We start from the raw sequence: 55,911 nt of genomic DNA, 5'->3' as shown, positions 1-55,911 counted from the left end.
AAAAAATTAACAACCTATATCGCACTGAGGTAGGAAGCCACCGAGGGCGTCCGGTTGGAAACCTTGACGCTACGCTCAATGGGATTTGGTGGATATTGTGCACGGGCTCGATTTGGAATCAGTTGCCTGAACGTTATGGAAAATGGAACAGTGTTTGGCGGTGTTTTCGCCGCTGGTGTGGTTCAGGCATGTGGGGATGGATTCTGCAGAATCTTACGGAACAGCACTCTGACTACGAAATCGCCTTGATGCTGGACGGCTCCCATATCAAGGCTCATCAGGACGCTTCCCGGAGTCCCTTAGATTCTGAACAACAAAAACTTGGAAAAACCAAAGGTGGCAGAAATACAAAACTCTCTGCTGTGGTAAATCTTGCCGGAAGAGCCGTTTCCCTTGTCTTGGTTCCCGGCAATGAACACGACAGTGTCAGTGCCATCGAAACCCTTCCCAAGAACTTGAAAGCCAAGTTCGTTCTCGCCGACAAGGCCTATGATGCCAACCGCATCAGAAGTCATATTGAATCGGCGGGAGGGTTCTGCGTCATCCCTCCTAAAGCGAATCGAAAAGAGACGATCTCTTACGACAAGGAAATCGGTAGGCTTCGAAGAATCGTCGAAAACTTCTTCTGCAGAATAAAATCATACAGAAGAGTCGCTACACGATACGAGCAACTCCCCCAAACCTTCCTCGGATTCGTAACTCTCTCTGCAATAGTAGATTGGATTAAATTTGAATTTGTCCACGCGGCCTAGAGAAACGATTTCCGCCCATCCAAGAAGACGATTTGAGTTCTTCTTCCTTTGGATTATAATTTCTTATTTAGTACTTTCCCATTGGGGCGGATAATTCAAAAGCGCTTAAATATCCTCGGATGGAGATTTATTAATTTTGAGGCAGAACAATGACTAGCGAGATTCGATTCGACGAAGATCCTCAGAGCGGATGGCGCATTGCTCTCATATGCGCTGGAGAGGGGGCTTGGATGTGGGACTTCGAAAAAGACGAATTTCTCATTTGTGAGACCGGTAAGAAATTACTGGGCTTAGACGGGGAGAAAAAAACTTTCTCTCTCGATTATCTTTCGAGCTACATTCACCCCGACGATGTTGAAACGGTCCTCCGATCTGCAGAAGGATTGCGATCGGAAACAATAGAAGAGTATTACACTGAGTGCCGATTTCGCCAACCAGACGGCTCCTATATCTGGATCCTCACCAAAGGAAAAATCTACTCCCGACATTCCTCGGGGAGTCCCATATGTGCCGTGGGAACGCACACAGATGTTTCAAAACGGAAGGAACTGGAATTCAACAAAACCCAGGCTCAAGACTACATCCGCAGCGCCTTCGAAAATGCTGCGATTGGCATGGCTCTGGTTTCTCCGCAAGGAAAGTTTATCCAAACCAATTCGGCATTGTGCAAGATTCTTGGATACCCCGAGGAACAGCTTTTGGCCGAAACCTTTCAAAATATCACCGTTCCCGACGATCTCGATGCCGACATCAGACTCCTGAATGAGCTAGTCGCGGGGAAAAGATCTTCCTATCAATTGGAAAAAAGATACGTCCACAAAGAAGGGCACGTCGTCTGGGCTCTCCTTTCCGTTTCCCTCGTTCGCCATGGAGATGGAACCCCGGACCACTTCATTGCCCAGATCCAAGACATCAGCGAACAAAAACGATATGAGCGCCAGCTCAAGGAAGCACGCCGGGAGGCGGAGGCCTCGGACCGGGCAAAGTCCAGCTTTCTCGCGACAATGAGCCATGAGATCCGCACACCGATGAATGCGGTCATTGGGTATTCCGAGCTCCTCGACAGCACCGAGCTCGACGAGGAACAACGTCTCTTCCTCAGACACATTTCAACCAGTGGAGACCTCTTACTCCACCTAATCGACGATATTCTCGATTTCTCGAAAATCGAAGTTGGCGAAATTGACCTGGAATTTCTCGACTTTGAAATTCGTAGCCACTTCAACCAATCATTTGACCTGCTCAGGCCCAAAGCCGAAGAGAAAGGGCTCTCACTACGTTCCTACTACGATAATTCCGTACCGAAGCAAATCATCGGCGACCCGCACCGGATCAGTCAAATTCTCATCAACCTCATCGGCAACGCCATTAAGTTCACTCCGGAGGGAGAAGTCTTTGTTTCCGTAAAAACGTCACAGGATCCATCCTTGGCTCCGAACCTCGTCGTCTCAGTCCACGATACCGGTATTGGCATCTCCGAGGAGCAGCAGGGTCTCCTCTTTAAGCCGTTCCACCAAGCCGATTCTTCGATGACCCGCAAGTATGGTGGGACCGGACTCGGGCTCGCGATTTCCAATCACCTGGTCCAAGCGATGGGAGGCACTATGAGTCTCCGGAGTGAGCTGGGAAAAGGATCGACCTTCACCTTCAGCATTCCTCTACACACCCCTTCAAGCAAAGGCACCCCTCTGCCAGAATCCTCGACCGGATCGATCCGGGGGAAATTGGTCCTGCTCTGCGACCTCAATCCGATCGATCGTCAGCAGACGGCCATCACGCTGAGAAATATCGGTCTCCTCGTCTATGAAGCCCGCAGTTTCGGAAGGGCGAAGAAGGAGCTTTCGAGGAGCAGGTATGATCTCCTCATCCTCGACTCGGACCTGATTCGTCCATCAGCTCTTAAATCTGAAATTCCAAATCACCCACCCACCCTCTTCATTGCCCTGGCGGAAGATGTTTTGGGAAAACTGCCGGCCGATTGTCAGCGAATCGACCGTCCATTTACGAGGTCTCAGATTAAAGATGCCATTATGGAGTTGGCGCCCTCTCCGGCCGAACCAGAAGCAACAGAAAAAGAGTCGGTGCCCCATGATGAGAAGCCAAAGAATACTCTCGTCGTAGAGGACAACCCGGCAAACCGACGACTCATGCAGGCCTTTCTAAACCGTTTGGATCTTAAGACCGAAATGGTTGAGAACGGAGATGAAGCCATTTCCATCCTCCAAAAGAAACGATTCGATCTCGTCTTTCTCGATCTGCAAATCCCTGGCCCCTCCGGGATCGAATTGGCCCAAAAAATACGGGAACTGGAAGCCGAAGGAGCGCATCCGCTAACCCAAGCCAAACCCGTACGAATTTACGCCATTACGACAAATGCAGTTCAAGGAACCCGGGAACGATGCATTGAGGCTGGTATGGATGGATTCTTTCTTAAGCCCATTCGAACCCAAGAAATCCGGAAAGTACTCGGCCTCTAGAAGGAAGACTTGGAATCCGGTTGATTCGCTCCGAGTCAAAAGCCATCCTTTTCCACTTCATGAAGCAAAATCCCTCCCCCCGTTTCGCAAAAAGCCTCTTTTGTTCAATCGCCTTTGGTCTCCTCTCCATCGTGACCGGTGCCCAAGGCGCTGAAGCCGATTATCCGCTAGTCGATGCGGTTGAATTTACCCCGCGCGACGGGCTTCCTAATTTCTTCCAGAAGTTGGAAGACGGTGAACCTGTCACCATCGCCTATTTGGGAGGGAGCATCACCGCTCAGAGCGGCTGGCGGGTTCAGAGCCTCGAATGGTTTCGCGAACAATTTCCCAAGTCAAAGGTCGACCAAATTCACGCCGCGATTGGGGGGACCGGATCCACCCTCGGAGTTTTCCGTCTCGAGAACGACGCCCTGAATCAAAAACCCGACCTTCTCTTCGTAGAGTTTGCCGTGAACGATGCCGGAACACCTCCGGATCGCATCGTGAAGGCGATGGAAGGCATCGTCCGCAAGACCTGGAAAGCCTCCCCCGAAACCGACATCTGTTTTGTCTACACGATGACGTTCCGCGATTCCAAGCAACTCGCAAACGGGAAGATGAAACGCTCGGCCAGCGTCATGGAAAGCGTTGCCGATTACTACGGAATCCCCTCGGTACACATGGGACTTGAGGCGGCCAAGCTCGAAAAGGATGGCAAACTCGTCATGAAGACCACTGCACCCATGACCCAGGTCTCTGGCGATGAGCTCAACGAGTCTGCCGAACTCGCCACCGATGACGAAGGCCGGATCATCTTTTCCAAGGACGGCGTCCACCCCTATCCCGAAACGGGCCATGTTCTCTACACCCAAGCCCTCATCCGGGCGATGGAAGAGCTACGCGAAAACACCGAAGTCAGTCCCCATGAGATTGGCACTCCTATCCGCGAGGACAACTTCGAGGATGCCCAGCAAATCACGATCACCGAAGAGATGCTCGACGGTCCCTACGAAAATTTGAGCGAAATGGGAGATCCTCTCGCCAAACGGTTTGGATCACGCCTGAACCCTCTCTACCGCCTCAACCCCGGTGCAACCTTGTCGTTCCGCTTCAAAGGCTCCAAAGCCATGGTCTATGACCTTCTTGGCCCCGATGCAGCCGTGCTCGAGATCACGATTGACGGACAATCCAAGGAAAAGACCCGGATGGACGGATACTGCACCTACTCCCGACTCTCTACTCTCGGCATTGCCGATGGAATCGACGACTCCGAGCATGAGTTCACCATTCGCGTACTCGACGAAGAATTCGACAAAAGCCAAGTCCTCTTCGAACGAAATCGCGACGACATCGAAAAGTCCCCCGAAAAATACGAGCCCAACCGCTGGCACACGGGTTCCATCTTCATCGTCGGGGAAATGGTTGAAGACCCTCAATAGGGTTTGTGACCTCCCGGAAGTCGCCCGCCGACCTACCGGGACCTCATTTCTCGATCAGGACGGGTCGACCCCGAGCAAGATTTCACCCGGTTTGATCGGTTGACCCGGCTGTTTGAGGATAGACTGCACGGTTCCGGCATTGGGGCTGGTGACTGTGATCTCCATCTTCATGGATTCGACAATTAAGACCGCTTGTCCTTCTTCGACCGAGTCTCCTTCCTCGACCAGAATCTGATAGAGGCTCCCTGCAACCGGGCTCTCCACCGCTTCCACCCCCTCGGGAAGTTCGGTATCAACTTCGTCGGAATCAACGACTTCCTGCTGAGCCGACTTTTGGTCCGCCTCATTCCACCGCGAGCGCTCTTCATTAAATGCAGTCTGCTGCTTTTCCTTAAACTCGGCGATACTGTCCGCCTCGCGCTCGAGCATGGCTTCGTGCTCGGCCAGCGAGAAGGAGCTTTCTTCAATACGAATTGGATATCGTCCGTTCGGAAAATCTTCACGGATCTCCAAGAGCTCTTCCGCCGATACGGGATAAAAACGAATCTGGTCAAAGAACCGAAGGAGCCATCGCGTGTCGTCGTGGAATGACTCCGACGAACCGTAGCGATTCCACATCTGAAGCGTCCTTCCCACAAACTGGTATCCACCCGGTCCCTCCATCCCATAGACACAGAGATAAGTTCCGCCGATCCCAACCGCGTTCTCCGGCGTCCAGGTGCGGGCAGGGTTGTATTTGGTGGTTACCAGACGCTGTCGCGGATCCAACGGTGTTGCCACCGGAGCTCCGAGGTAAACATCACCGAGACCGAGAACTACATAGCTCGCCTCAAAAACGATCTTCTTCACGTCTTCAATCGAATCGAGCCCGTTCATGCGGCGGATGAACTCCAGATTCGAGGGGCACCAAGGAGCATCGTCTCGAACCGAGGTAATGTAGCGGTCTATCGCTTTCTGGGTTGCCGGGTCATCCCAGGACAAAGGTAGATGAACGATCCGCGAGGGCACGGTCTGATCCTCCAATGGACCCAAGCCTTCCTTCTTATTCCTCACCCATTCCAGAACTGCAGCCCGGCTCACCTTCCGATTGTCAAAATGCACCTGCAGAGAGCGTATTCCCGGGGTCAGGTCGATAATTCCCTCGAAGAGATCCTCCTTCAAGGCCTCGTAAAAGACGTGCACGGCAAACCGAAGCCGAAGGTTCAGAACCGGCGGACCAAACTCGATCAAGACGTTATCATCTCCAGACTGGCGAACCACCCAGCGGTCATCCCCTTCCCCCATGTCGACAAGGATCGCTTCATCGCCGACTGGAACATGAATCTCCGGAACGACGTCTGGACCATTGAGGTCCTGAAGCAGAGTTTCTGACGCCTCCAACATCCGGGTTGCCTCTTCTTGGGTGACGCACTCGAAACGAATTGTGTCGCCTGGCTTCAGTTGACCGATCTTCCACAACTCCGCCGCGGCAATCGTCACCGGACAAACAAAGCCCCCCAGACTCGGCCCGTCCGGACCGAGAATCACCGGCATATCGCCCGTAAAGTCCACAGCCCCGACCGCGTAAGCGTTGTCGTGAATATTGGAAGGGTGAAGCCCCGCCTCGCCTCCATCGGTGCGGGCCCATTGGGGCTTCGGACCGATGAGCCGAACTCCGGTGCGGGCGGAGTTGAAGTGCACCTCCCAATCCGTGTTCAAAAAGGTATCAATATCCTCCGGAGTGAAATAGTCCGGAGCACCGTGCGGGCCGTATAAGACCTTGATCGACCAATGGTTCGACCACTGCGGACGCAATGCTTCCGGCAGCTCTTCGGAAACGGCCAACCCGGATGGACCATTAAAATGAAGAACATCGCCAGTCTGTAGAGCCCGCCCCCCGTGTCCGCCAAACTGACCGAGGGTAAAAGTGGATTTGCTTCCCAGATATTCGGCGACATCGAATCCCCCGGCGATGCAGAGATAAGCCCGCATCCCGACATCACTCACCTGCCCCACATCGAGCACCGAACCCGCCTCGATCACAACCGGCCCCCAGAAGTCTATTGGATCACCATCAACGGTGGCGTCCGTCGTCGCTCCGGTAAGAACGATCGTCGTGCTCGAGTGAAAATGAAGCTTGGGTCCTTGAACCGTGATTTCCAGGCCCGCAGCATCCGCATCGTTTCCAAGGAGGCGATTCCCCAAACGGAACGATCGGGAATCCATCGGTCCGGACGGTGGGACTCCAACATCCCAGTAGCCAAGGCGTCCCGGAAAGTCCTGCACGGTCGTTTGGGTGCCGGGTTTTAAAACGTCAATCATCCGCGGCTCATAAGCGAAAGAGGCCAACGATTGGGTCGTCATCTCATTCTCCGCCAACAAGGAGCTTCCGGCCAAGGCGATCAAATACTCCCGATTCGTCTCAATGCCGTAGAGTTCCGTATCCCGCAGCGCTTTCTCTAAAGCCTGAAGGGCCTCCTCGCGGGATTCTTCATGAACGATGATCTTCGCCAGCAAGGGATCGTAATAAGGACTCACCTCCGCTCCGGACGCGATCCAATGATCGCATCGAACGCCTTCCGGAAATTGAACATGATTGAGCAGGCCGCTCGAGGGACGAAAATCCTGCAGGGGATTTTCTGCGTAAATGCGAGCTTCGATGCTGTGCCCTCCCGGTCGGTTATCCGGAAGTGCGAGCGAAGAAAGCTCATCCGCCGCCAAGGCGATCATCCACTCGACCAAATCGACGCCCTGAACCTGTTCCGTAACTCCGTGCTCAACCTGGAGGCGTGTATTCACCTCGAGGAAGTAGAAGCCCTGGGCCCCAACATCATAGATAAACTCGACGGTCCCGGCAGACCGATACTTTACAGATTCGGCCAGTTTCACAGCCGACGACTGCAATCCCTCCAAGACCTCTTCCGGCACTCCAGAGGCCGGAGTCTCCTCAATGACTTTCTGATTCCGGCGTTGAGCGGAACAATCCCGGACACCGAGCGATACGGCCCCACCCTTTCCATCCCCGAAGATCTGAACCTCCAAGTGGCGCGCTCGCTCGATATACTTTTCGAGAAAAACACCCCCTTCGCCGAAATTGGACTGCCCCAATCGTTTGACCCGCTCAAACGCTTCGGCAAGGTCTTCAGCGCTGCGGCAGATCTGCATTCCGATCCCTCCTCCGCCTGCCGTGCTCTTGAGCATGATCGGATAGCCAATCTTCTCCGACTCCGCCTGCGCCTCAGCGAGGCTGGTCAACAGATCGGTCCCCGGCACCAAAGGCACTCCCGAATCCACCGCCAGATCACGGGCCGTGTGCTTCAGCCCAAAATTGCGCAGATGCTCGGGCCTGGGTCCGACAAAGGCGATCCCCGCCGCTTCCAAAGCCTCGGCGAAGGTAGCGGATTCGCTCAAGAGACCATAGCCCGGATGAACCGCTTCGGCCCCAGTGTCGACACAGGCTTGCACAATCGCCGCCTGATTCAGATAGCTTTCCGAAACCGGCGCCGGCCCTACCCGCACGGATTCATCCGCCATAGAGACATGGGGAGCATTCCGGTCTGCGTCGGAATAGACCGCTACGGTCTGAACTCCAAGCTTCTGGGCAGTGCGAATGATGCGAACGGCGATCTCGCCGCGATTGGCTATCAGTATCTTTTTAAACATGGGGGGAAGTCGAGAGTCTCTCGCTTTCGTCTAGAAATCCGGATGCGATCAGTCCCAGATGAGAACCTGAACGGGTGTCGGATTGTAGGCGTTACACGGATTGTTCAATTGAGGACAGTTGGAGATCAAGGCGATCACCGGGCAACTCGCCACCATCTCAACATACCGGCCAGGAGCCGAGATCCCGTCAGCGAAGTCGAGCTCTCCTTCAGGAGTCACCGGAACGTTCATGAAGAAGTTGATGTTACAAGTCACATCGCGCTTATCCATGTGATGGCACCAGCTCTGTACGCCCCGGAGAAAACTGTCACGGCAAGCATGCATATGCTCCTTGTCGTGGGCATAGCGCATGGTGTTGCTCTCGCGGGAGCAGGCGCCACCGAGAGTGTCGTGACGCCCGCAGGTATCCGCGACAATCTTCAATAGCTCAGTCCCCCGCGTGGACATCAACCGCGTTCCCGTCGTCAGGTAGAGCGCCCCTTGCGCCGCGATCGTATCCGAAGCACTGTAGCGATCATCCGGATCCTCAGCGTTGTAGAAGAGCGTGTCCGCCGCCTGGTTTCCCTTGAGGTCCAGGATGCGAAAGGTCTGCCCTTTTTCGATACGCCGCATCCAGTGATCTCCGGCCCGGATGGTATGTTCGTAAACCGCGTTCTCTGGCAGTAGTTGGCTTTCAGTCAAATTACTCATCATCTAGAAGCGTAGAAGGTTATAGTCTTCGGTGTTCTGGAATGCCCGTTCATTTTCCGGACGCACCAGTCGACTCGGGTCGTAACTCGTAACCGGATCGGCTTCAAAGACCTCCAATTTGACCGGTTTCGGCTCATAACGGGGATTCGGATCGAGAGGATGCTGGCAGGTGTTGAGGACCACGAGCGAGTCGAGCTCGAAGCGAATCGTTACCGAGGATCCCGCAGTCGAATGACCGGGAACGTAGGAAAGCTTCCCCTCCTCGTCCGGGGCAATCTTGCTGAACCAGTTGATGTTCGGGACTAAATCCCGCTCACCGAGCCCCCATTTTCCGAGCTCGATAAGAAACAACTCCCGACCCGCACGATACCAATCGTTGTGCGCTTCCTGGTAGTCTTTCTTACCATACTTCTCCTCGACGAGGGAGGGAAGAGAGGTGCCGCAAACCGTGTCGTGCCAGCCCGGACCGTCTTCGACAATCGAGGCAAGGATTCGCCCCATGTCCGAGTGCAGGCAATATGGCTCCCGGAGATAGAAAATCTTCTGCCCCTTGAGAGTGTCCGGCATGTTGTAACGCTCCGTTTTTTCCAGCGCATTGTAGAGAAGCATACCGACGTTCGCCCCTCCCTCGAGGTCAGTCATCCGGAGGCATTTCCCCCGGCCAATGACTTTCGACCACATTTGTCCACCGCCCAGTTCCCGACTGAACAGGTTCTTCTTTGATTGGCTCATATCTTCTTTTGGTTGAATCAATTCTTCGCGTGCAGCTGCGGGATGACAGCGGAGTGGATATTCAGGGTTCCACTCCGCACCCCTTTACAGCTGATGAGTTCGTTCGCTATCTGTCGCAGCTTGCTGGCCGGTCCCTGAACCAGGATCACTTCCAACGTTTGCTGGCTTTCGAGGAGAATATGGAGCGAGCTGATGACTTCCGCGATATTCTCGTATTCGATCTCCGCCAAGCGCTTCTTCAGATTATTGCGCCCGTGCTCGTAAACAATATTGATCGTCCCGGTCGTCACCTCGTTGCCCAAGTCCTCGGCATGCTCCGCCACTTGCTGGTGGATCATGGTCGAGATCGCTTGGGATCGGCTCTCAAAGCCTCTCCTTTCGATCATTTCATCCAATTGCCGCACAAGGCTGCGAGGCATGGAGAGGCTGATTCTTTCGATGGGCTCACTCATACGCTTCATAAACTAAGCGTAGCAATTCTCAGGACAATATTATTTTTTAAACAATTAGTAATACCGACAGGCCAAAACTAAAACTTTTGCACGTATTCCTCGATCTCCCAGGCGCTAACCCGCTGGTGATACTGGATCCACTCCTCGCTCTTGTAAGAGACGAATTCATTACGCAGCTCTTCGCCAAGGGTTTCGGTGACGAATGGATCCGCAGCAAAGGCTTCAACCGCTTCGTGAAGAGTCCGTGGAAGTTCCTGAATGCCGCGCTCTGCCAAACCGGCTTGATCGAGCTCGTAGAGATTCACTTCCTGAGGATTGCCCGGATCGAGATCTTCGGCGATTCCTTCAAGGCCTGCAGCCAACACCAGCGTCGCCGCAAGATAAGGGTTGCAGGAGGAATCGGCATTGCGCGACTCGACACGTCCCCCGCCCATCGGAATCCGGACCGAGTTTGTGCGATTGTTGCGTCCGTAAGAGTTGAAAACCGGTGCCCACGAGTAGTAAGCCATCAATCCGCGACGCACCAGACGTTTGTAGCTGTTCACGGTCGGCGCAAAAGCGGCGCATAGGGCTGGTCCATGGCGAAGGATCCCGGCGACAAATTGGTATCCGAGTTTGCTCAGGCCCAGTCCCCGCGGGTCGTTCGGATCTTCAAAGAGATTTCCTCCGGTCTCGAGGTCATAGAGCGACATGTTAAAGTGGGCACCACTTCCCGTCTTATTCGCAAACGGCTTCGGCATGAAGGTGGCGACAAGGCCCTCTTCTTCCGCATATTGCTTGGCCATCATCCGCAAGAAGATCAAGCGGTCACACATCGTCAGAGCGTCGCAATGCTTGAAATCGAACTCGAACTGCGAGTTGGCATCCTCATGGTCGAGCGAGTAGAGCTCCCAGCCCAACGCATCGATGGTCGTCGACATTTTGTCGATCCACTCGAAACGGGTCATCAAGCAGCGCACGTCGTAGCAACTCTTCACGAGTTTGTCCTCGGCATCCGGCACCTCGATCGAGCCATCCTCATTCTTGCGGATGACAAAGATTTCCGGCTCCACCCCGAGGTTCATCCCGAAGCCCATGTCATTCGCCTTTTTCAGGACTTTTTGCAGCGCCACACGAGAATTCACCTCGTAAGGCTCTCCCTTAAACCCATTGTCGGCGGGCATCCAAGCCACTTCAGGCTGCCAGGGCAGTTGAATGATGTGGCCGAGGTCCGGAATCGAGCAGATCTCGTCGTCGTTCGGACTCTGGCCCAGACCATCGAGAGCGTAGCCCGTGTAGAGTTCCGAACCCTTGGCAAAGTGCTTAAAATGGGACAGAGGAACGAATTTCCCCTTAGGAACCCCGTGGATGTCCACGTATGCACCTACGGTGTATTTTACCCCGGCGGCTTCCAGCTCCTTATGGATTTTATCGATTTCCTCGTCCGAGGGAAGGCTGCCGAAGGCATCCCCGCGAGCACGGGAATACGGCAGAGCTTTGTATTCAGATAGACTCATAATATTGGTATTTTTCAGTAGTTATTGAAAGGATACGTCCAAAGGAGAACGCTCCGAAATTCCTCGGCAAATCTGCTCACTCAGGTCTTCGACCATTTGTTCGAACAAGCTCGCCCCCATCTCGCTGGAAGCTGCGGAGGGCTTCCCGGTCACTCCATTCTTACTGGTCCGGTTAACTGGGTGAGCGAAGACGCAATTCTCCGTTCGGTCCGGATCATCCGAATCCTTCAGAAGGTCTTCCCGGACCAGATCCGGGAAAAGATGCATCATCAATGATGTCTCGGCAGCGTTCGCGTGCCAGTCTTTCGCATCGACATCGAATGCATCCTGAACTCGTGGACTCAGAGTTCCGGTTGTGAAAATAGCGATTTTAAAGTCCTCGCACTCCGCGCGGAGAATCTCGAGTGCGCAGCGAAGCGGGGAACGGTTCCCCACGTGTCCGTTCACGATGAATAAACGAGTGAATCCGGATTGAAAAAGCCAGCGGCCCAGATCCACGATCACTTCAATCAGCGTTTGGGGACGGAGAGCCAGCGTTCCCGGCCAGCGGTGAGAGTGCCCCAAAGAGCACCCGTAAGGAATCGTCGGGAGACAGGGAACGCCAGTGGCCTCCGCGGCACCACGGGCCAACCGCTCGGCCAGCGCACTATCCATCCCCACTCCGAGATGGGGTCCGTGCTGCTCGGTCGCACCGATCGGCAGAATCACCCCAGTCTGCCCTTCATTGAGCAATTCCTCAATCTCCGGCCAAGTGAGTTGGCTCCAATCGGTCTGTGCATTCCTGTTCGTCATTACTCGACCTCGTCCTCCGCTCCGACCATCCGCACAACAGGCAGTTCTTTCTCTTCCTGAGCGCCCTTCGGATGAATCAACTCCTCCAAACGCTTGCGGGTCGCCAGAAACTCGGGCGAAATAAATTGCTCGGGCGTGCGCGGACGCGGCACTGGCACTTCGATGACTTCATTCACTTCCCCTGGATTTGCCTTGAGAACGAGAATACGGTCCGAGAGATAAATGGCTTCGTCCAGATCGTGAGTGACGAACATGATGGTCACATCGACGTTTTTCCAGATCTGCAGGAGGTAAGCCTGCATCTGGGACCGGGTCTGCGCATCGAGAGCCCCGAAAGGTTCGTCCATGAAAAGGATTCTCGGATTGTTCGCCAAAGCCCGGGCAATCGCCACCCGCTGCTTCATCCCCCCGGAGAGCTGGCTGGGATAGGAATCCTCAAACCCGCTCAGTCCGACAATGTTGATCCAGGACCGTGCCTCCGACTCCACGGCCGAACCCGATTTCCCCGACAGCTCAAGCCCGAACATCACGTTCTTCTTCACCGTCAACCAAGGGAAAAGCGTATAGCCCTGAAATACCATTCCCCGATCACTTCCCGGTCCCGTCACTGGCTTCCCTTCGAGTAGGGCCTCTCCACCAGTGGGAAAATCGAGCCCGGCAAGCATCCGGATGAGAGTCGATTTCCCACACCCCGAGGGGCCGATCACCGAAACGAATTCGCGATGATAGATACTGAAGTCGATCCCCTTCAAAGCGGTCGTGGTCCCCTTGGAGGTCTGAAACGTCTTGGACAATCCCTTGATCTCCATCTTCACCGGACGGGAGTACATTTTCCGGAAACGTTCGGCTACCTTTGGACTCTGTTCGCGGTAGCTCGGTAATTTAAACTCTTCTGACATAAGCGTTTTCGGTTGAGTGAGTTAGCGGCGTGAGGCCAGTGGTTTGCTCTCCGCCGGAGTCGGTTCATAGCAGTCGCGATCAATCAACCAGAGAAATCCACGGAAGATCCACATCGGCTTCTTCCCAGAATGCTCAGGGTCCCAGGAGAAAATGATCGGTCGGATGCTCGCGAGGATTTGGTCGGTGATGTAGCCGGTGAGTCCGATGACGATAATTGTTGGATAAACGCTGTCGAAGTTCCGGAATCGACCCTGCGTTTCAATAAATTCGGTCAGACCGGACTTGGTTCCGATAAGCTCGGCAATCACGAGCCACGTCCAGGCCCATCCCAAAAGGATTCTCAGGTCATTGTAGAGCTTGGGAAGAATCCCCGGAATGATCACCCTCAGCATGAGCTGACGACTCTTAGCGCCCAGGGTTTGGGCCGCCTCGAGGAGAGAACGATCCAGCGTCCGGGTGGTATTCGAGATCACGAGGACCATCTGAAAAAAGGTCCCCAGAAAAACGAGGCCAATCTTCGGTGCATCGTAAACCGAGAGGATCGCCACCAGCACCGTTCCAAAGGCTGGCGCCGGCATGTAGCGGAAAAAGTCAGTGAACGGCTCTACCAGTTTGGCAAAGAAGTCGTAGGTGCCGCTCAGGACGCCCAGAGGGATTCCGATCAAACAGGAGAGGAAAAATCCTCCAAAAACAATTTTCAATGAGTGCACATAGCGGTCCGGCATCCCCGGTTTCGAAGGGTCCCGCTCGCGGGTCCAGTCATACCAACCCGTTTCTATTACCTCGTGCGGAGGCGGCACATAGACCGGATTGGAGGGTTTTCCTTGAGGAACCAGACTCAATAGTGCCTCGGAAGGGATCTCCTTCGACTCATAGGTATCGCTAATTCCACTGAGAATGTCCCAATTTTCCTGAACGATCTGCTTGTTTTCTTCGGAAAGAGGAACCTTCGAAGGAACCTTTTCCCCACGGGCGATCTCGCCCCAAAGTTGATAAATGGCGGCATCGTCAGTGGCTTGATCGCGGTCGAGCCAGCCTTCGGCGACTCCCACAGGTGCCAAGTGACGCAATACCTTTTTATTCGTGCGCCGAGAAGTCTCGATCGGAGTTCCGGCTTCACGCGCCTCGACGATTCCTTGGTTCTGAACCCGGACCGCTTCGGCAAAATCTTCAAAAGCGAAATCGTTCTCGCTTTCCTTATGGCGGGGAAGACGATCCCCGGCCGAGTAAACCGTGGTGACGTCGCTCCGATCGGCGGAAATCGTGACCACCATATCGGGATGCCAGATAAACGGCACGTAACTCACCACACACCATACCAAAACCGGCAGGAGGAAGGAGCAAAGGGTCAGGATCGTTTGCCGCTGTGGAGACAGCGACTTGCGGATCGCAAACCATGGCTTTTCTTTCGACATAATTTTATCGAGGACCGGTTATTCAATTTTAGCTGGAGAGGGTTGGGAGGATCGGACTCCCCTCCCCCAACAGAACTCAAGTGATTATGACGCTCGAAGACGTCCCAATTAGTTTTCGACCGACTCTGCGTATTCCTCGGTCAAGGAAGGATCGAGATACTGAGTGGTGTTCAGAGGATTGTCGTAGACTTCGAACTTCACGTTAAAGTCATCCACGAATTCGGTGGAACCGTAGACACTGTCCAAGCCTTCTGCTTCCTCCCAGCGCTCCTTCGCTTCGTCGAGAGATAGGATGTAGGTACCGGCAAAGAGAGGCTCATACTCGGCAGGAGACAGGTTCACGCGAGCCGAGAGAATTTCCAAGGCTTCGTCAATGTTGTCTTCATCCTTCAAGTAGTCGACAATCCGATACCAGACCTTGACCACCTTCGCCCAGTCGTCACGACGGGTCTCGAGAGATTCCGGCGAGACAAAGAGCAAATCATAGATGATGCCGGGGCTGTCTGCCGAAGAATAGACGCGAGTCGAACCTGGAGTCTGCTTCAGAGCTTCACCAGAATTGGGCTGCCAGGCACCGATTGCGGAAACCGCTCCCGAAGCCAATACCTGCGGAGTCTCGTTCGTAGGAGTGTTCACGATGGTGACGTCGTCTGCGGTCATCCCGTTGTCCGAAAGCCCTTTCAGGAGCAAGAGGTGACAAACAAAACCTTCTTCGACTCCGACTTTCTTCCCTTTCAGATCGGTGATCGAAGAGATTCCCGGACCTCCGACGATCATGTCATTCCCGTTGGAAAAGTCGTTGATGATAATGCCGACCGAAGGTTTACCAGTCGCTCCCGTCACGAGTGCGTCCCCATTGGTCATGGTAACCGCGTCGACCTGCCCGGCCACGTAGGCATCCATGGATGCAACATAATCGAACCACAGGAACTCCACGTCCACGCCTTCTTCTTCAAACCAGCCCTTTTCAATGCCGATTTCCCAGGCGACCCATCCCGGCCAGTCACTGTAAGCGATTTTGAGAGGTTCCTCTCCTCGAGCCGAGGAGATGCCGACGAGGCCCACGAGTGTCGTGAGGCCGATGCGAGTTAGATTTTTGATCGAGTGTTGTTTCATAGTTGGACCTTTTTGATTATTACGATTCTTTCAAATCATAATACTCAATGCAGGTCTTGTGCCACTATTTGCAAAAAAACAAGCCCTAGATCCAAATCCGGAGAACACCCCTCAATTCCCCGTTCTCGCATGACTTCAGTCGCGCGATTCCAAGCCACCTCTCCTGTGATTAACGTGCAGAGTTCGGCGTTCGCCATCCCTCTCACTTCGCCTCTCTCAACTTCAGGTCTCTAGTTTACGCCTTCAGCAGAGCTTCCCCACCCTCGCAGGCCGGACCACCGCCAAGCGGAAGAAGGGAGTGCGGGAGATTCTGGAAACTTTGGAGGTTTTGGGATGGGGGTGATACACACAGTTCGACCTCAATGACAACTTACCCTCTTCTGGTTTGAGTTTTTCGGGTAAAACATGCATCTCTCTACCCACATGGATATTGGCACTCCTTTCACCTCTTCTGCCTGCAGGGTCTTGCTCTGCGGCTCGGGCGAACTCGGCAAAGAAGTCGTGATCGAACTGCAGCGTTTCGGCGTCGAGGTGATCGCGGTCGACAGCTACGCAAACGCCCCGGCAATGCAGGTGGCGGACCGCGCTCACGTCATCGATATGCTGGACGGGGAAGCCCTGCGGGCCGTGATCGAGGAGGAGTGTCCGGCCTACATCGTGCCGGAAGTGGAAGCCATCGCGACCGACACTCTTGCCGCAATTGAGAAAGAGGGACTGGCCAAAGTCGTCCCCACCGCGCGCGCCACCCAACTGACAATGAACCGTGAAGGCATCCGGCGTCTGGCGGCGGAGGAGCTTCGGCTCCCCACTTCACCCTATCAGTTTGCCGACAGCCGCGAGGCCTTTGAGGCCGCCGTCACCGAGATCGGTATCCCCTGCGTGGTCAAGCCGATCATGAGTTCTTCGGGCAAAGGCCAGAGCATAATTCGCGAGGCCGGTGAAATCGAAGCGGCTTGGACCTATGCACAGGAAGGCGGCCGTGCGGGTGCCGGCAAGGTCATCGTCGAGGGGTTCGTCGAATTTGACTACGAAATCACGCTGCTGACCGTCCGGCATATCGGAGGCACGGCTTTCTGCGCGCCGATCGGTCACATCCAGAAGGACGGTGATTACCGCGAGTCCTGGCAGCCCCAGCCGATGTCAGAAAAGGCATGCACACGGGCACAGGAAATGGCCGGTGCCATCACGAATGCACTTGGCGGCCGGGGCGTTTTTGGCGTCGAGCTCTTCGTCTGTGGTGACGAAGTCATTTTCAGCGAGGTCTCCCCACGCCCGCACGACACTGGCATGGTCACGATGGTCGGCCAGTCACTTTCCCAGTTTGCCCTTCACGCACGGGCAGTCCTCGGCCTGCCGATCCCAGTGGTCGAGCAACTCGGACCGGCATCCTCGGCAGTCATTTTGGCCGAGGGCCACAGTGACAATATTCGCTTCACAAATATCGATGACGCTCTACAACTGCCGGGCACAGACCTCCGCCTCTTCGGCAAACCATCGGTCAGTGGTCGCCGCCGGATGGGCGTGGCCCTGGCCCGTGCCGACGACCTCGAACAGGCACGCGAAAAAGCCCGCCATGTCGCACAAAAGGTGGTGATTCAACTCGGTGATGCCACAAAGGCATAGGAACCCAACACCGCGAGGGCATCGGTAGCACTCGGTCTTGCTCAAGGACATCGGCAACAAGTCCCACAGAGAACCCATTCCGGCATTCGTGTTAAACGCAAAATCTAAAGATTACACGAAGAACTTCCACCGGCTACCGTAAGGGCCTCACGTCTTGATTTTTTGGGGGACAGCCGGATGGGGCCACGAATTCTTGCAAATACTCTCTCTTCATCAAATTCGAGGCAACCTGAGCTAACGTTTTTCATGCCTTCAGCTCTTCCGGATCCCGGAAGGCTCGAAAGAATCGCACGCACGGAATCCTGATTCTGTGATCAGTCTCTACTCGGAAACGTCAGCTGGTTAGGAATTTCGTAGAAATGGCTCTCGCCATTCCTTGACTGCCAATGGTGGGCGCTGAAGCGACCCACCCACTTGGGAAGCCCATCCTTTTGCTCCTTCAAAAGATGCGCTAGCGTAAATTCCGTTCACGTTTGAGCGCGATTAAAGCGCGGTACTTTTCCGTCACTCCGACGCCGTTCGCATAAGCGATTTTGAACCCTAATTTACCGTCTAAAAATCCGCGTTTCAGCACATATCCATGGAAAAAACGCCACAGACCCCGCAATTTCGCTTCGCCGAAACGTGGACTGCGGCGTCGCAAATGCTCCTCAGCCCAGAGTCGTGCATAACGCTTACTGCGGCTGTAAAAATCATCCCAACTCCGGAATGAGTGATGCTCAATCACACTGTTTAATTTGCCGATAGACCCCGTGATCTCCAGACTTTCATGGAGCAAGCGCTCAGGCATTTGCCAAACATTTTCACGGAAAAGCCGTACATTCCAATCGGGGAACCAGTCCCCATGCGAGATCCATTGGCCCTCAAAACAAACCCGACGGTTGACTTGATACGCCACATGCTGTGGTTCGCCATCGCGAAACAAATGCCACAGTTCGGCAATAAATTCCGAGGTAAGAATTTCATCCGCATCGATCCACAATAACCACGGCTGAGTCGCACTGGAAAAAACCCTACGCCGTGCCGCCGAAAAGCCTTCCCACGGATGAATTGTCACCGATGCTCCCGCCGCCTGACAAAGGCTAACCGAATTATCCGTGCTCTCCGAATCCAGCACACACAGCTCCGCAAACGCCTCCAAAGGTGGTAAACTTTTCACCAAACGGTCTGCCTCATTTCGGACAATCATACAGACTGATATAGGTAATTTTGGCATAGAAGGGATTTATGGGTGAGGAGATTCGGACGCTAAGCCAACACATTTCCCCACAACTGTCCAGTTAAGGGCCAAGAAGAATCCTGTCGGTGCTTCCTGTGGAGCCATTCATGAAAATTTGAGTTCTCGATCTGCTGGCTCCCCAAAAGAGTTCCAGCTCTGTATGGCTCTGCATCCGATATCCAGAAAGAGCAGAAGCACGAGCGCGCGCGATCAATTCCTCACGATGGTCTTTGCCCAACTGACTGATTGGGCCGGCAGAATAATATTCGAATTCCCCTTTCCTCCGTATAATTTTCAAATTACCGTCAACTCACTTTTGTGCCACCGTTTTCGTATATTAGTTTCCATCAGTTATGCCGAATCCGCCCCATATCCTCCTCTACGAACCGCGTAGTGAAGGGCATCATCCCATTTTTTTAGCCTATTTTGCCTCTGCGTTTGTCCAAATAGGCTATCGTGTGACAGTTTGCACCGATTCTAAAAACCTCCGCTGGACACACATTTCTCAAAACGTTGACAAAGGCTATTTATCCAAAATTGAAAGCTTTCCTCTGCCGCCTTCCGCCGGAAAAAAGCAGCATTTGAAAGCACTCTGCACACTCAATGCAGAAATAAACCCAGACGAAATTTTCCTATGCTCGCTGGATGAAATCGCCTCCTCACTTTGGCGTAAAGCCGCATTGGGATTATTACCTGCGCTCTCCCTTTCAGGGAAAATTTCAGGATTGTACATCCGCCCGCGAGTCCTCACTCAATCGAGGAGCCTCGGTCTGGCACTCAAGCGACACGGAGTACACAAACTTAATAAGAAACGTTTTTTTAAACGTATTTTCGTCTTAGACGAACGCATTACCGAAAACGCCAAAGAATATAGATCCAATATTCCGATACACTGGCTACCCGATCCCGCACCCGCTTATGAATATCTTTCGCGGGAAAAGGCGCGCGAAAAATTATCATTGCCGCAAAATGCCTTTATTCCACTGATTTTCGGACAAGGGCATAAACGAAAAGGTATTGGACTTGCCATTGATGCCATTAACAAACTTTCCGACCCGAAAGTTTTTTTGCTATGCGCGGGAAAACAAGACCCCAAGGGAGCATGGTTACAATCACTGGAAACCCTCTGCAGAAATCGCCAATCCTCTCTTATCAACGCATTTATTCCAGAAGATACGTTGCGCGATTGCCTGGCAGCATGCGATGTCGTGCTGTTGCCGTATATGAGTCATTTCGGCTCGTCGAATAACTTGGCACTTGCCGCCCATGCCGAACGTCCCGTGATCAGCAGTGATTACGATTTGGTCGGGCAGCGCGTCAAAAAGCATGGATTGGGATTAACCTTTAAAAATGAAAATCCTGAAAGCCTCATGCAGGCGCTGAGTGAGTGTATTTTGCGCCACCAGAAGGGCCTCACCCCGGACGACAAGCTCGCCCTCAAACAATACGCGGCAATGCATTCACTGGACGCCTTTAACCGCCACTTGTCTCAAGCTGACCCCTCCTAAAAGCATATCCTTATACCCAAGTCTTTGGGACGAGGATGCCTTGGAGAAATCTCGTCGGTTAATCGAATTCTATCCTGAAAAACCGCCCAAATTCCGTTCCGAAGATAAGTCGGGTACATTTCGAAGAGCGAAGACACAGAATTTTCACTATTCGGAGTCACCATTCGACCTACATATCGCTCTGTTTCTAGCGAGAACCAATCGGGAGCAGCGGGTGGAAATCTATGAACCGCTGTCCTCGAGAATGGGTCATAGCCAACGGCAACCGGCCCAGAAAAGAAATCATGACACCACCGATCGTAAGAGTTACCTCCACTCGGTTCAGGACTTTCGGAAAGCCAGAATCTCCCTCACCAGCTCATTAGGCTTCTCTTCGATGACTAGATGGACTGCGCCGTCGATGATGCGCAAGGTAGAGCTTGGAATCGATTTGTGAAGCTCTTCTCCCCAGATCTCAAAGCTCGCCGACATCGCCCATCTGTCGAAATCCCCGTTTAGAATCATGTTCGGATAACAACTCCCTGAATACTTGCCCCAAGCTCAAAGTCGATCTATATCCGGAGCTATACTATGAAGGCGTTAGCCCGCCCCGAATATCTGACAATAAGATGCAACAATACCGAGTACGCTACTACGACCGATCAACCACTTTTACTCTCGGCGAAGAGGAAATCAGAATCCAGTCGAGTCGCAATGTCCTAAAGAAAGAAGCATTCACCATCCCTAACGAGTCAATATCGAGCAAGACCGGTCTATTGGAAGAGAACGATCGAGGCTACATTCACAACATCCGTAGCCTTATGATAATCGGATTCATCCTATCGCTCTTAGCCGGGCTCGGGGGAGTCCTAATCGGCCAAGGCTTTGGATGGGGACCGAAGCTCGCCGCCCTTCTCTGTCTTTCCATCTATTTCTGCGCACCACTTCTCTCCCCCAGGCGGCAAGGCACAATCCTCTATTCAACCGCGGGAATACCTCTTATCCAAATCATGGGAAAACACGGATTCAGAGGGCGGGAAGAATACTCAAATTTCATCGCGAAACTGGATAAATGGCTTTCGCAATAAAATGGACCCCTCATTGAAACACATCACACTCGAAATTACCGCCTACGTCCTAATCCTACTCGGCGTCTGGATCGGTGGAGACCTAGCAAAAAGATTCATCACCCATCAGCCACGCGGCGAAAGAACGGTAACAATTACCGTGAATCCCAATAACCTGACCCGGGTTCTAGTGGGAAAGCTCCTTCGGTTTCTGTTGGGCAGCATAGTATTCACTGCAGGCGCCATTCTGCTTTTTACTCATGATCAAATATGACGTGCACGACCTCACATTTCTAATGGGATGGCACAAGGACATCTGGACCATTCTATAATGGAGACAGTTTCACGAAAGAAAATCGGACCTGGTGGTCGAAAGAAAATGGTTCTTTCCCCTCCAGCCTTCAGCTTTGCGAAAGAGGTTAGAGAGGACCAACGTACGTCTCGGGCTTCTCTTGCGATGCGCCATAGCAAAAAGCATTTCGCACCTCCAGTACCGCGCAGCTAAAGCTGAGCGGCTACTTCACTGGGTGGAGTAGATTCAGCGCTTTCCACTAGAGCTCACTACTGTGGTCAACAATGGGAAATGTTCCTCGAACCTGAGAGAGAGCTGAAGGCACCCATTTTGATCTTTCTCTGTGGGCTGTATATAATGGATTGAGCACGGTTGAGGAGAGAATCTGGCGCAGCGGCCTATCGCCGAATTCCCCATAAGCGTTCATTCCCAGACCAGAAAGGACACCTTCTTCCGCCTTTCCTTAGAACATTTTCGATTTCTCTTGCACTGGAGAAAGAACATTGTATAACTATTATACACTGCTCCAACAATTCACCCTTCCGAACCTGGACTCTCATGAATGACACTACCAAGACCGTCCCCATCAGCGGACGCATCAGTCAGGACGATTACGAGTTTCTGATGCAGCAATCTTTCGGAGGAAAAGTGACCGCGAGTGAAAAGCTTCGGTTTGTGGCCTCTTTTTTCCGGCAATATCACGAGCATTTTGGAACCTATGCCGAGGGAGTCGAGGAACTGAACCGCATTGGCGAGCCAGCTCGAAAGAATCTCCGCCAGTTAGAGATGAAACAGAAGGTTCATTCCGACCTGATTGATATGGCTGCCCATCTTCTCCCCCAGGCAATTGCCTACCTGGCCAGCCGACAAGATCCTCCTGCCGATAAGGAAGAGCTCCCTTACCTCCTCGAAACCGAGGAGAAGTTGCTCAGCATCCTCCTCCGTGTCATCGAGCAAACTCTCCGTCTCGGTCTCACCCGTGAGGCGCCCACCTACAACCCCAGGCTCCTCGATGACAAACTTGAAACGATCTCTGAATTAGTGGGCCTAATTTCCGAGCGAGACCATTCTCCCAACCCGTAACCCATCTTCTCCGACAAAGCTTTCCCTACCCTTTTCGTTTTCCCGCATATGGCTCTGGCCAACGCACGTATTTAATCCAGCAAACCCAAAAAATCATGAAAGATACTATCAGTAACCGCATCCGCCGCATCATCACTGGCACCGCCTCCTCGATTGTGTCCAAAATCGAAGGTCTCGCCCCTGAGGTGGTTCTCGAACAAGCAATCGCCGAAGTCGACGATGCCCTCGACGAGGTCAAAGCGGAGCTCGGACGGATTACCGCCCAGAAGTACCACGTTTCCAAGGCGATGACCAAGCTCAACGAGGAACATTCTCGGATCGAAGAGCAAACTGAAGAAGCCCTCAAGCAGGGGCGCAAAGACCTCGTCGAAACGGCCATCTCACGACAGCTCGATATTGAGGACCAACTCCCCGCACTCGAGAATCAATTGGGCGAACTAGGACGGCAGGAAGCCGAATTGAATCAGGCAATCGCCGGCCTCGTTGCCAAGCGCAACGAGATGGATGATGAGCTACACGACTTCAAGGTATCCCAGAAGGAAGCCGCGTCCGCCGGACAATCGGAATCGGGAGTCGGAGCCTCCGGCTCTGGATCCGCCGTGACCAAAGCCGACAAGGCCGAGCGCGCCTTCACTCGGGTCCTACAAGACGCCACCGGAGTTCGACGCACTGCCATTAAGGCCAACTCCGACGAGAGCGCAAAGCTTGTCGAGCTTGCCCACTTGAACAAGCGCGCACGAATCGAAGCCCGAATGAAAGCCCTCTCCGGCGAGTAAAGAGATCAAGCCCGCTCTGTCTTTTCCATGTACGCGCATTTTACGGCAGCGGAAAACCTGCCTTTCGCCGTCGCCTTGGGGATATTCTTCCTCATCGGCATCCTGCAAACCATCAGCTTGTTCACGGGGATCAGCCTCTTCGGCTGGATCGACGACGTCCTACCAGACTTTGATGCGGTCGGCGGCGTCGATCTCCCCGGGGAACTCTCGATCGAGCCTGAGATGGATATCGAGGAGGAGGCAGGCCCGGACAGCGGCGCGGAGGCTTCCTGGGTTGCTGAGGTATTCGCTTGGATGAATTTCGGCAAGGTGCCGTTTATCATCAGCTTCCTCCTCTTCCTCTTTCTGTTCTCGTGCATCGGATACAACGGCCAACTTTTTCTGAGCGAAAGTGGGCTCGGCCTCCTCCCCGCCATGGTGGCAGCACCCATCGCTTTTGCGGTCTCCATCTTTCCGCTCAAATGGGGAAATGCCCTCCTGGGAAATATACTCCCCAAGGACGAGACGAGTGCGATTTCCTCCGGGAGTTATATCGGCCGGGTTGCCACCATCACCATCGGTGAAGCGACTTACGAGAGGACTGCGGAGGCTAAGTTGCGCGGCCCACTCGACCGGACGCACTATGTCATGGTCCGCGCGGACGAGCCGCAAGCGCGCTTTAAGCAAGGAGAACACGTTCTGCTCGTCGGCAGAGACAAGGGCAAAGGAGCCTTCACTTGTATCGCCGTGGAAAATCCCCACCTCGACCACCAATAGTTTTCGGGGGCTCTATCCCCATCGTTTTTTAATCTACTCAAATCAAAATCCGTGAATCCCATGATCAATATCATCACTTGGATCGGCATTGGCATCGCCGCTCTCATCTTCTTCGGAGTCGTCATCGCCCGACTCTACAAACGCTCCTCCAAGGAGATCGCTTTCGTGCGCACCGGCTTGGGGGGAGAAAAAGTCATCCTCGACGGGGGAGCCATCAAACTCCCGGTCTTCCAAGAGATCGTCGCCGTCAACATGCGGACTCTTCGGCTCCAAGTGGACCGTAAAAACGAGGACGGTCTCATCACCGCCGACCGTATGCGCGTCGATGTGACGGCCGAGTTTTACGTCCGCGTCAAACCCGAGAAAGAATCCATTGCGAAAGCGGCCCAGACCCTCGGGGACCGGACTCTCCAACCGGAGATGCTCAAAGAACTTCTTCAGGGTAAGTTCGTCGATGCTCTCCGTGCCGTCGCCGCGGGGCTCAGTATGGAGGAGCTCCACGAAAAACGCACCGAGTTTGTGCAGTCCGTCCAGTCTTCGGTCAGCGAGGATTTGCTCAAGAACGGTCTTGAGCTCGAATCCGTCTCGCTCACCGCCCTTGACCAAACCGGACGCACCTACTTCAAGGAAGACAATGCCTTCGACGCCCAGGGTCTCGCAAAATTGACGTCGATCACCGAGTCTAAACGGGAAGAGCGGAACCGGATCGAGCAGGAAACCCGGGTCAAGATTGAGACCAAAAATCTCGAAGCCTCCCGCGAGAGTTTCCACATCAAACGGGATGAAGAAATGGCCCGCCTCGATCAGGAAAGAGAAGTGGCTTTCGCGACAGCTTCGCAGGAATCCCTCGTCGCCACGGAAAAGGCGACTCGGAAACGCGAAGCCGAAGAGGCCCGAATCATTCAAGAACAGAAGGAACGCGAGGCCGCAATTGGTTCCGAACAAACCATTCAGGAACGCGACATTCTCGCCAAGCGAATGGTCGAAGAAGCCGAGATCGATCGCAAGCAGTCCGTCGAGATCAAGAAGCAGGTCTCCGATATCGCCGTGGCGAAGAAGTCCGAGGAACAATCGCAAGCCGAGGCCGAAGCTGCCAAGGCCCGCTCCCTCATGGTCAAGGAAGAGGAAAACGTCACCACCGTCCGTCAAACCTCTATCGCCAATCGTGAGAAGGAGATCGAGTTGATCAAGGCCCGCGAGGATGCGGAAAAGGAAGCCATCGACGTGAAGGTATCCGCCGAGGCCGAGAAGCAGGCTGCTATCGACAAGGCCGAAGCAGTCGTTACCGAGGCCAAAGCCTCCGCCGAAAAGATCCGCATCGTCGCCGAGGCCGACGCCAAGCGCTTCGAGGTCGAGGCTTACGGGGAGAAGGCCATCAACGAAGCCAAGAACCTTCTCAACCAGGAGATCATCAGCTTCGAGATCCGCAAGATTCTCGCCCAGGTCGCCCCGCAGATCATCGAGGCCAGCGTCAAACCAATGGAGAAGATCGACAGCATCAAGATCATCTCGACCAACGGCTTCAACGTTCCCGGCAGCTCCAATGGCCAAGGTTCAAGCAACGGCAACTCCTCCGTCTCAAACGGCGGCGGCGGTATGCCCAATCAACTCATGGAGTCCCTCCTCTCTTACCGGATGAACTCCCCTCTCGTCGACAAGCTCCTCAACGAGCTGGGTATCGACCCGAGCAAGCCGGGCGGTCTCACCGAGGAACTCACCGACGCTCTCGAACCCCCAAAGCCCAAGGCGATCGAGGAAAAGCCGCACAAACGGAAAGCGATTCAACAAGAACCGCGTCAGACTAAAGCGATCCAGAAGGAGCCGCAAAAGAAGAGAGAAACAGAAGAGTCCGGAGAGTCGGAGCAGTCCGAACAAAACGAGTCCCAATAACCCCTGAGATCATCTCTCGATCCAGACAAATCCTTTCAGCGGGGCACCGATTCGGTGCCCCGCTTTTTTGGGTCGAAAGAGAGTTCACCCTCTTTCGACCCGAGCAAAAGAACTCTGCCCGTCGAGCGTACTCTCAAGGATTCGCGAAAATCTGCTCCACGCGCTCGCTACTGTATCCTTTATTCCGACCATAGGTCCGGTTGTCAAAATGGGCCCCTAGCCCCGTCCAAGGGAGAACCGGATTCAGATAGCGAGGAGGATCTTCGGGGTTTCCCGCATTTGCCAAGGTCACGGATTCATTTAAGGTCACGGTCCCCGGCCCCATAGTGAAACGGCCGCTCTCTCCACTGAAGGAGAGTATGCAATGGTTCAGAATCCCCGTCGTCCCCTCTGCTTCGGTCCCCACCCCAACATCCGACTTCTCCTCGGCGTGAAACGTGCAGTAGTTTGCCACGATGGTGTGCTCCCCTTTCTGCGACGGCAAGGTTAACTGACGGGAGCGATTCCCCACCGCGACGCAATTCTCCAAGATCCCATCATACCAAACTTTGAAACCATATCGGGAATTGGATACAGCCACGCAGCCTTCCAACTTCTGATTCGTCCCTTTTAAATCAAATCCAGCATCGCGATTCCAGTTCGCTACACAGGCAACAAGGACGATATCCCGATTATTCCGTTCGAACTTAAACCCATCACCCTGTTCATAAGAATCTCCGTTCGACTCGCGGTTGTTGATGGAGACGCAATTCCGCAACAAAATCCGGGTATTCTCCGGCTCCGAAGATCCCTTCCGGTGAAAATCAAAGCCGACCGGATCGGAGGTGTGTTTCCAGATCTCCGGGGCAGGCTCCGTGCTCGTGCCAGAACAATCGGCGACCGCTCCCTCCAAGGTCACCCCATCGCACGAGTGGGTGAATTGAAACCCTACGTTACTATACCGCTCCGCCCGACAATTCCGAATCATCAGATTGTCACAGTCTTGAAAACGAAAGGCAGCCTCCCTGACATGACGGATAATTACATTGTCAAAGACCAAACCTTGATGCCTACCCTCCAAAGCGTTCAGCCCAATATCCCGTCGTTCGATGCGGATATTCTGGACAGTCCAGAAACTGCTATCCCCTTTGAACTGGATCGTAACGTAACTTCGGACCTTCTGAGTCCCCTTCAGCAGGGGAAACCCGTATCCTCGATCAACGCCGATCAAGCTTTTCCGTTTCGACTCGGTTCCACTTGAGGTGATCGAAAACCGCAGATCTCCATAATCATCCCCCCCCTCTTCTGTCGGCCCTCCGAGAAACAAGGTATCTCCTGGCTGCATGATCTGATTAAGGACCGTTTCGATTTCTTCAGACTCGAAAGCATTCGACCAATCCGAACCATCCTGCGATCCAGTCCCATCTAAGGCCATGTAGAAATCCGCAGCACAGCAAGTGAAGCAGAAACAGAGAGATAAAATATATTTAAACATCTTTGAAACGGAAGCTAGAGAGCAATCCTTCAACTGCCTTCGTTCACTTTCCTTACGCTGAGCAAACGTAACAGGAAAAGTCAGCGTCTGTCCAAAGGTCTATGGCTCTCTTTAATAGGTTGAACGTAAAAGTTAGATTCCTTATATCTCTTTGGATTCGTTGGCCCACGCTCTCGCTCCAGACGAATTTGGAGATCCCTTCTTCACTCCCGAATAACCCCCAATCCTTTCCGTCGCGATTTCCCCTTGGCCCCTTGTCCTCTCATCCTTGAGGAGTAAAAATTTTCACAAAAAATATGTGAAAAACCCCCAAGAAAGCGTCATTAGCCTTCTCAATCGACTTCTTACGCATAAGATAACATAATCCCGACAGACACCGATTCTACACTGTCTCGCAGCACCAATAGCCTTATCGGACAATCGCTGCTTTTCAGCGCCTCCCCGCAAAAACCAGAAAAGTGAAAATATCTCCAAAGATTCGCATCCTAGCTTTATCACTGGTTTTGCTATCGAGCTCGATAACGGCCCTCATCGCCTTCTGGGGACACACTACGATGATTGCCAATCTCCAGACCGAAGCTCTGGAGAGGAACACAAACAACCAAATTAACCACCTAGAACTGGCGATTCGTGAGATCTCGCACGATATCAAACTCTTGGCGGGTCTTCCTCTTCTTCGCGAGATCGGAGATCTCTACGAGACTGCCCCACAATCCCCGATTCTCGACCAAGACCTATCCCATTTACGAGAGATCTTCCGCGAAACTCTCGAAGCCATGCCAAACTACTCCCAGATTCGATTGATCGGCAAGAAGGACTCTGGCAAGGAAATCATTCGGTTGGACCGGATCGGGACGAGCATCGAAGAAATCCAGGAATCCGATCTGAGGCAAAAGGGACATCGAGACTATTTCCTCGATACCCCCCGTGCAATGTCGACCAAGCCCTACTTCTCTAAGATCGATCTAAATCGCGAGGACAACTTCATTGAGGTTCCTCACCGTCCAACCCTTCGGGTTTCCCTTCCTGTCTTCGATTCGTCCGACCAATTTTTCGGAATCGTCATCATCAACATTAACTTTCGGCCCTTTTTCGAGAAGCTCTTTGAAAAAATCCTCGACCGATATCAGATATTTCTCACCGATGACCAAGGGAATTATCTCATCCAACCCGACTCTACACGTACTTTTGGTTTCGATTTAGGAGAGGATTACCGCGCCCAGAATGATTTTCCGGAATTGGGCGATTTTTTCGATTCGCCCCGCACTCAGATCACATTCCGCCTCGACGCCTTTTCGACCGCAGCCGGAGATCTGATCCACTTCCAAAAATTTCAACCTTTCGAAAACTCCCGGACCCTCGCTCTCGGATCCGCGGCTTACTTTGATGACATCGCGCAAACCTCGGCATCGATCAACCTTCAGGTCATTTCCCTCGTGGCCCTTTTGATCGCCATCGCATCCTTGTTCGCGTTCCTCATCTCAACCAAGCTCGTCCGCCCAATTCAAAGAATCTCGCGTGCTTCCAAAGAACTGAAGAAAGGGAAGATCCAATTAAAACTTCCGACAGACCGCGATGATGAGATTGGTGATCTCGCCCGCGCCTTCTCCGATATGAGAGAATCCATCACCCGCAACGAAGACGACCTAATCGCCGCGAACCATAAACTTTCTGAGGCTAATAAGGATCTGAAGCACTTTTCCCACATTTCCTCTCACGAACTCCGTGAGCCCCTCCATCGGATCGCCGGAATCATCAATCTCCTCAAATTCGAGGAAACTCCTGCGGCCCAGAAGGAACTTCTCCGTGATGCCGAAAACGAATGCGTTCGGGCAATCCAACAGATCGCCGATTTTCGAGCTTTCTCGCGGATCGGAGAAGACACCCTTCTCAGGGAAACTGTGGATATGGAAGCCATGGTGAAGAAGATCCTGGAAAATTTCACCTCGGAGCTGGATCGCCGAAATATCAAAATCCGCATGGATCCGCTCCCCTCACACAGCGCCTACCCAAACCTCATCTATGTTCTGTATCGCAACCTAGTCGAAAACGCACTGAAATACTCCAAGGGAGAGCGCATAGTCCTATACTTCACGGCCGAAACAACCGAAACGGAAACGATTTTCGGTTTAAAAAATACGGGATCCAGCATCCCTCCTGAAAAAAGAGATTCCATTTTTGACCTATTCACGCGACTCGACAAAAATCGTCCCGGCACCGGAACCGGCCTCACCATCTGCAAGAGAATCGTAGAACGCCATTCCGGACGCATCTGGGCCGAATCCACCGAAAACTCAACCCACATCCGCTATACACTGGAGAAAAAGAACCATGCAAATACTGAATCAGACCAATAATTATAAATGCTTAAACGACTCGAACCCCATCATCATGGTCGATGACAGCAAGATTGACATCTCAATTGCCCAGCGAGTCCACAAGCGTTCCGATCTCCCGAACCCGTTTCTCAGCTTTTCGAGTGGCCCCGATTTCCTCGTTTATATGAAAAAGGTGAAGACCGGGGAGGAACCCACTCCCGCTCTCGTCCTCCTCGACATCAACATGCCCATGCTCAACGGCTTCGACACCATCGCCGAACTGCGAAAACAGGAAGAGTTTGCGGACATCCCGATCATTATCATGCTCACGAATTCCGACGACCCCCACGATGTCGAAAAAGCCCGCGAGCTGGGTGCCAATGGCTTCCAAACCAAAATGTTCGAAATCGAAAAATACGTCGCATTTTTCAATTCCTTAAAGAGCTCGTCATAGCTGATTTCGCTGGTCAGTGATCAGCATGGTCGGGATGACTGGATTCGAACCAGCGACCTCTGCGTCCCGAACGCAGCGCTCTGCCAGACTGAGCTACATCCCGAAAAGAGAAACTATGACTCAAGCAGAGTGATTTTCGGAAAGCAAGAATTCTGAGGGAAAAATTCCTTTCTGGGGCGACCGAGACTCTCCTCCAGCTCAAAGCCCCGCAAAATCCAAATCGAGGAAAACCGGGCGATGGTCGGTCCCATTACGGATGTAAAACGGATCGAAAATCGTCCCTTCATTCCCGACGACAAGGGGAGACATCTCTCGCGAAGCGAGAAAGAAATCAACTCGCTCGTATACGTCCTCATCGTCGTAGTAAAAAGTCCACTTTTCTCCGCGGGAATCAAACGATTCGACGATGCGGGCGATTTCAACGGACCCTCTCCGCTGGAAGCGCCGCAACGGGGCGCTCGCCCGGTGGTCATTAAAATCCCCCGTGATCAAGTAACGCCCCTCCCCATTCGGATATCGCTCGAGGATTCGGTCGCGCGCGGCTTGGGCTTCCTTGGTACGACGTTCGCTTGACTGTGGATCCGCATCGACCTCAGACCACCGACTCTTCAGATGCACGACGAAGAGACTCCAAGTCTCCTCCTCGGACTTGCCCACGGGGAAGACCACTTCGAGCAAGCCGCGCTTTACTCGTAAGCGTTCACCTTCGTAGGGAAAGTCGAGATCGCGGTGCGGAATGACTTCAATCGGCTCCACTTTGGAGAGAACCGCCAAGTGGCGCACTGGATCCGAAGCCTCGAAGTACACCGCGTAGGGGAAATCGACCCCGTCCGCTTCCAGGTCTCGCTTCAACTCCTGCAGAAAAGGCCAAGCCCCCATTTCCTGCATGGCGAGAATGTCCGGATCGATTTCCTCAATCGCGCGGCGGATCGCCGTTTTCTCAGCCTCTGGCTTCGGATGCTCGGGACGCCACTGGCCGTCTATCCGTCGATCTTGAACAAGGTAGTTCCTGAGATTCAACGTCGCTACCCGCACATCTTCTCCCCACGCTGCAGTGCAGACGAGGAGGAGAACCCATGCGGCCCAATTCTTCATCAGGAAGGACTTTCGACGGCTGGTTCCTGTGGCTCCTTCGGATCATTCCCTTCCGGTTCGCCCTCTCTCAGGCTTTTCTCCCGCTCCCGCAAGGTCGGGTGGGAATAATAGAACCGACTGTAACTCGGATGCGGAATGAGATTCCCCAGATTCTTCTTATACATGACCCGCAATGCCGAAATCAGGTGCCGTGAGGAGCCCATGGCATCCCGGGCGAAACGATCCGCCTCATATTCGTGTTTGCGCGACATCCAGTTGAACAGCGGGGAGATCCAGAAGGTCACCAATCCGCCGAGAATGATGAAGAGGATGAAAGCCGGAACGAAACGGGCCAAGTTCCCGTATTCCACCGGACTCATCGTGAACCCAAATCCGCCGACAAACCAATCCTGCATGGAAAGCCACTGCAAAAGCCAAAAGCCAAAAGCCATGCTCACCATCGAGATTCCAATCATCCGCGGGATGTGCCCTTTGCGGTAATGACCAATCTCGTGCGCCAAAACCGCCTCGATTTCCTTCGGACTCAACTGCTCGATGAGAGTGTCGAACAGGACAATCCTCCGAAAACGCCCAAAGCCCGTAAAGTAGGCATTCGAATGCGAAGAACGCTTGCTTCCGTCGATAACCTGAATCGTCTTCGCCTTGAAACCAGTGCGATCCGCCAACGACATCAGTCGATCCTTCAAATCACCATCCTCAAGCGGCTTGAGCTTATTGAAAAGAGGAACAATCAAGACTGGATAGAGCACCAGCATCAACAACTGGAACCCAAAGACCACAGCAAACCCGATAATCCACCAGGTGGAGGGAAAACTCAGCGCAATCCACAGAATGAGGGCCGATAGCGGCACCCCGATGACATACGTCAACACCAGCCCCTTGATCTTGTCCGTCCACCAAAGCTTCGGCGTTGTTTTGTTAAAACCGAACGACTCTTCCAGACGAAACTGAGAATACCATTCGAAGGGCAGCCCCGGCAGCGATAAGGCGAAGAGAATCGTCACAAACGTAAACGCCTGCGCCCAGAGCCCAAAACCCAGCCATCCCGAAAGGCCGTTATAAATCACAGGGATAATGGTGAAAACTAAGATTACGGCCAGCACGGCGGCGTCGTAAATCGTCTCCTTTCGGCTCAAGGACGACTTTGCCAAGGTGTAGTCGTTCGCCTTGTCAAACGTCTCGCGATCGAAGACTTTCTGAAAAACCGAAGGGATGCGATGCCGCTTCTCCTCCACATGCGTGGAATTTAGCTTTTCGAGAAAAAACTCGAAGCAACACTTCAGGGTGAGGAGGATTATGGCTGCAAAAATGGGTGCGGTCATCCAGACAAATGGACGCGCTTGCGGGAAATTTTGCAAGAAAGATGGGGAGACGGCTTGTGATTGCCCATTCAACCCTCAAGATACCCTTCAGAATGAGCAAAATGGAATTGGAAAAATTTTCCTATGAAGAGGCCTATGGGCAGCTGCAGGAAATCGTCTCCCGTCTGGAGGAAGACGAGCCCTCCCTCGACGACTTGGTAAAGGACTACGAAAAGGGAATGAAACTGCTCAAGACTTGCCACAAACGACTCAATGAAGCCGCTCTTCGCATCGAAAAAGTGCGCGAAGATGAGGAACTCTCCCTTGAACCATTTGACGAAGGGACCACCCCCGAAGAGAATCAATCGAAGTGAATCCCGAATCCATTCTTAGCAAAATCCGGAATCCCGGAGACGTAAAGGCCCTCGACAAGAGCCAACTGGAACCGCTTGCCACGGAAATCCGCAAGCGCATCATTGAAGTAACGGCCGCCAATGGAGGTCACGTCGGCCCCAATCTGGGCGTCGTCGAGCTCACAATCGCCCTCCATCGCATTTTTGACACTCCCAAGGACCGCTTCGTATTCGACGTCTCCCATCAGGGCTACGTCCACAAGCTTCTCACCGGCCGCAATGACGAGAAGTTCAACTTGATCCGGCAAAAGGACGGTTATAGCGGATTCCTCAACCGCGAAGAAAGCGAGCACGACTGCTACGGCGCCGGACACGCGGGCACTGCCCTCTCCGCCGCACTCGGCATGGCTGCCGCCCGGGATCAGCGGGGGACCGATGAAAACGTCGTGGCCGTCTGTGGCGACGCCGCCTTTACCTGCGGGATCACTCTCGAAGCCCTGAACAACATTACCGATTCGACCAAGCGGCTAGTCGTCATCCTCAACGACAATGAATGGTCCATCGACAAAAACGTCGGCGCCCTCTCCCGCTATTTCAACGAACTCATCACGACTCCGATCTACAATCGGATGAATGAGGATTTTGAAGCATTCCTCAAACGCGTTCCCGGAGGAGAGTCCCTCATCCGCCTTGGCTCCAAGTGGAAACGGGAGACCAAAGACTTTTTTGCCTCCTCCTCCATTTTCGAAAATTTCGGCCTCCGCTACATCGGGCCGATTGATGGCCACAATATTGGCGAGCTCGAACAATACCTCAAGTTCGCGCGCAACGCTCCAGAACCACTAGTCCTTCACGTCATCACTAAAAAGGGCAAAGGAAGTGATGTCGCGATCGCTCAACCCGAGCGCTTTCACGGCACCTCCCCCTTCGATCCGGAGACAGGGTCCTCCAAACCCGGCGCTCCGGGAAGTCCCCCCAAGTATCAAGATGTTGTCGGCGAAGCCGTAGTCGCTCACTGCAAAAAGGACAAGACCATCGTCGGAATAACCGCTGCCATGCCGAGCGGAACGGGTTTCGATAAGTTGCGCGACAGCCTCCCGCAGCAGTATTATGATGTAGGGATTGCCGAAGAGCACGCCGTTCTCTTCGCCGCGGGAATGGCCACCAACGGGCTCCATCCCGTCTGCGCCATCTATTCCACATTTCTCCAGCGGGGAATCGACCCCATCATCCACGACATTTGCCTGCAAAACCTACCGGTCCTCTTCTGTATGGACCGCGCCGGACTTTCTCCGAACGACGGTGCCACCCACCACGGACTTTTCGATATCGCCTACCTGCGCGGAGTACCGCGGACCGTCATCATGCAGCCTCAAAATGAGGATGAACTCACCGATATGGTTGCGACCGGACTGCAGCATCAGGGCCCTGCCTTCATTCGATACCCCCGCGGCAGCGGCACGGGAGTTCCGATCAAAAAGGAACCCAAAATCCTCGAAATTGGAAAAGCAGAAGTGATCCGCCAAGGCCAAGACGTCCAAATTTGGGCCTTGGGAACAATGATTTCCGAAGCCGAAACCATAGCCTCTAGAATCGCCGAAATCAGCGACCTGAGTGTAGGAGTAGTCAACGCCCGCTTCGCCAAGCCAATCGACAGCGCCCTCCTCCAGGAACAGGCAAAATCCGCCAAACTCATCGTAACCCTGGAGGATCACGTCCGCACCGGCGGATTTGGCACAGCCGTCTTAGAGGATCTCTCCGATGCCGGAATCCCAACCCCCGTAGAGCGGATTGGTTGGCCCGATCAATTTATCGAACACGGCAACTCGAATAAAGACCTCCGCCAAGCCTTCGGCTTGGATCCACAGAGCATTTTCGATCGCGTAAACCAACGGCTAGAAGCCATAGGAGCGACCCAGAATCTCCCAACTTCTTCCTAATTCAAGGCAGCCGGGAAAGCTGCGAGTAGCTACCGACTACTCAAACAAGCGCTTCCGCAATCCAGTCCCGACGGCAAGCCCATTCCAATAACTCCCCCGTAGAGGGTGAGGTCTTCGCGCCCGCCTCCCCTCCGGTTCATCTTCTCGGACCTTTCGCACAAAGTCCTCCGATCCCAGCACCATCCCGTCCGAAAAATACCTCACCCGGCACCGCAAAACCACTGAAAGAGGCAACTTCCCCTTCTCCTCCCGCAAAACCCGAACCGCTTCTTCGTGAGAAATAGACGCTTTCCCCTCTTTCTCACCATCGCCAGCCCCATACAAAGTCTGCCGATAACCAGCCAGGTCCTTATCCACCACCGAGAGCCCAGCCCGAGCCAATCGGCCACCGCCGAGAGCCTCCGCATACCCGCAAAACCGATAATCCTTAGGATCCGAAACCAGCCCGGCCCGAACCGCGTTCAGGTCAATATAGGCCGCCACTGTCCGCAAAGCCCACCGATCCCCTTCGACCAGCACACTCTTAAATCGAGCCGACCAAAGCGGCCCAAAACGATCACGCGACCGGTTAAACCAAAGCGTATACCGAAGCTTCAGAGTCCGCATAAACTCCGATACATCATGCATCCTTCGGGTAAGCTCCTTGCGCAACTCCCTCCCATCAAGAAAGTTATCCTTCAAATGCCCCTCCAAAACCTCCGCAGGCATCGGATTCCAAGGCGTAGGCTTAGGATACAATTTCCGATACCGACGAACCAACTCCTCATCCGAAACCTCCGTCCCTGCTGGTGGCACCTCCACCAAAATATGGAAATGGTTCTTCATGACCGCATAAGTAACCACCCGAACCCCAGAAAACTCAGCAACCTGCCAGATCATCTTCCGCAACACCTCCCTCTCCCGATCCCCGAAGAGAGCTTCTCCGTTCACAGTCCGACTCATCAGATGATAATAAGCCAATTGATCCGAAATACGATGTCTGCGTCTGCCCATACCCTACTATCACCTATCGATGTATTATCGTCAAATTTAATAGAACGTTTCTATTAAATCCAATAATCTGAATACATTATGTTGATCATTGATTTCAATCACCTCTTCTTCTGCCGGTATTTCCCACCCTTGGCCTTCTTCTTTCGGGTGCTTTTTCCACCGGAAAAACTGGGTAATGTTGCTTCTCCATCGCGTAGCGCCTGGATCTGGTCTCGGAGAATTGCGGCGCGTTCGAATTCAAGGTCGAGGGAGGCTTGCTGCATCTCTTCTTCCAATTCGGCAATGACGGCGGCTACGTCCTCGTCCCCTACTCCTTCGGCTACTACCATGGGGGTAGGTTCTTCTTTGGGGCGATGTAGGCTGGATTGATCCTTTCTTCGTACTCCAGTTGGAGTGATGCCGTGCTCTTTGTTGTAGGCGAGCTGTTTCTCGCGGCGGTACTCAGTCACATCAATGGCCCTTTGCATGGATCCAGTGATGCGGTCTGCGTAGAGGATGACTCTCCCCTTTTCATGGCGGGCGGCGCGACCTGCGGTCTGGATCAGGCTGGTTTCACTTCGGAGGAAGCCTTCTTTGTCGGCATCGAGAATTACGACTAGGGCCACTTCGGGGAGGTCCAGGCCTTCTCGCAGGAGGTTGACTCCGACCAGAACATCAAATTCTCCTGAACGTAGCCGCCTCAAAATTTCAACCCGCTCGATCGCATCAATGTCTGAGTGCAAATATTCTACTGAGATCCCATCTTCCCGTAGATAGTCGGCAATGTCCTCGGACATTCTCTTGGTCAAGGTAGTGACTAAGGTCCGGTCTCCATTCTCACGGGTATTGCGGATTTCGGCCATGGTATCCTCCACCTGTCCCTTGATCGGCCGGATCTCCATGATGGGGTCTACCAATCCGGTTGGGCGGATGATCTGCTCGGCAACTTTCTGAGAGATCCCTATCTCATACGGAGCGGGGGTTGCGGAGACGAAAAGGGTCTGACCGGTGACTTCACGGAATTCGTCTGGCTTGAGGGGGCGGTTATCGAGAGCGGAAGGAAGGCGGAAACCGAAATCAACGAGGCGGCTCTTGCGCGAATGGTCCCCGTTGAACATGGCCCCGATTTGCGGGACCGTTACATGACTCTCATCAATGATGAGGAGGAAATCGTCGGGAAAGAAATCGATTAGGCAAAATGGACGATCACCGGGGTTTCTTCCACTGAGATGCCGGGAATAGTTTTCGATCCCGCTGCAGAAACCGATCTCCTCTAACATCTCGAGATCATACTCGGTGCGCATCCGAATTCGCTGGGCTTCGAGAAGGCGCTGGTCTTGTTCGAACTCCTTGACGCGACCATCCAACTCATTCCGAATCTCCTTCACGGCCCCTTTTAACTTATCTTTCGGAGTGATGTACTGATTGGCGGGATAGAGGAAGAAATATTCAAAGGCCTCCCCGGTCTCACCGGTAAGCGGATCGAGTGGTTTTACAGATTCGACCTCATCTCCCCAGAACTCGACTCGAATCGCACTCTCCCGGTAGGCCGGAAAAACATCGACCACTTCCCCGCGAGCCCGGAATTTCCCCCGCGAGAGCTCCACGTCGTTGCGCTCGTAAAGATTCTCAACCAACCGCTCGAGGAAAGCATCCCGGCCGAGCTCTTCTCCCGGACGGATCTCGATCATCATCTCGCGAAAATCCTCCGGGCTCCCCAAGCCATATATGCACGAGACACTGGCCACGACGACGACATCCCGGCGGGTCAAGAGAGAGCTCGTCGCTGATATGCGGAGACGCTCGATTTCCTCATTAATCGAGGAGTCCTTCTCAATGTAGGTATCCGTCTGCGGGACATAGGCCTCCGGCTGATAGTAATCGTAGTAGCTGACAAAGTATTCGACGGCATTATCCGGAAAAAATCCTTTAAATTCCGAGAACAGCTGGGCGGCCAAAGTCTTATTGTGGGAGATGACCAAGGCTGGCCGATTCAATTGGTGAATCAGATTCGCCATGGTGAAAGTCTTTCCCGATCCAGTCACCCCCACCAGGGTTTGATAACGGTTTCCGGTCTTAATCGAATCCGCCAATTCTTCGATGGCCCGAGGCTGGTCCCCGGTCGGCTGATAGTCTGACTGTAAACGAAACTCTCCCATTTCCCCAAGACTGACCGAAAATTTGATTCGGTCAACGGGGAGAACGGCTTATCCGGTCCCGTTGCAAAATGCTGGTCTGATCTTCGTTCGTCCAGACGGCAAATTCCGGCGATTCCTTGAAACTCCTCCAGTTGTCCCTCATCTTTCCTCCATGAAGAAGCGAGTACTGGTCCTTATGGAAAATGGTTTCGAAGAGATCGAGGCCATCAGCCCGATTGATATTCTCCGCCGCGCCGAGGCCGAAGTCGTTCTCGCGGCAACCGGTACGGATTTGCTGGTCGAGGGAAAAACCGGGGTTCGCCTTCAGGCAGACACCTTCCTGGCCGACTGCCGCAATGAACCCTTCGATGCCCTGATTGTCCCCGGAGGCCCAGCGGCAAAATCACTTCGAAAGAACCCTGCTGTCCTCGAGGTCGTTCGCGAATTCTACGAGAAGAACCTCCTGGTTGCAGCCATCTGCGCTGCTCCGACCGTCCTCAATGAAGCGGCCATTCTTTCGGGAAAGCGCTATACGGCGCATTTTTCGGTCGCAGAAGAACTTCAGGAAATCCTCCCTGACCCCGTGGTCCAGGATGGGAACCTCATCACCTCCCGCGGGGCCGGAACCGCCGTCGCCTTCGGTCTTTCCATCGTCGCCGACCTCTACGACGAGGAGACCGCCAACGAGATTGCCACCTCCATCTGCCTCCCTAATGCCTAAGGGATCGTCAGCTTGCATTCGTGGGCAAATCTCTCAATTCTGACCGGGCAACATGAGCCAAGATCATTTCGATTTTCTCGTCCTCGGGGGCGGCAGCGCGGGATACAACGCAGCATCACTGGCGAGAAAGCACGTCGAACGAGTCGCGATTGTTGACGGAAGCAAAGAGCTCGGAGGGCTCTGTATTCTCCGCGGCTGCATGCCTTCGAAAACGCTCCTCTACTCGGCGGATGTTCTTCAACTGGCCCGGGAAAGCCGCAAATTGGGACTTAATATCTCCCGCCCTCAAGTCGACATGGCGGCCCTCCATCAGCGCAAGTTGGATATGATTGCCGATTTCGCCGGACACCGCCGCTCGCAGATTGAATCGGACCGCTACCACCTGTTTCGCCAGAACGGCAAACTTGGTCCGGATCGGACGGTTATCCTTGATGACGGGACGCAGATCTCTGCGGACCGTATCCTAATCTCGACTGGATCTCATGTCTCGGTGCCCGATGTCCCCGGGCTGGCCGACGTTCCCTTCCTGACCAGCGATGATATCCTCGACCTCGATACCGTTCCCGAATCGGTCATCGTCCTTGGAGGTGGAGTCGTCGCCTGTGAGCTGGCGCAGTTTCTTTGCCGGATTGGCTCCAAGGTCATCATGATTCAGCGCAGCCCTCACATTCTCTCCGATTTTGAGCCGGATATGGCTGCGGTCTTGGAAGAAGCATTGATCGACGAAGGGGTTGAACTATTCACCCACACCGACATCGAAAACATCGAGCCGAACGAGAACGGAGTTTCCGTGCAGTTCCGCCAGGGACACCGGGCCGTGATTCGGCAAGCGCAATTCCTCTTCAACGCGCTGGGGCGCAAGCCAGCCACCGCGAAACTGGGACTCGAAGAGATCGGCATAGAAACTCGCTCCAGCGGGCACATCCGCACCAACGAGTACCAAATGACCTCTCATCCAGGGATCTACGCCGCAGGCGACTGCGCCGGCCCTCACGAGATCGTCCATATCGCCATTTTGCAGGGTGAAACAGCCGCCCGCCACTCACTGGGACTCGAGCCAATGCCCGTCGATTATGACAAGGTCTTGTCTGTGGTCTTCACCGATCCACAGATTGCCTCGGTTGGCCCCTCTGAAGAGACGATTCGTGAGAATCTGGGAGACTCTCTGCAAATTGCCGAGTTTCCGTTTTCCGACCATGGCCGATCGATGCTGATGGAAGCCCGTCGCGGATACGTTCGCCTCTTCTCAAGCTCCTCTGACCGGAAGATCCATCGCGCGGAATGCGTGGGTCGCGACGCCGGGGAACTGATTCATTCGATGGCTGTCGCTGTCGGAACCGGTGCCACTGTCGACGAGATCATGAAAGCACCTTGGTATCACCCGACTCTCTCGGAGATCTGGACCTATCCGCTTGAGGATTTGGCCGGCTGATCAATTCTCTGCGCCGGTTTTACTCCCAGCGATTTTGAGGATTCCCCCCGTCCCGAATTCGTAGTAGACGCCTTTCGTGGATTTCTTTTCCCAGCCACTCTCCTTTGAATTCATCCAACGCGCAGCCTGGACGGCCGCCGTCGTGGGATTTACCAACGGATTCCTGAGTGGCTATGTCGTCATGCGCCGATCCGCACTCATGGTGGGGTCTCTCTCCCACACCCTGCTGCCGGGAATCGCCGTCGCAATCCTCATCGCCGGACTAACCACCGCAACCGCCTTCATCGGAGCCCTGATCTCCGCCCTACTCGTTGGCCTCGTGGCTGTATTCGTCGCGCGCACCTCACGGATCGACAGCCACTCCGCGCTCGCGGTGCTCTACACCGCCGCCTTTGCGGGCGGGCTGCTCATTCTGGATCAAATCCCGACCCCGATGGAGCTTGAGCACTGGCTTTTCGGGAACATCCTCGCCCTTTCCAACCCCGATCTCTGGATGTCATTCGGGGCCTCCGCAGTGATCCTCATCACATTGATCACCTTGGCACGCCCCCTCCTCCTCTTTCTTTTCGAACCCACCATCGCCGAGAGCCAAGGTGTCCCCGTGCGCCGTCTCGGTTATCTACTGACCGGATTGGTGATCCTCGGGCTTGTGGTTTCGATCCAAGCCGTGGGATGCATCCTCTCGGTTGCGATGCTCGTCGCACCGGCTGCCGCAATGCTCCAGTTTTCCAAAAGCCCTCAATCCCTCATCTGGGGCGGAGGCTTTCTCGGAGCCATTGTCTCGGTTCTCGCCGTCTTCATTTCCTATTGGCTCGACCTCCGGGTCGGCGCCGTCATCGTTCTCATGCTGGGAGGAGCCGTTTTTCTGGCATACCTCTTCGGATTCCGTCACGGGGCCCTTCGTCTGCTCCTCCAGCGCCCACCCGCCAAACACTCTTAGATCCACCAACCATGGGTAGAAACTCGATCAAGAAACTGCGTAAACCCCCACGCTACAACCGGGGATCGGCCATCGTGCATCTTGTCGACGAGCCAGACCTATTCCGCCTGCTCGAATCGACCGAGAACCCCTTTGTCCTCGTCCTCGACGGGGTTCAGGATCCCCACAATCTCGGTGCCTGCCTCCGGACCTGTTCCGGCGCTGGCGTGACTGCTGTGATCGCCCCCAAAAAAGGCGCTTGCGGGATCACCGATACGGTTCGCGACATCTCCTGCGGAGGCACCGAAGATGTCCCCTTTCTTCAGGTTCGCAACCTGAGCCAAACCCTTCGCAATCTCCAAGAGATGGGAATTCGTCTCGTCGCGACTGCAGACGAGGCCGAAGAAAGCCTCTACGAAGTCGATCTCACCGGCCCCGTCGGCATCATTCTCGGGAGCGAAGGCTGGGGCGTTCGAAAGAAAATCGCCGACAATTCGGATCATCGGGTGAGTATTCCCATGCAAGGCTCTGTCGACTGTCTGAATGTTTCGGTCTCCACGGGAGTTTGCCTCTACGAAGCCGTCCGTCAGCGGCTGACCTAGGTTTGGCGGCATGCTTGCGGAGTCCGCCGAGGGTGGACGAGTTCAGAGGGGCAGTGTCGCTGAGGGGCGACGGTGCTGAGGGGCAGTGTTGCTGAGGGGCAGCGTGATGGGCGCAGCTGAAGCTACTGCCCTACTTGCCGCACCACTGCAAATCGAGAGCTGGAAGCTCTCGCTACCTTGATTGCCTATTCTCGCATGAGTTCTCGCGCTACCCGTAGGCCTGGATGCGCACTCGGCCGGATCAGGAATCGTGGGCTCGAAAGGTCACGAGGAAGAGTCCCGATTGTTTTCTACCCAAGTGGTGGGCGCAGCTGCTGCCCTCCTTTGGAGAGGAAAGATTGCTCTTACCGCACCAAATGCTCAGCAATTTGGAGAGCATTGAGGGCGGCGCCCTTCCAGAGCTGGTCACCGACGACCCAGAAGGCCAAACCGTTTTCGAGGGCTTCGTCCCTGCGAATGCGTCCTACGCCACAGGCTACCTTACTCGAATAACCGAGAGGCATGGGATACTCGAGGTTTGTCGGATCGTCGACCAACTCGGCACCGTCAAAGGCAGCCACTGCGGCTCGGGCTTCGGCGACATCGACGGGCTTCTCAAACTCGGCGAAGATGCTGATCGCGTGCGCCCGGAAAACCGGAACCCGCACGCAGGTGCAGGAGACTGGTAGGCTCGGCAGCGAGAGAATCTTACGACTCTCATTCCGCATCTTCACTTCTTCCTTCGTATAGCCGGATTCGAGGAACTTATCGACGTGAGGAATCAGGTTAAAGGCAATCGGATGCGGGAAGGTTGAAGGATTCGCGTCCTTCCCCTCCGACCAAGCGCGCACGCCGTCTTCGAGTTCGGTAATCCCCGTCGCCCCTGCGCCGGAGACCGCCTGATAGGTCGAGCAAATCATCCGCTTCAACCCGAAGCGCTGATGCAGCGGAGCTACCCCCATGAGAGTAATCGCCGTCGAGCAATTCGGGTTGGCGATGATCCCCTTATGATTGAGGAGCGCCTCGGGATTCACCTCAGGAACCACCAAAGGCACCTCGTCATCCATCCGGAAGGCCGAACTGTTGTCGATGACGACGGCTCCTGCTTCCACAGCCGCTGGAGCCATGGCGAGAGAGCGGTCTCCCCCCGCGCTCAGGAAAAGATAATCCAACCCGGCGAATTCCTCCGGTCTTGCCTCTTTAATCGCGATGGATTCTCCTCGAAAGGTGAGCTCCTTCCCCACCGAACGTGCCGAGGCGAGGAGACGCAGTTCAGCTACCGGGAAATCCCGTGCTTCCAGCAATTCCATCAACTCACGACCAACCGCTCCGGTTGCTCCGACTATTCCGATTCTCTTTCCTTCACTCATGAATTCATCTCCCGATACTAAAGATTTCTCCATTCTTATCGACAAGTGCCTCGACCTGTCAACGACCCCCACACCGATTTCGTTGACCGTAAGCATCGCCCGACAAGCGCTCGACCTCTATCAGGACGGGGCATTGCGCAAATCGTTTGTCATCTCAACTTCGAAAAATCCGCCCTCCTGCGTGGAAAATTCTCTCGGCACTCCCAATGGTCTTCATGAAATCGTGGACCTGATCGGCGAAGGTGAACCGCGAGGGACCGTCTTCCGCGGCAGAGTTTCGACCGGCAAACTCTACTGGGAGGAATCGGAGGAAGAGCAGCAAAAGAATCTAATCACCACCCGGATCCTCCGTCTCCGCGGCCTTGAGGACGGGATCAACAGCGGCCCCGGAGTCGACACCTACGACCGCTACGTCTACATTCACGGCACGAATCACGAGGATCAGCTGGGCCATCCCGCCAGTGCAGGGTGCGTCCTCCTCTCGAACAGAGATATGGAGGAGCTCTTCAATGCGGTCGATCTCGGCTCGAAAGTAATGATCTGCGCGTAAATGGTCTCCGCTTGAGATCTCAGGCGGACCTTCAAGACTAAGGAGGACCAGACCGCACGACTAAAGTCGAACGGGGACGGCGGAGAGGCAGGATCCGTTTGCTAAAGCTGCACGGTACGAAAAATCCGCCTCACGGATTACCGATCACCGACCACGGATCACTGACCACCGATCACCGACTACCGACTACCGACTACTGACTACCGACTACTGACTACCGACTACCGACTACTGACTACCGACTACCGACTACTGACTACCGACTACCGACTACTGACTACCGACTACTGACTCACCGACTACTGACTACCGACTACTGACTCACCGCTCACCGACTCAACCGGCTCAACCAAACCCGCCGCCAACTGGCGATTCTTCGGTGTAGTTTGCGAAGCGGGTGTATTTCCGGAGGAAGGCCAAGTCGACGGATCCCGTAGGACCGTTTCTTTGTTTGGCGAGAATGAGGCCGATCTTCTCGACATCTTCCGCGCGCTGGTTCTCTTCCTGGTCGTCGCTGCGCGGACGGTGCAAGAGGAGGACCACGTCAGCATCCTGCTCAATCGCTCCGGACTCACGGAGGTCGGACATCCGCGGCTCGCGCTTCTCCTTCTCACTCTCACGATTAAGCTGACTGAGAACGAGCACCGGAACCTCCAATTCCTTGGCCATCGACTTCATGCCTCGGGAGATTTCAGCAATCTGATTCTCACGGGAAGCCCGGTTATCCATCCCGGCGATCAGCTGCAGGTAGTCGACCACGATCAGACCCAGTTTGTAGCGGGAAGAGACGCGACGCGCTTTCGCCCGCACTTCAAGAATGTTCAAGCTGCCCTGGTCATCGACAATGATGTCGGCCTTCTTGATCTCGCCAGCGGCCTCAACGATCGCCTGCTGTTCCTCCCGAGTGGAGAAACCGTCGCGCAATTTGTTCATGTTCACCCCGGCGCGGCTGCAAAGGACACGTTGGGCCAAACTCTCGGAACTCATTTCGAGACTGAAGACGAGAATCGCCTTCGGATCGGGGTTGTTCGGCCCGGGAATCGAGACGTTCTCCGCAATGTTCATAGCGAAACTGGTTTTCCCGACCGACGGACGGGCCGCAAGCACGATCATTTCCCCTGGGTGAAATCCGAAAGTCATCCGGTCAAGATCGAGGAACCCGGTTCGCGTTCCATAGCTGGTATGGCGCTTGGCGAGTATATCGTTGATCATCTTGATCACCTTATCCAGAGGCTTCCCGATCTTCTGCGCGGAGTCGGCCACCTGCGATTCTCCGATCCGGTAAATCTCGGCCTCCACCTCGGAGAGGAAGGTCGTAATGTCGTCCTGCCCCTCATAGCACTTCTCGACCGTCTGATTCGAGAGCCGGATCAGCTGACGCAAGAGAGCCTTCTCCTTAACGATCTCAATCCAGTTCGTCGCGAAGGCGGTCGATCCCACTGACTCGGAGATCTCATTAATGTAAGCGCGGCCCCCGGTCTCTTCCAAGAGACCCATAGAGTTCAGCTTTTCTTCGACGGTGATTTCGTCGACCTCCCTCCCCTGGTCGTTGAGATCGAGGAGTGCGGCGAATACATTGCGGTGCGCCGGGCGGAAGAACGACTCCGCGTTGATCTTCCCATTAATACAATCCGTGATCACCTCGGCCGAGTTCTCACGCATACAGGCCGCGAGGAGAGCCCTCTCGGCCTCAATGCTGTGAGGGAGCCTCCGGTTCAGCATCGCCTCATCGGCATCCCCGTCGCGGGACTGGTCACGAAAACGTCGTTTCTTTTGAAATTCTTTAGCCATTCTGTGTTTCCAATGCCGGGAGAAATTTTCAAAAACTCCCCGGCCAAATTCAGTGGATCGGAAGGATTACGCCAAGTCCGCCTCAGTTCCAGCCTGATTCATCCTCTCCAGCGAAAAGTTCTTCACAGAGCTCTCATCGAGGGCTCCATCGGCGAACGGAAGGTAGAGCGGGTTGGCCCGAATGGCACTGGTTGAAGACGATTTAAGAGAATTATTGGCAAATTATAACTGGGTCAGCACCGCTCCACCCCCGAAATCGTCGGGGGTCCCCCTCCCCTGCCTATCGACAAGCTCAAGGTTTAAACAAGCAAGGGAGGAGTCTCGATCAATAGACGGATTCCCCTTCTACTCGTAGGTATATTCTTACACACAAGCCTATGGCTCTGGGCGGTTTCGCAAACGCAAGAACATGGGAGCGCGGAATTCATTCCGGCCCGCATGCCACTCAGGCCTTTCGCCTTAGATCCTGAGGGTAACTTTTCATGCGCAGCCAATCTGACGGGGCGGAATGAATTCCGCGCTCCATTTTAGACATACTCTTACAGGAAAACGTTAGTCTAGGAATTTGTGTGGAAGGATATGCTCGTAGGCGGAGAGGTCCAGAGCCATCCGGTGGGGAGCTTGGGGGCGCGGACGGGTCCTTAACGGATTCGTCCAACCCGCATCCCCAATGAAATCCGAAACAAACCGAGCAATAGATGGGCCGTGAAACCATGGCAGGCTCGACGAGATGAGCCATGAGGCCATGGCCGCTACCCTCCAGACACACCGAAAGCCGCTCAAAGCGGCTTCCGGATAAAAGGGTTCCCGACACTGCGGCGGAGAGGAAGGAGTTCTGCTCGCCTTTGCGCCGCCGGAGCGGGCACGGGAGGAGCGGTCGTTTCTCTGCGCTGCGGCGGGGAAAAGTTGACTCAGTCTTCGATCGGGTTTTCCGAAACGACCTCGAGGCGGAGTTCGCCCTGAACTTCAGGGTGAAGCTTCACTTCCACAGAGTGGTCGCCGATGCTCTTGATCGGAGCGGGAATGTGGACCTGCTTACGGTCGACTTCGATCCCGTTTTCAGCGATCTTCGCGAGGATGTCCTGGCTGGTGACAGCACCGAACATTTTGCCGCCTTCGCCGGTTTTCACAACGATGACGAGGCTCAGACCTTGCAGCTTGCTCATCAGCTCTTGGGCTTCGGCGAGCTCCTTGGCTTCACGCTCGGCGCGACGCTTGCGGAGAGATTCGATCTGACGTTCGTTCGAACGGGTTGCGGGAATCGCGAGACCACGAGGAACGAGGAAATTGCGGGCGTAGCCGGCTTTTACACTAACTTTTTCGCCTTCGCCACCGATGTTGGTGACGGGCTGGAGGAGGAGAACTTCTGATTGTGCCATTGTCTTGAAAATTAAAGGTTAAAAGGGAATGTCTTCGTCATCAAAATCTTCAGCCGGGCCGCCGCCGGACCGTGAAGAGCTTTCTCGGGGAGGAGGAGAGCTGCGGGTATAACCACCGCCGCCGCTGCCTTCTTCATCACCTCCCCGACCGGAGCCGAGGAACTGGAAGTTTTCGCAGACGACCTTGAGCTTGGAGCGCTTCTCGCCCTCTTTGTTTTCCCAGGTGTCGAGTTGGAGACGCCCCTCAATCATGACGGGCCGCCCCTTCGACAGGTACTTACCGAGGATCTCGCCTACCTTGCCGAAAGCATCGATGTCGACGAAAGTGGTTTCCTCGCGTTTTTCACCATCCCGCGTCGTGTAGTTCCGCGAGACCGCGAGACCAAACTTGCAGATGGCATTGTTCCCACTCGCGAAACGCACCTCGGGATCGCGGGTGAGATTTCCGATTAGAATGACGCGGTTGTAGGAAGCCATGGTGAAAAGGTAGTGAAGGTTCGAGTGGAGGAGACGCTCTTAGGCGTGTTCCACCATGACTCGATTGACCTTACGGTCAAGGCGGACCTTTTCCTGAATCTCTTCGGGAGCGGTCGCCGGAGCGATGAATTCGTACTGCACGAAGATTCCGGAGGGAAGGCCGTTAGCAGCCTTGCGTGCGAAATCTTTGCTGCCGAGGTTTTTGACCGACTCGACCTTACCGGAGACTTCCTCGATCACTTTCGAGTAGGTTTCGGTGAGTTCTTCCACGGATGACTCAACGCCACGGGTGTCGAGAACAAAGGTGGCCCGGTAGTTCCGGCTGGTTTGCTTGATCATGATGCTTTGCTTTTCGTGTTAATTTGATTCATCGCCCGTTCGATTCCCTGGGCAACGAGTAATTCAAGGCCGAGATGCGTAGTCGTATACGCTTCTGCCAGCTTCTCTTCCTCTACGGAAGAAATCTTTCCAAGGACCCAATCCTTAAGATCCATCTGCCGATGACGTTTGGCGCCGATCCCAATCCGCATGCGGTAAAATCCCGATCCCAAGCGGTTCATGAGGTCACTGACCCCATTATGCCCGCCAGCACTGCCAGCGGCCGAGAGTTTAACCCGCCCTGGATCGAGGGTGATGTCGTCGTAGACCGCACAAAACCGTTCGGCAGGATAGCGATAATACCGCGCCAATGAAGCCGCCGTTTCCCCCGATCGATTGACGAAGGTACGCGGCTTAACCAAGAGGACCGGATGCAGACCAAACTCAACGAGAGCGGTATCAGCCTGAAACCGGCGTTCCCACACCCAAGGGCTTCCACTGGCCGCCGCGATCTGGTCCAATGCCAGAAACCCGACATTGTGACGTGTCTTTCGGTATTCTTCCCCGGGATTCCCGAGACCGATGATGACACGCACCCGTTCCATAATGATTCAGTTGGTTAAGAAGGACTCCGCAGAGAGGAAAGACTTAGTCTTCGCTCTCCTCAGTCTCGGTCTTCTTCTCGGAAATGATTTCGACTTCGGATTCTTCTTCGTCGTCTTCCGTTTCCTCCGCAGCCGCATGGGTGACGGCAACGACCGGAGCTTCTTCTTCGCCCAAGTATTCGACACCTTCGGTTGCAGGGAGATCCTTCACGTGAATCACGTCACCCAGAGCGAGCTCCGAGACATCGACGTCGATTTGGTGAGGAAGATCCTTCGGCAGACAGCGAACTTCCACTTCGTGAAGCTGAATGTCCAAAACACCGCCTTCATTGGAAACACCCTTGGCGGTTCCGTGAATGTGAATCGGGATGTGAGCCGAAATCGCGTGACCCGAATTCACTTCGAGGAAGTCGATGTGCATGAAATCGTCGGTGAGCGGATTGCGCTGCACGTCCTGAATGAGGCTCATGGTCGAAAAACCATTCCCATCGTCGATCATTACGATCGAAGATTGGCCAGCTTTACGCCAGACCTGGAGAAAAGTGCTTCGGTCAACCGAAAGGTTGCGTGAGCCGCTGGTGCCATAAATAACCGCTGGGATCTTGCCTTCACGGCGAATACGGCCTGCCGCGCCACTGCCGGCGCGCTCACGGAGAGAAACGGAAAGGGAGATGTCTTCCATTGTGGGAACTTTCTAGTCTTTGCTTGGATTAAGGAAAACGGGTGAGAATGAGGCCTCCGGAAGAAAAATCAAGGCCCGAAATGCCGAATTTCACCCCGATTGCTGAGAAAAACGCTTAAAATCAGCGTTTTACCCCCACTCTGACCCTACTTTCGCCAGGGATGGATTCACTGCGTCGAGAAAAAATGCCGTAAATTTTCTTTTGCCCCTTCAAATTTCCTTGAAAAACAAATTATATCTATGTTTTTATCTTCAACGTGCAACCCCCTGCTACAGAATTCGATTTTTCGATCGTGCGCGAACTTCGCAAGCGAGCGGGCCTGACACTTGCCGAAGTTTCGGAACGCTCTGGGATTTCGGTCGCAGGGCTTTCCCGAATCGAGCGAAATCAGACAGTGCTCGAACTGGGCACGCTTTATCGCCTCTCGCGGGCCCTCGGCCTTTCCGGCACCGACCTCCTCGGCCTCGCCGAATCCTGCAGCGCCCACGCAAAAACCGCTGAGACCTACCGTTCCGGCCCCTTTGATTTTGAGAAGGTCGCCTATAAAGGAATCGTCCTTTTCTACGCCACCGCCCAGAAAGGCGAAGAACTGAAGAAACCGGAAGCGCACGGGGACGAGTTCGAGATCTGCTGGGTCCGTCGCGGGAAAATCCTAATTTCCCTCCCCCGAGAGCGACACACCCTCTCCGGAGGTGAATCTCTCCAGTTCGACGCCGCACTCGAGCACACTTACCAAATCCTCGAAGACAGCGAAATGGTCATCGCCCACTTGGCGAAGGAACACCGTTTTTAAGACTTGCGGCCCTGCTCTTCAGTTCAACCTCCCAACCTCTAAACCTCCCAACGTCCCAACTTCTCAACTTCTTAACTTCCCCAAAAAACTCTATGATCGACATCCAATCCGCACCCTCTCTCGCTGACCTCAAGCCGAGCCTGGAAAAATTCTTCGACCTCGCAGGAAAGAAGGTCCAACTCATCGACCGCGAATACGACGAGTCGAACGGTTCTCCCGTCTTCACCGTGGAAGGCAAGTACACGACGCGCGGATGGACGGAATGGACCGAAGGCTTCCGGTATGGGATTGGGATCCTCCACTATGATGCGACCGGCGACGAAAAGAGCCTCGCCTCCGGTCGCTCGAAGACTGTTGAGCGCATGGCAACCCACGTCAGCCACATTGGCGTTCACGACCACGGCTTCAACAACCTCTCCACCTACGGCAACTTGCGCCGCCTCATGATTGAAGGCCGCATTCCCGAAAGTGAGTGGGAAAAACATTTCTACGAGCTGGCCATCAAGGTTTCCGGGGCCGTCCAGGCAAGCCGCTGGACTGTGCGTCAGGGCGGAGGCTTCATTCACTCGTTCAACGGACCACACTCCCTCTTCGTCGACACGATCCGCTCCTGCCGTATTCTGATGCAGGCGCACAAGCTCGGCCACGTTCTCATGGGAGAAGGCGACAAACCGATCAGCCTCCTCGACCGCGCTCTTCAGCACATCGATTCGACTGCGCAATTTTCCGTTTTCTACGGCGACGGACGCGACTCCTACGACGAATGGGGCCGGACTACCCACGAAGCAGTCTTTAATACCAAGGATGGAGCCTACCGCTGCCCGAACTCCCAACAGGGTTATACCGGTTTCAGCACTTGGACACGCGGACAATCCTGGGCCGTCTGCGGCTTCTCCGAAGAACTCGAGTTGCTCGAAACCCTCTCCGACGCCGAACTCGATCCCTTTGGCGGACGCGACGCCATTGAGGCCATGATGCTAAAAGGCGCGAAAGCCACCTCCGACCACTTCATTGACAACACGCCGACCGACGGAATCCCCTACTGGGATACCGGAGCACCTCAGCTTCACAAGCTGGGCGACTACCAAAACCGCCCGGCCGATCCCTACAATGAATACGAGCCGGTCGATAGTTCCGCCGCCGCCATTGACGCCCAAGGTCTCCTCCGTCTCGGACGCTATCTGGAGAAGAAAGGCGAAACCGAAGCCGCCGAGCGCTACACCAAGGCCGGCCTCAAAGTCGCCCAAAGCCTCTTCGCCGAGCCCTACCTCTCGACCGACGAGAACCACCAAGGACTGATCCTCCACTCCATTTACCACGAGCCCAACGGCTGGGACCACAAACCCGAAGCCGGTAAAGTCGCCTACGGAGAATCCTCCATGTGGGGCGACTACCACGCCATGGAGCTCGCCGTCTATCTCCAGCGTCTCATCGAAGAGAAGCCCTATCTGACATTCTTTAAGTAAGTGATAACCGTTTCCCAGTTTTCGGTTCCTCGGTTCCCGGTTGAAGATTTGAGACCGGACGACCGAAGACCGAGAACTGGATAACTGAGAACCGGCCAACCGAGAACTGATCAACCGATCCTCCCATGCTACAGTCCGCCCTCTGCTCCATCACCTTCCGCGAACTTTCCGTCGAGGAGATTATCGAGCTCTGCGCCGAATCCGGCATACAAGCCATCGAATGGGGCGGTGATGTCCACGTCCCCCATGGAGACGTGGAACTCGCACGGGAAGTTCGCGAAAAAACGGAAGCTGCGGGACTCGCAATCTGTGCCTATGGCTCCTATTATAAATGCGACGAGGAAACCGTGCGATTCGCCGATGTCCTCGCCAGCGCCGAAGCTCTCGGCACGCGCATCATCCGCATCTGGGCGGGCACCCAAGGATCCGCCGATTCCTCTACCGAGAACCGACAAGAAGTGGCCGCGCGTATTCGCTCGGCCGTTCTCTCCGCCCAAGACAAAGGCATTACCGTGGCGCTCGAATACCACGGCGGCACCCTGACCGACACCCAGGAATCGGCGCACCAGCTCCTCGAAGAAGTGGGCCTTTCCCAGTTAAAACTCTTCTGGCAACCGAGGGCGGGAGGATCCTTTCCCAAGGACCTAGAGGAACTCAAAGCAGCCCTCCCCCACCTCGCAAATGTTCACTGCTTCCACTGGGGCCCAGGCGGCTGGAAGGACCGCTACGCCCTCAATGATGGCATCGAGCCTTGGACGGAATACCTCCACCTCATCCGCACTGCCGGAGGCGACCGCTATATCACCTTGGAATTCGTTGCCGAAAATTCCCCCGACCAGCTCCGCGACGATGCAAAGACCCTAAACCAACTCCTCAACACCCAAACCTCTTAACGTCCCAACCTCCCTACCTCCAAACCTCTAAACCTCTAAACCTCTGATCTTCTAAACCTCCAAACAGCCATGGAAAACCTAGACCGCCTCGCCATCCACACCATGACCACCAAACCGTGGGACCTCCCCACGGCCTGTGCCAAATACTCGGCCGCTGGAGTCCCCGGCGTGGGAGTGTGGCGCCAATGGCTTGAAGGCCGCGAATTGGCGGAATCCAAAAAGCTGCTCGACGACCACGGACTGACCCCCGTTTCTTTGGTTCGCAGCGGATTCTACCCCGGACTCACCTCCGAAGAGCGGCAGACCTCTCTCGACGACAACTTCCGCGCCCTCGACGAAGCCGCCGCGATTGGCGCCCCCCAAGTCGTTCTCGTTTGCGGGGCCAAACCGGAACTCTCTCTCATCGAAAACCGCAAGCAGATCACCGACGGGATCGCGGCCTGCATCGACCACGCTGCCAAGACCGGGGTCAAGCTCTCGATCGAACCCCTCCACCCGATGTACGCCGACTGTCGCAGCGCCGTCAATACTGTCGGTCAGTGCAATGACATGATCGATCAGCTCGGCGCCGAGCACGTTGGCATCGCCGTCGACGTCTACCACGTCTGGTGGGATCCACAACTGGAAGCGGAACTGAAACGCGCAGGAGACCGAATCCTCGGCTTCCACGTCTGCGACTGGATGACCCCCACCGCCGACATGCTCAACGACCGTGGCCTCATGGGCGAAGGCTGCATCGACAATCGCGGCATTCGCCAAATGGTCGAAAACGCCGGCTTCAACGGATGGATCGAAGTGGAAGTGTTCTCGACGCGCCACTGGGCCCGGGACATGGACGAGTATTTGAAGGACATCATCGAGGCTTATCGGGCGGAAGTGTAGGCCTGCCTAGGTTGAGAAGTTTAGAAGCTTTGAAGTTAAGAGGTTCGGAGAGAAGAAAACTACAAAGAATTCGATGAGCAGCATTCAAAGATTTGAAGAGATTGAAGCTTGGAAGGAGTCTCGAATCCTCGCTCGAATCACTTATGAAATCTGCAAATCCGGTGAACTTGCCAAAGACTTCGCTCTCCGTGACCAAGTACGAAGATCTGCCGTCTCGGTTGGATCAAACATCGCCGAGGGCTTCGGACGAGGATCCAACCAAGAATTCATTAGGTTTCTTCGAATCGCACTGGGCTCAGCCTATGAATTTCGCTCTCAAGCCTACACTCTTCTCGACGCAAATTATATAGATAAGCAGACCTTTTCAGACCTACTCGAGCAATCGGAAAAAGTAGCCAATCTCATCGGGGGATTTCTCCGATATTTGGAATCCATCAAGCAATAACCGCCCAACCCTCAACCTCTAAACCTCCCAACTTCTTAACTTCTTAACCTCTCACCTCCCAACCTCTTAAACCATTAAAAAATGAACACACACACCATCGGAATCATCATGAACGGCGTCACGGGGCGCATGGGCACGAACCAGCACCTCTTGCGGTCGATCGATGCGATCATCAAGCAAGGGGGCGTCAAAGTCTCCCCGACCGAGACAATCATGCCCGACCCCATTCTCGTCGGACGGAACGAAACGAAGCTCAAGAAGCTCATCGACCAAACCAGCGTCGAGAAATGGACGACGGATCTCGACTCCGTCATGAACGATCCGGCCTACTCGATTTACTTCGACGCCCAGAGCACCCTCCGCCGTTTCAATGCGGTCAAGCAGGCTGCGGCAGCCGGCAAGCACGTTTACTGCGAAAAGCCGACCGCCATCAAGACCGAGGACGCCTACGAGCTGTATAAGATCTGCCGCGACGCCGGAGTGAAAAATGGTGTCGTTCAGGATAAGCTTTGGCTCCCCGGAATGCTCAAATTCCAGCGCCTCGTCGAAAACGGCTTCTTCGGAGACATCCTCTCCGTCCGCGGCGAATTTGGTTACTGGGTCTTCGAGGGCCACACCATTCCGGCCCAACGCCCTTCCTGGAACTACCGCAAGGAAGATGGAGGCGGCATGATCGTCGACATGCTCTGCCACTGGCGTTACGTCATCGACAACCTCTTTGGCAACGTCAAGAGCGTCTCCTGCCTGGCCGCAACTCACATTCCGGAACGCGTTGACGAAGAAGGCAAGCCCTACAAGTGCACCGCAGACGACTCCGCCTATTCGACCTTCGAACTCGAAAACGGAGTAGTCTGTCACTTCAACTCCTCCTGGAACGTCCGCGTCCGCCGCGACGACCTGCTCACCATGCAGGTAGACGGAACCAAGGGCAGCGCCATTGTCGGTCTCCGCGATGTATGGACCCAGCACTACGGCAACACACCCCGCCCAGTCTGGAACCCCGACATCAAGCAGCCCATCGATTTCTTAGACGGCTGGCAGAAAGTCCCGGAACAGGAAGAATACGACAACGCTTTCAAGATCCAGTGGGAACTCTTCCTCCGCCACGTCGTTCTCGACGAACCCTTCCGCTGGAACCTGCTCGAAGGAGCCAAGGGAGTCCAGCTCGCCGAGTACGGTCTCAAGAGCTCGGAAGAGCGCAAGTGGTTGGAATTACCGACGCTGGAAGCGTAGGCAATTCCCAGTTCGACAGTTTTCCGTTTTCCAGTTCCCGGTCGCAAAACCGGGAACTGGTTAACCGGAAACGGACCAACGCCCAACCTCTGAACGTCCCAACCTCTGAACGTCCCAACCTCCTAAACTTCCCAACTTCTATGAGTGAAACCAATAAACCTGTCGCTCTTGTCACCGGCGGATCCCGCGGGATCGGCTTTGGCTGCGCGGCCCGACTCGCCGAACTTGGCTTTGACATCGCGATCAACGGGATGCGCGACGAATCGCAAGTCTCCGAACCGATCGAAAAGCTGAAAGCTCTCGGAGCCGATGTCCTCTATTGCCAAGGCGACATCGGGTCGGCTGAAGCCCGCACCGCGATGCTCGACAAGATCCGCGGCCATTACGGACGCCTCAACGTTCTCGTGAACAACGCGGGGGTCGCCCCCAAGGAACGTAAGGACATCCTCGAGGCCTCGGAAGAGAGCTTTGATTACGTTGTCGGCACCAACCTCAAGGGTCCCTACTTCCTGACCCAAGCGGCGGCCAACTGGATGATCGAACAAAAGAAGGAGTCTCCTGAGGGATTCTACGCCGTGATCAACGTCGGATCCATTTCGGCCACCGTCGCCTCGGTCAACCGCGGTGAATACTGCGTCGCCAAATCCGGAATCTCCATGATGACCATGCTCTTCGCGGCCCGTCTCGGCGAGTATGACATCCCCGTCTACGAAATCCGTCCGGGCGTTATCAAAACGGACATGACGAGCGGAGTGACCAGCAAATACGATCAGATGATCGAAGACGGCCTCTGTGTCACGCCACGCTGGGGATTCCCTGAGGATATCGGAAAAGCCGTCGGCGCCCTCGCCCGTGGTGACTTCCCCTACTCGACCGGACAAGCGATCTACGTCGACGGAGGCCTCACCCTCAACCGTCTGTAACCGCTTCACCCGATCACCCGATCACTTTTTCAGCCCCGGCATCCGCCGGGGCTTTTTTTTGGTTCATCGTCGATTGGCGGGAAAGAAGTAGCAAAGAAGCGGAATCGAAGTTAACTGATGTTGTAACTACACTAACATCAATCACTTCAAAACCGCTTCAACATGAAGTCTGTACTATGTTCCCTGTTTTGGGAAGGCTACACTTTGTATAAACACAAGCATCTGGGAAAAGGGCATTTGTTGTTCATCCTAGAGGCCCTAAACGATCCGGTCTGTGGAGGTTGTGGGCAGAGTTGCCGGAGGATTCACGACCAGTCGCTGCGCCGTATT

Annotated in this window: 49 protein-coding genes and 1 tRNA gene; 27 read left to right on the top strand and 23 right to left on the bottom strand. The window is 54.5% G+C overall.

Annotated features, from left to right (window positions below):
* From H5P30_RS11665 to H5P30_RS11655, 3 genes are all read left to right on the top strand, one after another.
* A partial coding sequence (locus H5P30_RS11665) for an IS5 family transposase (protein ID WP_185693118.1) occupies positions 1-752 on the top strand: 752 nt, incomplete at its 5' end.
* 149 nt (positions 753-901) lie between these two features.
* Positions 902-3,229 carry a PAS domain-containing hybrid sensor histidine kinase/response regulator gene (locus H5P30_RS11660; RefSeq protein WP_185693117.1) on the top strand — a complete coding sequence of 776 codons (2,328 nt, stop codon included), beginning with the start codon at positions 902-904 and terminating at the stop codon, positions 3,227-3,229.
* A gap of 59 nt (positions 3,230-3,288) precedes the next feature.
* Positions 3,289-4,647: an SGNH/GDSL hydrolase family protein gene (locus H5P30_RS11655; RefSeq protein WP_185693116.1), complete on the top strand. Its 1,359-nt coding sequence runs from the start codon at positions 3,289-3,291 to the stop codon at positions 4,645-4,647.
* 54 nt (positions 4,648-4,701) lie between these two features.
* Here H5P30_RS11655 and uca read toward each other — a convergent pair whose 3' ends face one another.
* The 9 genes from uca to H5P30_RS11610 all read right to left on the bottom strand — a co-directional run bounded on the left by uca (position 4,702) and on the right by H5P30_RS11610 (position 15,882).
* Complete coding sequence (gene uca, locus H5P30_RS11650; RefSeq protein WP_185693115.1) at positions 4,702-8,289, bottom strand: urea carboxylase; 3,588 nt, start codon at positions 8,287-8,289, stop codon at positions 4,702-4,704.
* Positions 8,290-8,337: 48 nt separating this feature from the next.
* Positions 8,338-8,982, bottom strand: coding sequence for an urea amidolyase associated protein UAAP2 (locus tag H5P30_RS11645; protein WP_185693114.1), 645 nt, complete (start codon positions 8,980-8,982; stop codon positions 8,338-8,340).
* Positions 8,983-9,711 (bottom strand): urea amidolyase associated protein UAAP1, encoded by a 729-nt coding sequence (locus H5P30_RS11640; protein ID WP_185693113.1) that lies wholly within the window; start codon positions 9,709-9,711, stop codon positions 8,983-8,985.
* A 17-nt stretch (positions 9,712-9,728) separates the two neighbouring features.
* Complete coding sequence (gene nikR / locus H5P30_RS11635; protein WP_221774351.1) at positions 9,729-10,163, bottom strand: nickel-responsive transcriptional regulator NikR; 435 nt, start codon at positions 10,161-10,163, stop codon at positions 9,729-9,731.
* A 77-nt stretch (positions 10,164-10,240) separates the two neighbouring features.
* Entirely contained in the window at positions 10,241-11,659 is a 1,419-nt protein-coding gene (gene glnT, locus H5P30_RS11630; RefSeq protein ID WP_185693111.1) for a type III glutamate--ammonia ligase, read from the bottom strand.
* Positions 11,660-11,680: 21 nt separating this feature from the next.
* Positions 11,681-12,451, bottom strand: coding sequence for a creatininase family protein (locus H5P30_RS11625; protein ID WP_185693110.1), 771 nt, complete (start codon positions 12,449-12,451; stop codon positions 11,681-11,683).
* Complete coding sequence (locus H5P30_RS11620) at positions 12,451-13,350, bottom strand: ABC transporter ATP-binding protein (RefSeq protein ID WP_185693109.1); 900 nt, start codon at positions 13,348-13,350, stop codon at positions 12,451-12,453. Before H5P30_RS11620 ends, H5P30_RS11625 begins: the two co-directional genes overlap by 1 nt.
* A gap of 21 nt (positions 13,351-13,371) precedes the next feature.
* On the bottom strand, positions 13,372-14,766 hold the full coding sequence (locus H5P30_RS11615; RefSeq protein WP_185693108.1) for an ABC transporter permease: 1,395 nt from the start codon (positions 14,764-14,766) through the stop codon (positions 13,372-13,374).
* A 108-nt stretch (positions 14,767-14,874) separates the two neighbouring features.
* Entirely contained in the window at positions 14,875-15,882 is a 1,008-nt protein-coding gene (locus H5P30_RS11610) for an ABC transporter substrate-binding protein (RefSeq protein ID WP_185693107.1), read from the bottom strand.
* A gap of 405 nt (positions 15,883-16,287) precedes the next feature.
* Between H5P30_RS11610 and purT the strand changes: the two genes are divergently transcribed.
* Positions 16,288-17,505, top strand: coding sequence for a formate-dependent phosphoribosylglycinamide formyltransferase (gene purT / locus H5P30_RS11605; RefSeq protein WP_246459671.1), 1,218 nt, complete (start codon positions 16,288-16,290; stop codon positions 17,503-17,505).
* Positions 17,506-17,956: 451 nt separating this feature from the next.
* Here the strand turns inward: purT and H5P30_RS11600 are convergent, their stop codons facing one another.
* Entirely contained in the window at positions 17,957-18,721 is a 765-nt protein-coding gene (locus H5P30_RS11600) for a glycosyltransferase family 2 protein (RefSeq protein WP_185693106.1), read from the bottom strand.
* Positions 18,722-19,077: 356 nt separating this feature from the next.
* On the opposite strand from H5P30_RS11600, the gene H5P30_RS11595 reads away from it, so the two are divergent.
* The 7 genes from H5P30_RS11595 to H5P30_RS11565 all read left to right on the top strand — a co-directional run bounded on the left by H5P30_RS11595 (position 19,078) and on the right by H5P30_RS11565 (position 26,075).
* Positions 19,078-20,232 (top strand): glycosyltransferase, encoded by a 1,155-nt coding sequence (locus tag H5P30_RS11595; RefSeq protein WP_185693105.1) that lies wholly within the window; start codon positions 19,078-19,080, stop codon positions 20,230-20,232.
* A 608-nt stretch (positions 20,233-20,840) separates the two neighbouring features.
* Positions 20,841-21,299 carry a hypothetical protein gene (locus H5P30_RS11590; protein ID WP_185693104.1) on the top strand — a complete coding sequence of 153 codons (459 nt, stop codon included), beginning with the start codon at positions 20,841-20,843 and terminating at the stop codon, positions 21,297-21,299.
* Position 21,300: 1 nt separating this feature from the next.
* Complete coding sequence (locus tag H5P30_RS11585) at positions 21,301-21,552, top strand: hypothetical protein (RefSeq protein WP_185693103.1); 252 nt, start codon at positions 21,301-21,303, stop codon at positions 21,550-21,552.
* Between the two features lie 576 nt (positions 21,553-22,128).
* The gene (locus tag H5P30_RS11580; protein WP_185693102.1) at positions 22,129-22,653 is read left to right on the top strand and encodes a hypothetical protein; all 525 of its coding nucleotides are present in this window, start codon (positions 22,129-22,131) and stop codon (positions 22,651-22,653) included.
* A gap of 95 nt (positions 22,654-22,748) precedes the next feature.
* A complete protein-coding gene (locus tag H5P30_RS11575; protein WP_185693101.1) occupies positions 22,749-23,429 on the top strand; it encodes a PspA/IM30 family protein in 681 nt (226 codons plus the stop codon).
* 27 nt (positions 23,430-23,456) lie between these two features.
* Complete coding sequence (locus tag H5P30_RS11570) at positions 23,457-24,185, top strand: OB-fold-containig protein (RefSeq protein ID WP_185693100.1); 729 nt, start codon at positions 23,457-23,459, stop codon at positions 24,183-24,185.
* A gap of 60 nt (positions 24,186-24,245) precedes the next feature.
* On the top strand, positions 24,246-26,075 hold the full coding sequence (locus H5P30_RS11565) for a flotillin family protein (protein WP_185693099.1): 1,830 nt from the start codon (positions 24,246-24,248) through the stop codon (positions 26,073-26,075).
* A 133-nt stretch (positions 26,076-26,208) separates the two neighbouring features.
* On the opposite strand, the gene H5P30_RS11560 is transcribed toward H5P30_RS11565, so the two are convergent.
* Complete coding sequence (locus H5P30_RS11560; protein ID WP_185693098.1) at positions 26,209-27,549, bottom strand: right-handed parallel beta-helix repeat-containing protein; 1,341 nt, start codon at positions 27,547-27,549, stop codon at positions 26,209-26,211.
* Between the two features lie 458 nt (positions 27,550-28,007).
* Between H5P30_RS11560 and H5P30_RS11555 the strand changes: the two genes are divergently transcribed.
* Both H5P30_RS11555 and H5P30_RS11550 read left to right on the top strand, forming a co-directional pair.
* Positions 28,008-29,906: an ATP-binding protein gene (locus tag H5P30_RS11555; protein WP_185693097.1), complete on the top strand. Its 1,899-nt coding sequence runs from the start codon at positions 28,008-28,010 to the stop codon at positions 29,904-29,906.
* Positions 29,881-30,321: a response regulator gene (locus H5P30_RS11550; protein ID WP_185693096.1), complete on the top strand. Its 441-nt coding sequence runs from the start codon at positions 29,881-29,883 to the stop codon at positions 30,319-30,321. The genes H5P30_RS11555 and H5P30_RS11550 overlap by 26 nt, the downstream gene beginning before the upstream one ends.
* Positions 30,322-30,347: 26 nt before the next feature.
* Here the strand turns inward: H5P30_RS11550 and H5P30_RS11545 are convergent.
* The 3 genes from H5P30_RS11545 to H5P30_RS11535 all read right to left on the bottom strand — a co-directional run bounded on the left by H5P30_RS11545 (position 30,348) and on the right by H5P30_RS11535 (position 32,738).
* Positions 30,348-30,424, bottom strand: a tRNA-Pro gene (locus H5P30_RS11545).
* 95 nt (positions 30,425-30,519) lie between these two features.
* Complete coding sequence (locus tag H5P30_RS11540; RefSeq protein WP_185693095.1) at positions 30,520-31,416, bottom strand: endonuclease/exonuclease/phosphatase family protein; 897 nt, start codon at positions 31,414-31,416, stop codon at positions 30,520-30,522.
* Positions 31,416-32,738 carry a M48 family metallopeptidase gene (locus H5P30_RS11535; protein ID WP_185693094.1) on the bottom strand — a complete coding sequence of 441 codons (1,323 nt, stop codon included), beginning with the start codon at positions 32,736-32,738 and terminating at the stop codon, positions 31,416-31,418. Before H5P30_RS11535 ends, H5P30_RS11540 begins: the two co-directional genes overlap by 1 nt.
* Before the next feature lie 92 nt (positions 32,739-32,830).
* Here H5P30_RS11535 and xseB point away from each other — a divergent pair, with 92 nt between their 5' ends.
* Positions 32,831-33,091: an exodeoxyribonuclease VII small subunit gene (gene xseB, locus H5P30_RS11530; protein ID WP_221774350.1), complete on the top strand. Its 261-nt coding sequence runs from the start codon at positions 32,831-32,833 to the stop codon at positions 33,089-33,091.
* Positions 33,088-35,010 carry a 1-deoxy-D-xylulose-5-phosphate synthase gene (dxs, locus tag H5P30_RS11525; protein WP_185693093.1) on the top strand — a complete coding sequence of 641 codons (1,923 nt, stop codon included), beginning with the start codon at positions 33,088-33,090 and terminating at the stop codon, positions 35,008-35,010. Before xseB ends, dxs begins: the two co-directional genes overlap by 4 nt.
* Positions 35,011-35,046: 36 nt before the next feature.
* Here the strand turns inward: dxs and H5P30_RS11520 are convergent, their stop codons facing one another.
* Entirely contained in the window at positions 35,047-36,003 is a 957-nt protein-coding gene (locus H5P30_RS11520) for a transposase (protein ID WP_185693092.1), read from the bottom strand.
* A 98-nt stretch (positions 36,004-36,101) separates the two neighbouring features.
* Positions 36,102-38,141, bottom strand: a complete 2,040-nt coding sequence (uvrB, locus tag H5P30_RS11515) for an excinuclease ABC subunit UvrB (protein WP_185693091.1) — start codon at positions 38,139-38,141, stop codon at positions 36,102-36,104.
* A gap of 151 nt (positions 38,142-38,292) precedes the next feature.
* Between uvrB and H5P30_RS11510 the strand changes: the two genes are divergently transcribed.
* The 4 genes from H5P30_RS11510 to rlmB all read left to right on the top strand — a co-directional run bounded on the left by H5P30_RS11510 (position 38,293) and on the right by rlmB (position 41,794).
* Positions 38,293-38,841 carry a DJ-1 family glyoxalase III gene (locus H5P30_RS11510; protein ID WP_185693090.1) on the top strand — a complete coding sequence of 183 codons (549 nt, stop codon included), beginning with the start codon at positions 38,293-38,295 and terminating at the stop codon, positions 38,839-38,841.
* 52 nt (positions 38,842-38,893) lie between these two features.
* Positions 38,894-40,273 (top strand): dihydrolipoyl dehydrogenase family protein, encoded by a 1,380-nt coding sequence (locus tag H5P30_RS11505; RefSeq protein WP_185693089.1) that lies wholly within the window; start codon positions 38,894-38,896, stop codon positions 40,271-40,273.
* A 76-nt stretch (positions 40,274-40,349) separates the two neighbouring features.
* Positions 40,350-41,213, top strand: a complete 864-nt coding sequence (locus H5P30_RS11500) for an iron chelate uptake ABC transporter family permease subunit (protein ID WP_185693088.1) — start codon at positions 40,350-40,352, stop codon at positions 41,211-41,213.
* Between the two features lie 11 nt (positions 41,214-41,224).
* Positions 41,225-41,794, top strand: coding sequence for a 23S rRNA (guanosine(2251)-2'-O)-methyltransferase RlmB (rlmB, locus tag H5P30_RS11495; RefSeq protein WP_185693087.1), 570 nt, complete (start codon positions 41,225-41,227; stop codon positions 41,792-41,794).
* A 344-nt stretch (positions 41,795-42,138) separates the two neighbouring features.
* Here rlmB and H5P30_RS11490 read toward each other — a convergent pair whose 3' ends face one another.
* Positions 42,139-43,143, bottom strand: coding sequence for an aspartate-semialdehyde dehydrogenase (locus H5P30_RS11490; RefSeq protein ID WP_185693086.1), 1,005 nt, complete (start codon positions 43,141-43,143; stop codon positions 42,139-42,141).
* On the opposite strand from H5P30_RS11490, the gene H5P30_RS11485 reads away from it, so the two are divergent.
* Positions 43,142-43,693 (top strand): L,D-transpeptidase, encoded by a 552-nt coding sequence (locus H5P30_RS11485; RefSeq protein WP_185693085.1) that lies wholly within the window; start codon positions 43,142-43,144, stop codon positions 43,691-43,693. The genes H5P30_RS11490 and H5P30_RS11485 overlap by 2 nt on opposite strands.
* 345 nt (positions 43,694-44,038) lie before the next feature.
* Here the strand turns inward: H5P30_RS11485 and dnaB are convergent, their stop codons facing one another.
* From dnaB to H5P30_RS11455, 6 genes are all read right to left on the bottom strand, one after another.
* The gene (gene dnaB, locus H5P30_RS11480; protein ID WP_185693084.1) at positions 44,039-45,484 is read right to left on the bottom strand and encodes a replicative DNA helicase; all 1,446 of its coding nucleotides are present in this window, start codon (positions 45,482-45,484) and stop codon (positions 44,039-44,041) included.
* A gap of 911 nt (positions 45,485-46,395) precedes the next feature.
* The gene (gene rplI / locus H5P30_RS11475; protein ID WP_185693083.1) at positions 46,396-46,863 is read right to left on the bottom strand and encodes a 50S ribosomal protein L9; all 468 of its coding nucleotides are present in this window, start codon (positions 46,861-46,863) and stop codon (positions 46,396-46,398) included.
* An 18-nt stretch (positions 46,864-46,881) separates the two neighbouring features.
* Positions 46,882-47,340, bottom strand: coding sequence for a single-stranded DNA-binding protein (locus H5P30_RS11470; protein WP_185693082.1), 459 nt, complete (start codon positions 47,338-47,340; stop codon positions 46,882-46,884).
* Positions 47,341-47,379: 39 nt separating this feature from the next.
* Positions 47,380-47,679 carry a 30S ribosomal protein S6 gene (locus tag H5P30_RS11465; protein WP_185693081.1) on the bottom strand — a complete coding sequence of 100 codons (300 nt, stop codon included), beginning with the start codon at positions 47,677-47,679 and terminating at the stop codon, positions 47,380-47,382.
* Positions 47,676-48,263: an aminoacyl-tRNA hydrolase gene (gene pth / locus H5P30_RS11460; RefSeq protein WP_185693080.1), complete on the bottom strand. Its 588-nt coding sequence runs from the start codon at positions 48,261-48,263 to the stop codon at positions 47,676-47,678. Before pth ends, H5P30_RS11465 begins: the two co-directional genes overlap by 4 nt.
* A 43-nt stretch (positions 48,264-48,306) precedes the next feature.
* The gene (locus H5P30_RS11455) at positions 48,307-48,945 is read right to left on the bottom strand and encodes a 50S ribosomal protein L25 (protein WP_185693079.1); all 639 of its coding nucleotides are present in this window, start codon (positions 48,943-48,945) and stop codon (positions 48,307-48,309) included.
* A 257-nt stretch (positions 48,946-49,202) separates the two neighbouring features.
* Between H5P30_RS11455 and H5P30_RS11450 the strand changes: the two genes are divergently transcribed.
* From H5P30_RS11450 to H5P30_RS11420, 7 genes are all read left to right on the top strand, one after another.
* Positions 49,203-49,739, top strand: a complete 537-nt coding sequence (locus tag H5P30_RS11450) for a helix-turn-helix domain-containing protein (RefSeq protein ID WP_185693078.1) — start codon at positions 49,203-49,205, stop codon at positions 49,737-49,739.
* Between the two features lie 92 nt (positions 49,740-49,831).
* A complete protein-coding gene (locus H5P30_RS11445; RefSeq protein ID WP_185693077.1) occupies positions 49,832-51,205 on the top strand; it encodes a glycoside hydrolase family 88 protein in 1,374 nt (457 codons plus the stop codon).
* A gap of 125 nt (positions 51,206-51,330) precedes the next feature.
* Positions 51,331-52,098, top strand: a complete 768-nt coding sequence (locus H5P30_RS11440) for a sugar phosphate isomerase/epimerase family protein (protein WP_185693076.1) — start codon at positions 51,331-51,333, stop codon at positions 52,096-52,098.
* Between the two features lie 69 nt (positions 52,099-52,167).
* Complete coding sequence (locus H5P30_RS11435; RefSeq protein ID WP_221774349.1) at positions 52,168-52,980, top strand: sugar phosphate isomerase/epimerase family protein; 813 nt, start codon at positions 52,168-52,170, stop codon at positions 52,978-52,980.
* A 73-nt stretch (positions 52,981-53,053) separates the two neighbouring features.
* The gene (locus tag H5P30_RS11430) at positions 53,054-53,425 is read left to right on the top strand and encodes a four helix bundle protein (RefSeq protein ID WP_185693075.1); all 372 of its coding nucleotides are present in this window, start codon (positions 53,054-53,056) and stop codon (positions 53,423-53,425) included.
* 81 nt (positions 53,426-53,506) lie between these two features.
* Positions 53,507-54,658, top strand: coding sequence for a Gfo/Idh/MocA family protein (locus H5P30_RS11425; RefSeq protein ID WP_185693074.1), 1,152 nt, complete (start codon positions 53,507-53,509; stop codon positions 54,656-54,658).
* A 140-nt stretch (positions 54,659-54,798) separates the two neighbouring features.
* Positions 54,799-55,581 (top strand): 3-ketoacyl-ACP reductase, encoded by a 783-nt coding sequence (locus tag H5P30_RS11420; protein WP_185693073.1) that lies wholly within the window; start codon positions 54,799-54,801, stop codon positions 55,579-55,581.
* The last annotated feature ends 330 nt before the right edge of the window (positions 55,582-55,911 follow it).

This window comes from Puniceicoccus vermicola (assembly GCF_014230055.1).
GTDB classification, from domain to species: Bacteria; Verrucomicrobiota; Verrucomicrobiia; order Opitutales; family Puniceicoccaceae; genus Puniceicoccus; species Puniceicoccus vermicola.
The sequence above is the reverse complement of the archived record's forward strand: the minus strand, read 5'-3'. Positions and strand labels throughout refer to the sequence as shown.

What these genes read in the sequence shown, in the direction of transcription:
- H5P30_RS11660 (WP_185693117.1), top strand. Translation starts at nt 902, where the DNA reads ATGACTAGCGAGATTCGATTCGACGAAGATCCTCAGAGCGGATGGCGC.
- H5P30_RS11655 (WP_185693116.1), top strand. Translation starts at nt 3,289, where the DNA reads ATGAAGCAAAATCCCTCCCCCCGTTTCGCAAAAAGCCTCTTTTGTTCA.
- uca (WP_185693115.1), bottom strand. Translation starts at nt 8,289, where the DNA reads ATGTTTAAAAAGATACTGATAGCCAATCGCGGCGAGATCGCCGTTCGC.
- H5P30_RS11645 (WP_185693114.1), bottom strand. Translation starts at nt 8,982, where the DNA reads ATGATGAGTAATTTGACTGAAAGCCAACTACTGCCAGAGAACGCGGTT.
- H5P30_RS11640 (WP_185693113.1), bottom strand. Translation starts at nt 9,711, where the DNA reads ATGAGCCAATCAAAGAAGAACCTGTTCAGTCGGGAACTGGGCGGTGGA.
- nikR (WP_221774351.1), bottom strand. Translation starts at nt 10,163, where the DNA reads ATGAGTGAGCCCATCGAAAGAATCAGCCTCTCCATGCCTCGCAGCCTT.
- glnT (WP_185693111.1), bottom strand. Translation starts at nt 11,659, where the DNA reads ATGAGTCTATCTGAATACAAAGCTCTGCCGTATTCCCGTGCTCGCGGG.
- H5P30_RS11625 (WP_185693110.1), bottom strand. Translation starts at nt 12,451, where the DNA reads ATGACGAACAGGAATGCACAGACCGATTGGAGCCAACTCACTTGGCCG.
- H5P30_RS11620 (WP_185693109.1), bottom strand. Translation starts at nt 13,350, where the DNA reads ATGTCAGAAGAGTTTAAATTACCGAGCTACCGCGAACAGAGTCCAAAG.
- H5P30_RS11615 (WP_185693108.1), bottom strand. Translation starts at nt 14,766, where the DNA reads ATGTCGAAAGAAAAGCCATGGTTTGCGATCCGCAAGTCGCTGTCTCCA.
- H5P30_RS11610 (WP_185693107.1), bottom strand. Translation starts at nt 15,882, where the DNA reads ATGAAACAACACTCGATCAAAAATCTAACTCGCATCGGCCTCACGACA.
- purT (WP_246459671.1), top strand. Translation starts at nt 16,288, where the DNA reads ATGCATCTCTCTACCCACATGGATATTGGCACTCCTTTCACCTCTTCT.
- H5P30_RS11600 (WP_185693106.1), bottom strand. Translation starts at nt 18,721, where the DNA reads ATGCCAAAATTACCTATATCAGTCTGTATGATTGTCCGAAATGAGGCA.
- H5P30_RS11595 (WP_185693105.1), top strand. Translation starts at nt 19,078, where the DNA reads ATGCCGAATCCGCCCCATATCCTCCTCTACGAACCGCGTAGTGAAGGG.
- H5P30_RS11590 (WP_185693104.1), top strand. Translation starts at nt 20,841, where the DNA reads ATGCAACAATACCGAGTACGCTACTACGACCGATCAACCACTTTTACT.
- H5P30_RS11585 (WP_185693103.1), top strand. Translation starts at nt 21,301, where the DNA reads ATGGACCCCTCATTGAAACACATCACACTCGAAATTACCGCCTACGTC.
- H5P30_RS11580 (WP_185693102.1), top strand. Translation starts at nt 22,129, where the DNA reads ATGAATGACACTACCAAGACCGTCCCCATCAGCGGACGCATCAGTCAG.
- H5P30_RS11575 (WP_185693101.1), top strand. Translation starts at nt 22,749, where the DNA reads ATGAAAGATACTATCAGTAACCGCATCCGCCGCATCATCACTGGCACC.
- H5P30_RS11570 (WP_185693100.1), top strand. Translation starts at nt 23,457, where the DNA reads ATGTACGCGCATTTTACGGCAGCGGAAAACCTGCCTTTCGCCGTCGCC.
- H5P30_RS11565 (WP_185693099.1), top strand. Translation starts at nt 24,246, where the DNA reads ATGATCAATATCATCACTTGGATCGGCATTGGCATCGCCGCTCTCATC.
- H5P30_RS11560 (WP_185693098.1), bottom strand. Translation starts at nt 27,549, where the DNA reads ATGTTTAAATATATTTTATCTCTCTGTTTCTGCTTCACTTGCTGTGCT.
- H5P30_RS11550 (WP_185693096.1), top strand. Translation starts at nt 29,881, where the DNA reads ATGCAAATACTGAATCAGACCAATAATTATAAATGCTTAAACGACTCG.
- H5P30_RS11540 (WP_185693095.1), bottom strand. Translation starts at nt 31,416, where the DNA reads ATGAAGAATTGGGCCGCATGGGTTCTCCTCCTCGTCTGCACTGCAGCG.
- H5P30_RS11535 (WP_185693094.1), bottom strand. Translation starts at nt 32,738, where the DNA reads ATGACCGCACCCATTTTTGCAGCCATAATCCTCCTCACCCTGAAGTGT.
- xseB (WP_221774350.1), top strand. Translation starts at nt 32,831, where the DNA reads ATGAGCAAAATGGAATTGGAAAAATTTTCCTATGAAGAGGCCTATGGG.
- H5P30_RS11520 (WP_185693092.1), bottom strand. Translation starts at nt 36,003, where the DNA reads ATGGGCAGACGCAGACATCGTATTTCGGATCAATTGGCTTATTATCAT.
- uvrB (WP_185693091.1), bottom strand. Translation starts at nt 38,141, where the DNA reads ATGGGAGAGTTTCGTTTACAGTCAGACTATCAGCCGACCGGGGACCAG.
- H5P30_RS11510 (WP_185693090.1), top strand. Translation starts at nt 38,293, where the DNA reads ATGAAGAAGCGAGTACTGGTCCTTATGGAAAATGGTTTCGAAGAGATC.
- H5P30_RS11505 (WP_185693089.1), top strand. Translation starts at nt 38,894, where the DNA reads ATGAGCCAAGATCATTTCGATTTTCTCGTCCTCGGGGGCGGCAGCGCG.
- rlmB (WP_185693087.1), top strand. Translation starts at nt 41,225, where the DNA reads ATGGGTAGAAACTCGATCAAGAAACTGCGTAAACCCCCACGCTACAAC.
- H5P30_RS11485 (WP_185693085.1), top strand. Translation starts at nt 43,142, where the DNA reads ATGAATTCATCTCCCGATACTAAAGATTTCTCCATTCTTATCGACAAG.
- H5P30_RS11490 (WP_185693086.1), bottom strand. Translation starts at nt 43,143, where the DNA reads ATGAGTGAAGGAAAGAGAATCGGAATAGTCGGAGCAACCGGAGCGGTT.
- dnaB (WP_185693084.1), bottom strand. Translation starts at nt 45,484, where the DNA reads ATGGCTAAAGAATTTCAAAAGAAACGACGTTTTCGTGACCAGTCCCGC.
- rplI (WP_185693083.1), bottom strand. Translation starts at nt 46,863, where the DNA reads ATGGCACAATCAGAAGTTCTCCTCCTCCAGCCCGTCACCAACATCGGT.
- H5P30_RS11470 (WP_185693082.1), bottom strand. Translation starts at nt 47,340, where the DNA reads ATGGCTTCCTACAACCGCGTCATTCTAATCGGAAATCTCACCCGCGAT.
- H5P30_RS11465 (WP_185693081.1), bottom strand. Translation starts at nt 47,679, where the DNA reads ATGATCAAGCAAACCAGCCGGAACTACCGGGCCACCTTTGTTCTCGAC.
- pth (WP_185693080.1), bottom strand. Translation starts at nt 48,263, where the DNA reads ATGGAACGGGTGCGTGTCATCATCGGTCTCGGGAATCCCGGGGAAGAA.
- H5P30_RS11455 (WP_185693079.1), bottom strand. Translation starts at nt 48,945, where the DNA reads ATGGAAGACATCTCCCTTTCCGTTTCTCTCCGTGAGCGCGCCGGCAGT.
- H5P30_RS11445 (WP_185693077.1), top strand. Translation starts at nt 49,832, where the DNA reads ATGATCGACATCCAATCCGCACCCTCTCTCGCTGACCTCAAGCCGAGC.
- H5P30_RS11440 (WP_185693076.1), top strand. Translation starts at nt 51,331, where the DNA reads ATGCTACAGTCCGCCCTCTGCTCCATCACCTTCCGCGAACTTTCCGTC.
- H5P30_RS11435 (WP_221774349.1), top strand. Translation starts at nt 52,168, where the DNA reads ATGGAAAACCTAGACCGCCTCGCCATCCACACCATGACCACCAAACCG.
- H5P30_RS11430 (WP_185693075.1), top strand. Translation starts at nt 53,054, where the DNA reads ATGAGCAGCATTCAAAGATTTGAAGAGATTGAAGCTTGGAAGGAGTCT.
- H5P30_RS11425 (WP_185693074.1), top strand. Translation starts at nt 53,507, where the DNA reads ATGAACACACACACCATCGGAATCATCATGAACGGCGTCACGGGGCGC.
- H5P30_RS11420 (WP_185693073.1), top strand. Translation starts at nt 54,799, where the DNA reads ATGAGTGAAACCAATAAACCTGTCGCTCTTGTCACCGGCGGATCCCGC.